This is a genomic window from Kribbella sp. NPDC020701, assembly GCF_055562215.1.
Genome location: NZ_JBVHFT010000007.1, coordinates 276548 through 332361 on the forward strand (window position 1 = coordinate 276548; position 55814 = coordinate 332361).

A 55814-nucleotide genomic window follows, 5' to 3' on the forward strand; every position below is an offset into this window, starting at 1 on the left:
ACCCACACGTGCCGGTGGCCGATCGGGATGTCGTTGGTCGGATCGAAGCCCCACCAGTCACCGGTCCACGCCTCCACCCAGGCATGGCTCTCCCCCACCACCGTCTCACCGACGGCGGCGTCGGGCTTGGTGTGCAGGTAGCCGGACACATACCGCGCCGGTACGCCGACCGCGCGCAGCATGGCGAGCGTGAGGTGCGCGTAGTCCTGGCACACGCCCTCACCGGCCTGCCACGCGTCGATGGCGGACGAGTGCACCCCAGTGGTGCCGCGCTGGTACTTCAGCGTGTCGTGCACCCACTGGGAAACGGCCAGCACCGTGTCCTGCGGCGTACGGCCGGTGCGCAGGGACCTGGCGACCGCGGCCAGCTCACGGTGCTTCGGGACGTAGTCGGTCCACTCGAGGTACTCGGCGTACCTGTCGAGGGTCTCGTGGGCCCGGATGTCGGGCCAGCTCGCGTCGACGGCCGGCGGTGGCTCCGCGGTCGTCTCGACCACGGACGCCGCGACGACCTTCAACTCGGTGTGCGGAGTGTGCAGGTCGAACGAGTTGACCTCGGTACCCCAGTAGTCCGTGTACTTGTACGCACGGGTCGGGGGAACCGTCTCCAGCCGGGCGACCATGAGGTTCTGCCGGGCATCGCTGCGTGGCGTGAGCCGTGCTTCGTTGTAGGACTGCGTGACGGCGGTCGCATACCGGTAGCCGGTGGTGTGGACTACCCGGAGACGCCATGCTTGATTCCTTCCCCGCCCCACCGCCCCGGTCTTCACAGGTTCACCTCCGCGTTGTTCCACTCGATCCAGGGCACCGCATGGAAGTACTGACGCGACACTGCCTCGCCCACCTCGCGGACTGTGGTCTGGAGCGCCTGCAGTCTGCCGGTAAGGTCGTCGAGCAGCTCGGCCGGTCGCAGGAACTCCAGATCGCTCCGGGCCTTACCCAACAGCCGTGAGGCTTCGGCTCCCGCACCGATCCGGGCGGAGGGTCCATGGTCGAGCGCTTCGAGGCAGGACTCCGCCTGCATAAGTGCGTGGAACGCGGACCGCGGGAACAGTCTGTCCAGCAACAGGAACTGCACCACCCGGGACGCATCCAGTGCACCCCGATAGGTCCGCAGGTACGTGTCATGTGCACCAGCGGAACGCAGGACTGTCACCCAGCCCGGCGATGTCGGCTTGTCACCCACACGCGACATCAGCAGCCGGACGATCATGTCCACCCGCTCCACCGACCGTCCGAGGACCAGGAATCGCCATCCGTCGTCCCGGCTCATCGTGGAGTCGGCCAGCCCGGCGAACATCGCGGCCCGGTCCTCCACGAACGTGAAGAACTCGTGCGGCCCCACCCGGCGCGCAGCTCGCTGCCGCTCGGGTACGGCGTTCCACATGGCGTTGATGCATTGCCACAGCTCGCTGGACACCACCTCGCGGGCGACCCGGGTGTTCTCGCGGGCGCTGCCGATCGAGGAGACGATCGAGCCGGACTCCGGCGACATCGCGACCAGCTCGGTCAGTCCCCACACGTCCAGCGGGGTTCCGTCGGGTGGCGTGATGCCCAGAACCGCGAGCAGCGTGCGGCTGGCCGTGTCCGCGTCGACGGTCGCGTCCTCGAGCAGTTGGTGGACCGACACGTCGAGGATCCGCGCGGTGTCGTCCGCGCGTTCGACGTACCGGCCGATCCAGTACAGCGACTCGGCGTTGCGTGCGAGCATCGTCAGCACCTCCCCATCACTGTTGCTGCTGCTGTTGGGCGACGTTCAGCTCCGGACCGCGCTCTGGCGTGGACGCCTCGTCGGACTTGAGCCCGGTCGCTCCCAGGCCCTGCCCGCGCAGCTCCGCGTCCTCACCGGACGCTCTGGGCGCCAGCACCCAGGTGTCCTTGGACCCGCCGCCCTGTGACGAGTTCACAACCAGACTGCCCTCGGGAATCGCCACTCTGGTCAGCCCACCGGGCAGTACGAAGACGGAGTCGCCGTCGTTCACCGCGAACGGCCGCAAGTCCACATGCCTCGGCTGCAGCCGCTCACCCACCTTGGTCGGCACGGTGGACAGCTGAACGACCGGTTGCGCGATCCAGCCGCGCGGGTTGGCCTTGATCCGTCGCCGCTGGGCCTGCAGGTCCTTCGTCGACGCGTCCGGCCCGAAGACGATGCCATAGCCGCCAGAGCCCTCCACCGGCTTCGTCACGAGCTCGTCCAGCCGGTCCAGCACTTCCGCCTGCTCTGTGGGCAACCAGCAGCGGTAGGTGTCCACGTTCGGCAGGAGCGGCGTTTCACCCAGGTAGTACTTCAGAATCTCCGGCAGATACGTGTAGATCAGCTTGTCATCGCCCACGCCGTTGCCGATCGCATTGGCGATCACCACGTTGCCGGCCCGGGCCGCGTTCACCAGGCCCGCGACACCGAGCACGGAGTCCGGTACGAAGTGCACCGGGTCCAGGAACTCGTCGTCGATCCGCCGGTAGATCACGTCCACCCGCTGCTCGCCCTCGGTGGTGCGCAGGTAGATCACGTTGTTACGGGCGAGCAGGTCCCGCCCTTCCACCAGCTCCACACCCATCTGGCGCGCGAGCAGCGAGTGCTCGAAGTACGCCGAGTTGTAGACGCCTGGCGTGAGCACCACGACGTTGGGATCGGTAGCACTCGGCGGAGCCGCAGCCCTGAGCGACCTGAGCAGATGTACGGCGTAGTCGCCGACCGCCCGCACCCGGTGCTTGGCGAACAGGTCCGGGAACACCCGGGCCATCGTCCGGCGGTTCTCCATCACGTAGGACACCCCGGACGGGCTGCGCAGGTTGTCCTCCAGCACCCGGAAGTCACCCTGCTCGTCGCGGACCACGTCGATGCCGGCCACGTGGATGCGGACGCCGTTCGGCGGCGCGATACCCGCCGCCTGCCGGTGGAAGTGCTCGCACGAGGTGATCAGCCGCCGCGGCAGAACGCCGTCCGCCACGATCTGCTGCTCGCCGTAGATGTCGGCCAGGAACGCCTCCAGTGCCCGGACCCGCTGCACGATGCCGCGGTCCAGCCGGGACCACTCCGACGCGGTGATCACCCGCGGCACCAGGTCCAGCGGGAACGGTCGCTCCTCCCCGGACAGGCTGAACGTGATGCCCTGGTCCACCAGCGCCCGGTCGAGCGCATCGGCCCGGGTAGTGAGGTCGGCGGGTTGCAGTGGCGTGAGTGAGTCGTGCAGCCGCTTGTATGCCGTACGGACGCCGTCGACCGGGTCGAACATCTCGTCGTACGCACCGGCGTGCGGGCGGCGCGGGTCCAGATACCCGTCGAACAACTGGGGACCCGCGGGGCGGGCGGATGCGTTGCTCATCCACGTCCTCGCTTCGCTCCGGGCGCGGATGAGGCTCGAAGGGCGCTGTGTTGAATGATGACCTCGCTCCGCTCGCTCATCTGCGCATCTTCACCCACTCCGGCTCCGCTCGCACCCTGACGGCTCGGCAGTTATTCCGCACGTAACATTGCGAGCAGTTCACTAGATCCCCCTGTGGAGGGCCTGATGTCCGAACGTCTGTCCGCCGGCGACACCGCACCCGACTTCACCCTGCCCGATGCCGACGGCAACGAAGTGGCACTGAAGGACCTGCGCGGGAAGAACGTGATCGTGTACTTCTACCCGGCCGCGATGACCCCGGGCTGCACCAAGCAGGCCTGCGACTTCCGCGACTCGCTGGACTCGCTGCAGGCCGCGGGGTACGCCGTACTGGGGATCTCACCGGACAAGCCGGCCAAGCTGGCCAAGTTCCGGGAGCGCGACGGCGTGACGTTCCCGCTGCTGAGCGACCCGGACAAGGACGTCCTGACGGCGTACGGCGCCTTCGGCGAGAAGACCATGTACGGCAAGAAGGTCACCGGCGTGATCCGGTCCACCTTCGTCGTGGACCCCGAGGGCAAGATCGCCGTAGCCCAGTACAACGTCAAGGCGACCGGTCACGTCGCCAAGCTCCGGCGCGACCTCGGTCTGTAAGCCAGGCGGTGAAAGACAACCTTGTCAGGACGTAGTCCGGAGGGAAACCTTCGACCGTTTCATGTGCGTGGTCCATGGAACGGTCGTTTGAGCCAAGTCGTTCGTGTGATTTGGGTCACACGCTGATCTCACCGGACCGCAGCCGAAGGACTACCGTCGGTGAGTTTTCCAGCGTTCCTGCGAAAGAGCGATACTCCCCGGACCACCCGCGTCCAGCGAAGGGTGTGTCAAGAACGGCCGGGACCTTCGCCGTGACCAGCCGAAACCGGGTAATCTGCGCGCGCAGTCAGCCTCTGGGAGGGAGGGACCTGCCGCGATGGGAAAACATTCCTCTGCGGTCACGCGAAGTAACAACAACAACCGTCGGTCGGTGTACATCACCGCGATCGGGCTACTGGTGCTGTCTCTGGGCGCCGTGTTCGTGGTTCGCTCCTTCGGATCCGAGTCGGGAGCCGACGGCTTCCTCGGCGGCTCCAAGTCGTGCGACGACCCGGCACAGATCCAGTTGACCACGACGCCCGAGATGCAGTCCTCGCTGGAAGCGGCCGCCAAGTCGCTGTCGAGCAAGGGCGGCAAGGACGGCACTCCGTGTCTGCAGTTCACCATCACCGCGGCTCCCTCGTCGAAGGTCGCCCAGGACGTCGCCAACGGCGCCGACAGCCGGCCCGACCTGTGGGTCCCGGACTCGTCGCTGTGGGTCGCCCAGGCCGATGACGGCGACAGTGTCCCGACCATCGCCGTACCGTCCATCGCGACCTCACCGCTGGTGCTCGTCGGCCGGAACTCGAACTTCGCCGACACCTCGTCCTGGCTGCGCAGCCTCGCCGGGGTCAAGGCGCCGGCCCTGCTGGACCCGCTGAGCACCTCACCCGGCGCGCTCGCCCTGCTGGCGATCCAGTCGGAGCGGCAGAAGACGTCCGCGCCCGACACCCTGGTGAACCAGCTGGTCGTGCCGCTGGCGCAGAGCCTCGGCTCGATGGCCAAGCCGTACACCGACGTCAACGTGGTCTTCGGCCGCGCCGCCCAGGCTGACAGCCAGACCGTCATCCCGGCGTCGGAGCAGAGCTTCGTGCAGTACCAGGAGCAGCACCCCGAGGCGCAGCTCAAAGCGATCGTGCCGGGCACCGGAACGCTCTTCCTGGACTACCCGATCGTCGTCACCGCGAAGTCGGAGACCGAGCAGGCCACCTCGGCCGCGAACGCACTGGCCGGCGAGATGCTGTCCGACGCGTTCGGGCAGGCTCGCGACGACGCCGGCTTCCGGGACTCCTCGCAGAGCCCGCTCAGCGGCGGCCGGGGCGTCGGCGACGTCAACCAGCTGGCCAAGCCGACCGCCGAGGCGATCGACAAGACGCTGCTGAACTGGACCCGGCTGTCGCTGTCCACGCACTCGCTGGCGGTGATCGACATCTCCGGCTCGATGGCGGAGAAGGTCCTCGGCAAGACCCGGATGCAGCTGACCATCGAGGCAGCCGGTGGCGGCCTGTCGCTGTTCCCGAACAGCGCCTCGCTCGGCCTGTGGACGTTCTCGACCAAGATCGGCCCGGACGACGCCGACTACAAGGAACTGGTCCCGATCGCTCCCCTGTCGGCCGTGCAGCGAAGCAAGATCCTCAGCCAGCTGAAGATCCAGCACGCGGTCCCGAACGGCGGCACCGGCCTGTACGACACCGCGATCGCGGCGGTCCGCGCGGTCCGGAAGAACTACGACTCGAAGGCGGTCAACTCGATCCTGCTGTTCACCGACGGCAAGAACGACGACCCGGGCAGCCCGACTCTGCAGGAAACCGTGCGGACGCTCGAGGGCCTGACCGACCCGGCCCGCCCGGTCCGGATCATCGCCCTGGGCATGGGTCCCGACGCCAACCCGGACGAGCTCCGCACTCTGGCCAAGGCCACCGGCGGTCTGTCCTACGTCGCCCGCAACCCCGGCGACCTCCGCCAGGTCTTCATCGACGCCCTGCAAAGCCGCTGACGCAGGCTGCTCCCCTTAGGATGTCTGTCCGAGGGGGAGCAGCCCCTCCAGCCAGAGTGGTGGAACGGCAGACACGCCGGCTTTAGGTGCCGGTGCCCCCGGGCGTGCGGGTTCGAGTCCCGCCTCTGGCACCCGCGTGACGCGAATTCCTAATCCAAGGTCGCCAGGTAGGCGGTGCCTCGGGGGCTCAGTTCGTAGCCGACTTCGAGGCTGTGGGTCAGGCCCAGGTTCTTGAGTTTGCGGACGTCCAGTTTGAACGGCGCGGTCTCGCGGCCCACCGAGGCGGCCAGGTCGGCGGCCCGGACGGCGGGCTGGGACTGGATCAGGCGGAGGGTGTCCGTGGTCCAGGCGCCGTGGTGGCTGGCCTCGTCGAAGCGGGTCAGGCGGTCGGTGAGCTCCGCGAGGTCGTCGGGGGTCAGGGTCGTCTGGGCCGCGAGCTGCTCGCGGGGGTCAGGGCCTTCGACGAGGTGGAAGCGGATCAGGAACGTGGGCTGGCTGTCGTCGCCACGGAGGCGACGGCGGACGTCCTTGGCGTTGCGGCGGTCCGCGTCGGCGACGTCGGCGTCAGTGTCGGCGATCAGCTCCGGGTTCACCTGGCGGACGCTGTCGATCTCGATCCGGCCCGCGTTGGTGCGGTAGATCCGGCCCTCGACCACGCGCGCTTCGGCCCACCGCCGGTACGCAACGGTGATCTTTCCGTTCGCGACCCCGTCGCGATCCGATCCGGCGAACAACATGGCGTTACCCTCCCAGCGCCTTCGCGACGATCGGGGCGAGCGCACGCAACGCCTTGCCCCGGTGGCTGATCGCGTCCTTCTCCTCGATCGACAGTTCCGCCGTGGTCCGGTCATACCCGTCGGCTTGGAACAGCACGTCGTACCCGAACCCGCCGGTCCCGCGCAACTCGTGGATGACCGAGCCGCGCATCTCGCCGAGCACCAGCTCGTCGGCGGCGTCGGGCCGGACGAAGGCGACCGCGGCGATGAACGACGCACCGCGGCGCTCGTCGGGTACGTCCTCGAGCTGCCCGAGCAGCAGCAGGTTGTTCGCGTGGTTGTCCTTCAAGGGCCCGGCCCAGCGCGCCGACAGTACGCCGGGCATCCCGTTCAACGCGTCGACGCAGATGCCGCTGTCGTCCGCGATCGACGGCAATCCGGTCGCCGCCAGCGCCGCATGCGCCTTCAGCAGCGCGTTGCCCTCGAACGTCGGCTCGGTCTCGGCCGGCTCGTCGTACGCCGGTACGTCGCCCAGCCCGAGCACCTCGATGCCCGGCACGATCGGGGTCAGGATGCGGCGCAGTTCCTCGAGCTTCTTCGTGTTGTTCGAGGCGAGGAGGATCTTGCTCACGCCAGCGCCTCCTGCTGCACCTTCGTCAGCTCCGCGCAGCCCGCCGTACCGAGCTCCAGCAGGCTGTCCAGCTCGGCGCGGTCGAACGGCGCGCCCTCGGCCGTGCCCTGCACCTCGATGAACTTGCCGTCGCCGGTGATGACCAGGTTCATGTCCGTCTCGGCCCGCACGTCCTCCTCGTAGCAGAGGTCGAGCATCGGAGCGCCGTCGATGATGCCGACCGACACCGCGGACACCGAGCCGGTGAGCGGCTCGCTCTTCAGCAGCTTGCGCTCACGCAGGAACGACACCGCGTCGGCGAGGGCCACGTACGCGCCGGTGATCGCCGCGGTCCGTGTCCCGCCGTCGGCCTGGAGTACGTCGCAGTCGAGCAGGATCGTGTTCTCGCCGAGGGCCTTGTAGTCGATCACGGCGCGCAGCGAGCGGCCGATCAGCCGGGAGATCTCATGCGTCCGGCCGCCGATCCTGCCCTTCACGGACTCGCGGTCCGAGCGGGTGTTCGTCGCCCGCGGCAGCATCGCGTACTCGGCGCTGACCCAGCCGAGGCCGGAGCCCTTCCGCCACCGCGGCACGCCCTCGGTCACGCTGGCCGCGCACAGCACCCGGGTCCGCCCGAACTCCACCAGCACCGACCCTTCGGCGTGGTCGAGCCACTTCCGGGTGAGGGTGACAGGGCGCAACTGATCCGGGGTACGTCCATCGATACGTGCCATGCATCAGACCCTATGCCTCCAGGCGCTGGACCTCCGAACCGGTGGACGGCGGCAGCGCCAGCGGGCTGGGCGTCGGACGGAACTGCGTGACGGCCATCCGGGCCGCCCACGGAACCAGGTCGCTGGCCCGCCGGCCGAGCCAGGGGACGCCTTCCCGGACCAGCCAGACCGCGTCCGCCCACTTGCTCGGCGGCCGGTACGCGCAGTCCAGCTCCGGCCGTACGTCGATCCGCAGCCCGCGCCGCGCGAGTTCGTCGGCGAACGCCCGGGCCAGCTTGCGGTGACCGCGTTCGCCCGGGTGCAGCCGGTCGATGCTCCAGAAGTCCCGGCGGTACACCTCGGGGTAGTCGGCCATGTCCAGCCGGATCCCGCCGTACCTCGCGTGCAGGTCGTCGTACGCGAGGTTGACCTGCTCGATCCGCTGCCACAGCGGCCGCCGCAGCCAGACCGGCAGGCCGAACACCTGGCCGTGGTCGTGGAAGCGGACGGTGAGCAGCAATGCGCCGCGGGCGGTGAGTTGCTCCGCGCACAGCTGCAGGCTGTCCCGGATGCGGCCCGCGTCGAAGCTGGATCGCAGGGTGTCGTTGACCCCGACGATGAGGGAGGCGACGTCGATCGGACCGGCGGACAAGGCCTCGGGCAGTTGCTCGGTCGCCACCGCGGACACGGTCGCACCGCTGGTCGCGAAGTTGGAGAACGTCACACGGTGGGAGCTGGCCAGGGAGTCGGCGAGCAGCGAGGCCCAGCCCCGCCACCCTTCGCCCGGGCGCGCGCCGGCACCGGAGAGGTCGGTCGTGCTGTTGCCGTTCATCGGGTCCCCGACCCCTACGGTGGTCGAGTCCCCCAGTGCCACGTAGTGGAGGCTCACATTCCGCCACGGTGACGGCACGGAGCGAGGTCCCGGTGAGACCGAGGTTGCCGTCATGTCAACACCAACCGAGCATTGGGGATCGGATCACCATTGAGTGACGGAAATGCTCGGAGTTAGGGTGTTGCAAACAACTATGTGCAGGAGTTGCTAGCTGATGAGTGATCTTCGGTTTGGTCTGGTGGGACTCGGCTCCCGGAGCCGGATCGCGCAGTACGCCCACAAGCCCGGCGAGGGCTCCGCGATCGTCGCAGTCTGCGACCCGGTCGCGGGCCAGCGGGATCTTGCCGTGGAGCGCTACCCCGGTGCGGCGGCGTACGCCGACCACACCGAGCTGCTCGACCAGAAGCTCGACGGGGTCTTCCTGACCACGCCGGACGACCTGCACGAGGAGCCGGCGATCGACTTCCTCAAGGCGGGTGTCTCGGTCTTCGTGGAGAAGCCGCTGGCGATCACCACCGACGGATGTGACCGGGTGCTGCAGGCGGCGTACGACTCCGGCGCCCGCCTGTACGTCGGGCACAACATGCGGCACATGCCCGTGGTCCTGACGATGCGGCAGCTGATCCAGGACGGCGCGATCGGTGACGTGAAGGCGATCTGGTGCCGGCACTTCGTCGGCCACGGCGGCGACTTCTACTTCAAGGACTGGCACGCCGACCGCAGCCGGACCACCGGACTGCTGCTGCAGAAGGGTGCCCACGACATCGATGTGATGCACTGGCTGGCCGGCGGTTACACGACCCGCGTCAACGCCATGGGCGCCCTCACCCTCTATGGCGGGATCGAGGATCGGCTCGACCGGTCGGGGCAGCGGTTCGGCGACTTCGTCAGCGAGAGCAACTGGCCGCCGCTGGAGCAGAAGGGCCTGGCGCCGGTGATGGACGTCGAGGACATCTCGATGGCGAATCTCCTGCTGGACAACGGGGTCTTCCTCACCTACGAGCAGTGCCACTACACGCCGGACTACTGGCGCAACTACACGGTGATCGGCACGCACGGCCGGCTGGAGAACTTCGGCGACACCGCCGGCGGCGTGGTGAAGGTCTGGAACAGCCGTCGCTCCGGCTACCGCGAGGACGCCGACCAGGTCGTCGAGATCTCCGGCGAGACCGACCACCACGGCGGCGCCGACCCGCACCTGGTGGCCGAGTTCATCCGGTTCGTCCGCGACGGCGGGACGACCCTCACCTCTCCGGTCGCGGCCCGTGCCGCGGTCGCCGCCGGTTACGCCGCGACCACCTCGCTGCGCTCCAACGGCACCCCGATCGACATCCCGGCGCTGGACCCGGCCCTCGTCACCTATTTCGACAACGGGCAGTCGCGGTGAGGGTGCTACTGTCTCCGACATGACCTGGTACGCCGCTGTGCGAATGCTGAGCCCTCGATGCGGAGGACTCTAGCGGCGTAGGCGCATGTGCTTGCAGCGAGAGGCCCCCGATGTCGGGGGCCTCTCTCTTTTTGTCCTCAGCTGCAGACACCAGGAGCCTTCATGTACCCGATCACCTATCTCACCGACTGTTCGGACGGTAACGCCCGGGCCAGACTCAGCACCCGGATCGGCGCCCTGTTCGGGCAGTCGCCGACCATCGTCGCGGCCGACGGGCCCGATCCGGAGTCGTTCGCCGCACTCACCCTGTTGGATTGTCTACAATCCGCGACCACGTTGGGCGAGGCCGGCCATCCCACCATCACGCTGCTGAACATCGCGCCCCGCGACGGCGTCTGGCCGAACGGCGTCCCGTTCTGCTTCTTCACCTACGGGCGCCACCTGGTCGCCAGTACCTTCAACGCTCGCGCGCTGTCCCTGGTACGACGTGAACTCGGTGTCGACCGCGTCTACGTCACCGACATCCGCGAGGTCGTCGAGGCGGCCGGCGCGTGGGCCGACTTCAGCGCCACGGAGATCGACAAGATCGTCGGCACCCAGTTCCGCAGCCTGTGGTACCTGCCTCTGCTGGCCAAGTGGGTCGCCGACGGGCACGCGGTCCCCGCGACCGAGACCGCCGTACCTCACACGCTCGACGACGACCCGACCGTGAGCGTCGTCGACAACTTCGGCAACTGCAAACTCGCCTGCCGACCCGAGGACCTCGGTTTCGCCCTCGGCAAGTCCCTCCCCGTCACCCGCCGCAACCCCGACGGCACCACGGACGAGGTCGACGTCACCTGCTACTCCCACCTGACCGCCGTACCGAGTGGTGCCGCGGGCCTCATCGTGGGCAGCTCGGGCACGGGGTTCGTCGAGTTGGTGGTGCGCGGTGGCTCGGCTGCGGGCAGGTTCGGGCTCCAGGCCGGCGACCGGCCGCTGCGGCGTACTGCCGTGGAGTACGCGGCGTGACCGGCGCTAGCTGATTCCGGTGTCCCGGTCGGCCTGGATCTCGGTGGTGGTCAGGGCGCGGTTGTAGATGCGGATGTCGTCGATCAGCCCGCGCCAGCGTTCGCCGCCGCAACTGCTGCAGGCGGATTGGCCGAACACCAGTGCCTGGGTGTTGGGGACCGGCGAGACGGTCTGCGCCGCGGTCAGGATCGCCGTGCCGTTGAGGTAGAGGGTGTACGTGTTCGCGGTGTCGTTGAAGACTGCGGCCAGATGCGACCACTGGTTGAGCGGCACGGTTGGTGTCGTGCTGACGAACTCACGGCATCCGCCGTTGCTGAATCCGCTGGCGATGCGGTTGCCGGTCGTCTGCAGCCAGTACCCGCAGCCGCCGGTCACCTCCTTGATCAGGATGGTCTCGTAGTTGCTCAGTGCGGTCGGGTTGACCCAGGCCTCGAGGGTGTAGCTGGAGCTGAAGTTGAGCGAGGCGGCGTTCGGCACGGTCACGTTGCCCGACGAGCCGTTGAAGGACAGGGCTCCGCCGTACTTGCCGGCCGTGGTCCTGGTAACACCGGCACCGGACATCGTCCCGTTGTTCCCACTGCCGGACGAGTCGCTGGCCGTCGTACCGGAGACCTCGTTGAAGCCCCACGCACCGACCAGTCCAGTCGGGAGTTGCGTCGCGGTGTACGTCGCCACGTAGCTCTGCGGGGTGTCGGGCACCGTGATGGTGTGTTGCTGACCGCCGCCGTCGGACCACGACGAGAACGTGTACGACGTGTTGCCCGCGGTCTGGTTACGCGCCTCGACGACGTGGTTGTAGCCGATCAGGGTGTCGGCGACGAACGGCGTGGTCCGCGCGATGCCGTCCAGGTACAGCGTCCGCCCGGTCGGCACGGTGTCGAAGCTCAGGTTCACCTTGTCCGGCCAGACCGTGACCGACTGCGTCGAGGTCAGGCCGGTCGAGTCGCGGACCGTCAAGGTGATGCGATACCTGGTGTTCCCGGTGAAGTCGTGTCCCGTCACCGGGATGGTGAAGGTGCCGCCGGTGACCCCGGTGATCGGGGTACCGGGATGCACGTGGCCGTCGTGCAGGAAGTCGATGTTCCAGGTGAAGGCGCTCGCGGGCAGCGCGCCGTCGTCGGGATCGTTGCCCGCACCGCTGTAGGTGATCACGTCCCCGGCCCGGAAGTGGACGCCGTCGGCCGGCGAGAGGATCGTGGCCGTCGGGACGCTGCCGGCGCTGATCATGATGGGCGTCGAGAGGGACGTGTTGACGCCGTCGGAGACCGTCAGCCGGGCCTGGTGGGCCCCGGCGGTCGGGTACGTGTGCGTCGGGTTCGGCTCGGTGGACGTCGTACCGTCTCCGAACGACCACGAGTACGTGAGCGGCCGGCCTTCGGGGTCGGACGACCCGGCGCTCGAGAACGACACGTCCAGCGGGGTCGGGCCCGAGGTGGGGGTGGCCGACGCGTTGACCACGGGTGCCTGGTTGTTCTGCACGTACTTGATCCGGCGGATCTTGCTCACGCCGTACGTGCCGCTCTCGTCGGAGTAGCCCAGGTCCACGTAGTACAAGGCGCCGTCCGGTCCCTCGGCCAGGTAGACGATGTCACCGTACGGTCCGTCCACCGAGCCGTCGGCGGGCTCGAAGTTGAAGGTGCCGGTGAGGGCTCCGTTGGCGTCGAGCGTGAGGCCGCGGATCCAGTTCTGCGTGTAGTCGGCGTAGAAGTACGCCCCGCGGTACGCCGCCGGGAAGGCGGTGCCGTGGTAGACGAAGCCACTGGTGACCGCGGCGTCCCGACCGCCGTGCGGGTACCACAACAGCGGGCTGGTGCACGGTGCCGCGCAGGGTCCCTCGGTGGCAGGCCAGCCGTAGTCGGCGCCGCGGACGCCGAGGTCGATCTCCTCCTTCGAGGTGGCCGGATCGTTGCCGCCGACATCGCCGATGAACAGGCGGCCGGTCGGCGGGTCGTAGTACGCGCGGTACGGGTTGCGCAGGCCGCGGGCCCAGATCGTGTCGACGTTCGGCCCGGCACCGTCGTAGAACGGGTTGTCCGTCGGCGCGGTCCCGTCGGTGTTGATCCGGTGCACCTTGCCCCGCGGGCTGGTCAGCAACGGCGCGGCGGACGGGACGAAGTGCTCGCCGGTGGTGAACAGGAGCTTGCCGTCGTTGCCGAAGTTCAGCGCGCCGCCGTGGTGCTCGGCGTTCGCGTCCTGCGGGTCCTCGTACAGCACGAACTCGCTGCCGGGCACCGTGCCGTCCAGGGCCGCGTTCGCGGTGAACCGGGAGACCCGGTCGTGATTCGGCGTACCGAGTGTGTAGAAGACGTAGTAGTAGTGGTTCGTCGTGAACGCGGGATCGAGGACGAGGTCGTAGATGCCCTGCTGCACACCGGCCTGACCGATGTTCGTGATCTGCAGGAACGGCGTCGGGCTCGGCGTGAGGTACGGCGGCGCCAGCAGCTTGATCCGGCCCTGCAGTTCCGCGACCAGCATCCGGCCGTCGGGCAAGAACTCGAACGTCGTCGGCAGGTCGAACCCGGTCGCCAGGATCTCGTTCTGGAAGTAGTTCGTGTTGGAGACGTTGACGTTGACGATCACCGACGTCGTCGTGTTCCCGGTCGCGTCACGAGCCCGCGCCGCGAGCGTGTGGGCGCCGTTGGCGGCCGTGCGGCTGTCCCACGTCAGTGCGTACGGCGCAGCCGTGTCCTCCGGCCCGTTCGCCGTACCGTCGACGAGGAACTGCACACCGGCGACGCGGTCGTTGTCGGCGGCATCCGCGGACACGGTGACGATGTCGCTGACCGTGGCGTTGTTGACCGGCGCCGTGACGGCGACTGTCGGTGGCGTCGTGTCAGCGGGTGTGGAGTCGCTCTTGAACGCCACCATGTGCATCACCCAGCCGGCGCCGCTCTGGGTGGCGGTCGCGCTGTACGGTCCCGCCGTACCGACGACCTTGTCCTCGGTCCGGTTGCCGAAGTTGGCGCGCCGGCTGGTGAACCCGGCGCCGGCCGCGGTCACGGTGCCGGTGGACGCGCCCGCGCCGAAGATCAGGTCCGACGGGTTGGTGGTGGTCGCCGTACCGCTGCTCATCGCACTGCCCGTCCCGACCGCGGCCGCCGATACGTCCAGCGGACCGGACTTGTCCAAGCCCGAGTACTCGTGGATGTACAGGTCCGCCCACGCGGTGATCGAGCTCGAGAACGTGGCCCGCACCGTGTTCGCGCCGGCGGCGATGTTCCTTGCGTAGAAGACCTGTGAGCTCCAGGTGTTGTTGTTCCACCGCGTCACCGGTGCCGCCGCGGCGTACGTGTTGGCCTTGGTGTCGGTGAGTGTGACCGTCGCGTTCGTGTTCCAGATCAGGTAGACGACGATCAGGTTCCCGGCCGTGTTCGCGGACGAGAACGCCAGGCTGTTGAGCGTGCCCGAACTGATTTCCTTGGCCCGGCTCTGGACATGCGCCGGCGTCGCGGCGACCGCAGGACCCGGCATCACCAGCAGGCTCGCCACGGCCAGCGCCAGCGCAAGCAGGATCCCCAGTGTCTTCCCCGTACGGCGACGTACCACCGCCCCCACCCCCCACACACGTCCCGCGAATCACGCGCCCCCACGTGCCCCAGTCTCAGTGTGAGTGTGGGCCCGATCCTGTCACGGCGGCAAGAGGGACGCCTTGTTGCAGGAGGGTGAAGGCTTTGTCGATGGTGGACAGGTAGTCGAGCATGGGGGAATCGGCGGCGTCTTGGTAGGTGGCCATGACGACGCCGATGACGGCGCCGGCCCAGGCTCGGACGGCGAAGTCGGTGGGGGCGCGGCCGGTGCGTTCGGCGGCGAGGTCGGCGAGCAGGTCGATGCCGGCGTAGAGCTGGTCGAGCATCCGGACGCGGAGCTCGGGGGCGTTCATGACGAGCTGCTGGCGTTCGGACTCCAGTTCCCACTCGTCCTCGGACAGGGTGGTCATGCTCTGCCGGATCGCCGCCCGAAGGGCCTCGGTCGGGTCGAGCTCGGGCGGCTGGGCGCGGAACAGCTCGATCATCAGCGGGTCGAGCCGGTCGAGGACGATGGTGTCCTCCTTGGTCGCGAAGTACCGGAAGAAGGTCGCCGGCGACACCTCGGCCGCGGCCGCGATCTCCTGCACGGTCGTCTCGGCGTACCCCTGGTCGCGGAACAACCGCAGCGCGTGCTCCTGGATGGCCGCCCGCGTCTTCGCCTTCTTGCGCTCCCGCAGCCCGGGCGGCTTCTCCGTCGTCATGCCCCGATTGTGGCAACTTCCTGCTGCTCCGGCTCGGCAGGCGAGGTACGGCGTGGCAGGAAGGCCAGTGCGAGGACGATCCCGACGAGGGCGAGCCCGCTGCACACCCACAGCGTGATGTCCATGCCGTGCACGAAGGCTTCGCGTGCAGATCGGGTGAGAGCCGGCGAGCCGATCGCGACCGCGGCCGACGCACTCTCGCGGGCCGCGTCGGCCACGGCCGGCGGCAGACCGCCGACGTCCAGGTGGTTCCGGTACGCCGCGTTCAGCACCGTCCCGAGAATCGCGACACCGAGCGTGCCGCCGACCTGCCGGCACGCCTGGATCAGCGCGGACCCGGATCCGCTCTGTTCGATCGGCAGGGCCGCGAGCGCCAGCCCGTTCATCGGCGGCAGCGTGAACCCGATGCTGACCCCGACCAGGCTGACCCAGACCGCCGTGAACCCATAGCCGTTGCCGACTCCGGTCAAGGCTCCGATCGCCAGCCCGAGCAGCATCAGCAGGAAGCCGACGACCACCGAGACCCGCGCTCCCGCCACGGTGACCAGTCGCTCGGCGGCCTTCGCTCCGATCAGCAGTCCGCCGATGATCGGCAGCAACCGCAGCCCGGTCTGCAACGCGTCCGCGCCCTGCACGGCCTGGAACAGCTGCGGCAGCACGAACAGCAGACCCACCAACGCGAACGACGCCATCGTCGCGAGCACAGTCCCCCACGTGAAGCCCGCCGATCGGAACAGACCCAGGTCGACCAAGGGGTCCGACGTACGCCGTGCCCACACGACGAACGCCGCCAGCAGAACGACGCCGGCCGCGATCCCACCGATCGCCCACACCGAGCCCCAGCCGCGCTCGCCTGCCTCGATGAACCCGTAGGTCAGCGACACGAGCCCAGCACCGGTCAGCAGGATCCCCGGTACGTCGATCCGCCGCGAACGGTGGCCTGGAGTCAGCGGAATGAGAAGCGCCACCGCGAGCAGGCCGATCGCGACCAGCGGCAGGTTGATCAGGAAGATCGAGCCCCAGCGGTAGTGGTCGAGCAGCCACCCGCCGAGCACTGGGCCGAGCGGGATGCCGATCGAGTTCGCCATCAGCCAGATCGTCATCGCACGCTGGCGCTCCTCTGGCGCGAACAGGAGGTTGAGCAACGACATCGACAGCGGAATCAGGAACGCCGAGCCGATGCCGAGCGCTGCCCGCGCCGCGATCAGTTCGCCCGGCGAGTCGGCAAACGCGCAGGCCGCGGAGGCAAGCCCGAACACCACGAGCGCACCTAGCATCAACCGCTTCGGGCCATACCGGTCGCCGAGCAGCCCGGCGGGAAGCAGCAGTGAGGCAAGCACGAGCGTGTAGGCGTTCGCGAACCACTGCAGCTGACTCGTCGACGCGTCGAGCTCGGTCGCCAGCGTCGGCAACGCGACGTTCAGCACGGTCAGATCCAGCCCGATCACGATCAGGCTGAGCGACATCGCCCCAAGCGCCCACCACCGGCGCGGGTCGAGGGTTGCTGCGGGCATGACAGGCACCTTTCTGAGATCAACTCTAATTTGAGAGTAGATCTCAGAATCCAGATCTGTCTAGCTCACCGCGGCGCGCAGCACCTCCCGGAGCAGTTCGGGGCGCTCTCGCCACGGTGAATGGCCGGCGCCCGGGATCACGTGGAAGGTGTGATCCGGGACGTGAGCCGCCAACGTCCGGACGAACGCGACCGGACGGGGATCGCCGTCACCGTGGACGAACGTGACGGGCATCGGGAGGGTGGCGGCGAGGCCGGCGAGGTAGCTGGCCGGCCAGGACTTGGTCTCGTCGTTCAGCGTCTGGTTCGCGGCGAAGTTGATCGGCAGGTCGACGGACGCTTCCTCGTGCGCCCACGTGAGAGCCATCGACTGATCCGCGTGACTGGTGAACCAGCTCAGCACCCGGAACTCGATCTCCTCGTCCGGAGTCCGCGAGCTCCCGGTGAGGGCGTCCAGCCGATCTCGCTGGGCCGGCGTCATCCGGCGCTCGAGCTCCGCGTAGTACGGCGTACGCCAGTCACCGATTCCGACGCCGCCCAGGTAGACCACTCCAGCCGTGTGGCCGGGATACGCCGCCGCATAAATCACCGCGAGCGTGGCACCGGCGGAGTGGCCGAGGACGATGATGCGCTCGTGCCCCCAGTACTCGCGGAGTTCGTCGATGTCCTGCGCCAGTCGAGCCATCGTTTGTTCGTCCGACGGATCCGAGCGACCGCAACCACGCTGGTCGAAGCGATGCACGACGGTCAGGTCGTCCAGCATCTCCGCGAGTACGGCGTAGTCGTCCCAGAGACCAGGACCGCCGTGCAGGATGACCACGGGCGGGGCGGAGGTCGGCGTACCGGTGGTTGCGGTCCACAACCGCACGCCGTCAGATGTCGAAAACGGCATGCGGGGTGGCGATCTCGACCGGACCGGGGTAGGTCCGACGGGCGTTCTCGGCTTGGGTCTCGCGGTCGTACCACGGTGGGACGTGGGTGATGACGAGGCGTTTGACGCCGGCCTTCTTGGCCTGTTCGCCGGCGTCGGCGGGCGTCAGGTGGAGGTCGGTCGGGTTGTGCGGATCGTTGTCCGGCAACGCCGCCTCGGACAGCAGGACGTCGGCGCCGCGGGCGAGCTCGATCAGCGCGTCGTTGGGACCAGTGTCGCCGGTGTAGACGAGTGACTTGTTGCCGTGTTCAACCCGGATCGCGTACGCCGGGACCGGGTGCACCATCCGCGCGGTCCGGACGGTGAAGGGGCCGATGGTCTGAACTTCCTGCCAGGCATGGAATTCCAGCTCCTCCTCCATCCCGGGATCGGTCGGCAGGTCGTAGGCCAGCGCCATCCGGCCGGCTGTCCCGGGCGGCCCGAAGACGGGGATCCGCGGGATCGGCGCGCCCGGCGCGTACTTGGCCGCGACGTACAGCCCGCACAGATCCATGCAGTGGTCAGGATGCAAGTGGGACAGGCCGATCGCGCCGATCTCCGGGACGGTGAGGTGCCGCTGGAGCGAGCCGAGCGCGCCACTGCCGAGGTCGAGGATCAGGTGGAAACCCTCGGCGGTGACCAGATAGCTCGAGGCGGCCGAGTCCGGCCCGGGTACGGACCCGGAGCAACCGATCACGGTGAGCTTCATAGCTTGAACACTACCGGCGGGTTGCCCCGTTCGCAGGAAGGCCGGTGCCGTCGACAACCTTCGGTGCGAGCTGGATCACATCCCTGATGGGCTAACGGATCCAGGCGAACTGGTCGACCGACGACAGCACCGGGCCGAGGAAGCGCGAGCCGATGGCGGCGAACTCGTCCGGGCTGCCCGTGGTGACGAACCGGTGCGGCGGTTCGGGCAGGTTGTCCGGGCGGAGCAGGCCGGTCTTGGTCAGGACGCCGTACACGTCCTTGGCACACTCCTCCGCACTGCTGACCAGGGTGACGTTGTCACCCATCACGTACGAGATCACGCCGGTCAGCAGCGGATAGTGCGTGCACCCGAGGATGAGAGTGTCCACGCCGGCTTCGACCAGTGGGTCGAGGTACTCGTGCGCGGCCTCGAGCAACTCCGGCCCGGACGTCACGCCCCGCTCGACGAAGTCGACGAACTCCGGGCAGGCGCGGGTGAACAGCTCCACCTGCGGCGCGGCGGCGAACCCGTCCTCGTAGGCGAGCGACTGCGCGGTCGCCCGGGTGCAGATCACGCCGACGCGCTGGTTCCGGGTCGCGGCGACGGCGCGGCGGGCGGCCGGGAGGATCACTTCCACCACGGGAACGTCGTACCGCTCGCGGGCGTCGCGGAGCATCGCGGCGCTGGCCGAGTTGCACGCGATGACGAGCATCTTCACGCCGGCCTCGACCAGGTGGTCCAGACACTCCAGCGCGTACTCACGGACTTCGGCGATCGGCTTGGGTCCGTACGGCTGGCGGGCGGTGTCACCGAGATACAAGATCGGCTCGTGCGGCAACTGGTCGAGCACTGCGCGGGCGACCGTGAGTCCCCCGAAGCCTGAGTCGAAGATCCCCACCGGTGCGTCTGCCACACCGGAGAGCTTATACAGGTCCGGTCGCGGGCAGGTCCGAAGGCAGCCTTACCTAACCTGGCGATCCGACACGCCGAGGTTGTCCACATCTTTACGTTATGGAATTGCCTTTTCGCGTGATGCAGGCCACTCTGGAGCGATGTTTGTTCGACCGCCCGTGATGCCATGAGTCTGGCGCACCACATCGCGATGGTGTTGAGCACCACCGCCGTACCGCATCCGCAACCGAACGACGCTACGGCGGCGAATCAGGCTGCGGACACCCACAGCACGTTCGCTGACATCGCCGCGTCCCTCGGGCCGACGGGGATGATGGTGGTGCTGGCCGTGGCGGCGTTCGCTCTGTACGTCGTCTCGCTGTCCCTGCACCCGAACGCGAAATGCAACCGGTGCAAGGGCGCCGGCCGCCATCGCGGTGCGCTCTTCAGCTACGCCCAACGCCCGTGCAACAGTTGCAAGGGCCGCGGCGTGCATCCGCGACTGGGACGCAAGGTCCTCTTCAAGCAACCGTAGGAGCCCGAAGCAACGATCAGGCCCACAACTGCCCTTCGAGGCGATCTTCGGCCTCGTCGATAGTGCCTTCGTAGGCGCCGGTGGACAGGTACTTCCAGCCGCCGTCGGCGACCACGAAGGCGATGTCCGCGGATTCACCGTCCCGGACACACTTGGCTGCCTGGCCGAGGGCGGCGTGCAGGATCGCGCCGGTGGAGATGCCGGCGAAGATGCCTTCGTTGTCGAGCAGTTCGCGGACCCGGCGGACGGCGTCGCGCGGGCCGACCGAGAACCGCGCGTCGATCAGCGTCTCGTCGTACAACTCGGGGACGAAGCCCTCGTCGAGGTTGCGCAGTCCGTAGACGAGTTCGCCGTACCGGGGTTCGGCAGCGACGATACGAACCTCGGGCTTGTGCTCGCGGAAGAACCGGCCGGCGCCCATCAGCGTGCCGGTGGTGCCGAGGCCGGCCACGAAATGGGTGACCGACGGGAGGTCGGTCAGGATCTCGCGGGCGGTGCCGTCGTAGTGCGCGGCCGCGTTCGACGGGTTGCCGTACTGGTAGAGCATCACCCAGTCGGGGTGTTCCTCCGCAACCTGCTTGGCCACCCGGACCGCCTCGTTCGAACCACCCGCGGCCGGGGAGGAGATGATCTCGACTCCCCACATCCGCAGGATCTGGCGGCGCTCCTCGGAGGTGTTCTCCGGCATCACGCAGACCATCCGGTAGCCGCGCAGCTTGGCCGCCATCGCCAGCGAGATCCCGGTGTTGCCCGAGGTCGGCTCGAGGATCGTGTTCCCGGGCCGCAGCCGGCCGTCCTTCTCGGCGTCGAGCAGCATCCGCAGCGCCGCCCGGTCCTTGATCGAACCGGTCGGGTTGTGGTCCTCCAGCTTCGCCCAGAGCCGGACGTCGGCCGACGGCGAGAGCTTCGGCAGGCCCACCAGCGGGGTGCCGCCGACCGAGTCCAGCAGGCTGTCGAAACGCACGATCAGCCGCCGGCGACCGCGGGCAGCACGACGACCACGTCGCCGTCCTTGACCTCGGTCTTCAGGCCGCCGGTGAACCGGACGTCCTCGTCGTTCACGTACACGTTCACGAACCGGCGCAGCTCCTGCGGCTCGCCCTCGACGATGCGCTCCTTCAGGCCCGGGTTGGTGCCGTCCACATCGTCGATGAACTCGGCCAGGGTCGCACCGTCGCCGCTGACCGCCTTCTCACCCTTGGTGTAGGTGCGCAGAATCGTCGGGACGCGCAGCTCGATCGCCATATCTCAGTTCTCTCCTTCGGTTTCTCTATAAGAACCAACCACGCGCACTTCTTCTTCCACGACCTCGCCGTCGATGATCCGGTACGACCGGAACTCGACGGGTCCGTCGTACGCCGGGGAGTCCGCGCCGTCCCGGGTCGACACCAGCACGTAGTGGGCGCCCGGCTCCTGGGCCAGGTTGATGTCGGTGCGTGACGGATACGCCTCGGTGGCGGTGTGCGAGTGGTAGATCACCACCGGTTCCTCGTCGCGCTCGTCCATTTCCTTGTACAGCCGGAGCAGGTCGCCGGAGTCGAACTCGTAGAACGTCGGCGACATGGCCGCGTTGAGCATCGGCACGAACCGCACCGCCCGGTCCGACCCGGCCGGCCCCGCGACCACGCCGCACGCCTCGTCCGGGTGGTCCTTGCGGGCATGCTCGACGATCGCGTCGTACGTCGCGCTCTCGATGATCAACACGACAACCACGGTACGGCGACCACCGGACCGACCCCGCCAACCCGGGAGTCGGTCCAGTATGCGGACAGAGCGCTACCAGCGGTCGTGGATCTGTGGCCGGATCAGGTCGTCGTACGTCTGCTGGACGGCGGCCAGCTGGTCGGCCGTGAGCGGGGACACAGTGGCGGCGGAGATGTTGCCGGCCACCTGGGAGGGGTTGCGGGCGCCGGGGATGACGACGGTGACTCCGGGCTGGTCGAGGATCCAGCGGAGGGCGAACTGGGGCATCGTCGCGCCGGCGGGGACGGCGGGGAGCAGGCGGCGGACGGCTTCGAGGCCGGTGGTGAAGTCGACGCCGGAGAAGGTCTCGCCGACGTCGAAGGCCTCGCCGTGGCGGTTGTAGGTGCGGTGGTCGTCGGCGGAGAAGACCGTGTTCTCGTCGTACTTGCCGGAGAGCAGACCGCTGGCCAGCGGGACGCGGGCGATGATGCCGACGCCGGCCGCCTGCGCGGCCGGGAGGACCTCGTCGAGGGGCTTGAGGCGGAAGGCGTTCAGGATGATCTGGACCGACGCGACGTTCGGCCGGGCGATCGCGGTGAGCGCCTCGGCGCAGGTCTCGACGCTCACGCCGTACGACGCGATCCGGCCCTCGTCGACCAAGGTGTCGAGGGCGTCGAAGACCGCGTCGATCGAGTAGACCGGCGTCGGCGGGCAGTGCAGTTGGACGAGGTCGATGGTGTCCACGCCGATGTTGGCGCGGGAGCGGTCGTTCCACGCTCGGAAGTTGTCCAGGGTGTAGTTGGACGGCACCTGCTCGACCCGGCGGCCCATCTTGGTGGCCACGGTGAGGCCGTCGTACTCCTTCAGCACCTGACCGACCAGTCGCTCGCTGCGCCCGTCGCCGTACACGTCCGCGGTGTCGATGAACGTGACCCCGCCCTCGACCGCGGACCGCAGTACGGCCAGCGCGTCGCTCTCGTCGACGTCGCCCCAGTCGGCGCCGAGCTGCCACGCGCCGAGCCCGACGACCCCCACATCCCGACCGGTCCTGCCCAACGTCCGCGTCTCCATGAGCCCACCCTAGGCAGTGATGTCGATCCGCAGTTCGGGACCCTCCACAACCTCCAGCTCGACTGCCGGCGTCTCCGCCATGATCAGCTCGCGATGCACCTCGACAGCGGCCACCACCGCGGGCGGTGCGGCGAGCGACAGCCTCATCCGGTCGGTGACCTCCAGCCCATCGTCCCGACGGGCCTGCCCCGATCGGATCATCGGCCGAGCCCTCGAACAGTCCGGACCTAGAACGGTGGCGGATCGCCGGTCGTGGGAACCCGCGCATCGGCGTCGGAGCTCGAGTGATCACGGCTTGGGTGATCGGGGTTCGCCGCGCGGGGTTGGGTGATCGGACCGCGGGCGGATGGAACGGTCGTGTAGCGATGACCGGTCGAGCACCTGCCGTAGTGGTCTAGTTCGGCAGTCTGGGGATCAGACGATCTGCGCAACGAGGGCGGACGCCGGGAGCGTGGAGCGGCGGAACCGACGCGGACGCGCATTAGTCAGCACGTCGGCCCCGCCGGCTTGCGGGTCAGTCCTTGTCGAGCCACTCGCTGCCGTCGGCGGCGCGGTGGTAGCCCTGGTGCCACTCGGGGAGGATGCACGGCAGCCCGGTCGTCGGGTGAACGCCGTAGCAGTGGTCTTGGTCGTCGGTCTTGTCGGGCATGTCTGCCGTCTCTCAGTCGCGGGGGTCGTGCGGCCCGATCACCGGCCAGCCGCGCCCGTCGCGTGCTGGCTGCTTCGGCTGTTCGATCGCCGGCGGGTCGCCGCCGTCGAGCCAGTTGATCTCGGTGAGACCGTCGTGGCCGTGCGCGGCGAGTAGCTCGTCGAGTCCCGACCAGACCGATGTCGAGCGCGGATAGCCGGGCCAGTGCAGAGCCACCGCGCCGGTCGACCAAACGGTGCCCTCAGCAACTACCCCGGTGCCGGACACCCCGGTCGGGTCTGCGCGCCGGACGAGATGGAATCGTCGCGGCGGTACGTCGATCGTCCGTGTCATCGCCAGAACCTCCGTAGCATCACCCTCACTGAGAGCAACACATTATAAAGAGTATGACGGGTGGTCAAGCTGTTGGTTCTCAACACGCGGACTGGCTGTCAGGTCAGCGAGCCACCAGAATGGGAGACTTGTCCGAACGAGTAGACAAGGAGGGACGAGCTTGACCCAGTTCACCGGGCGTCCCGCCTACCTGCAGATCGCCGACGACGTCCGCGCGCAGATCCTCGAAGGCGCACTCACCGAAGGCGATCAACTGCCGTCCGAGCCTGCCCTGATGCAGGACTACGGCGTCTCGCGGATCGTCGTCCGCCAAGCGCTGGACGTGCTCCGCAGCGAGGGACTGATCGTCAAGCAGCAGGGGCGCGGATCGTTCGTCCGGGCTCAGCAGCCGCTCACCAAACGCGTGCTCGGCTCGCTGTACGCCGACCGGCCCGGGTCGTCGCCGTTCGCCGCCGCGACCGCTGCCGGCGGGCAGTCCGCCGAGTGGGACTACCAGAGCAGGCGCACCACCGCGTCCAAGGCGATCGCCGACCGGCTCGGCATCGCCGCCGGCGACCCGGTCATGCGGACGTCGTATCGCTTCCTGGCCGACGGCGAACCGGTGATGCTGTCGACGTCGTTCGAGCCGCTCGCGCTGACCGGCGGAACCCCGATCGAGCAACCCGAAGGCGGACCTGTCACTGGCGTCGTTCCCCGCTTCGACTCGATCGGCGTCCACATCACGCACGTCGGCGAGGACGTCACTGCACGGGCGGCGCGACCGTACGAAGCCGAGGTGTTGAACGTGCCGGTCGGCGTGCCAGTGCAGGCGATCGAGCGGACCTACTACGTACAGGACAAGCCGGTCGAGACCGCCGACATTGTCGTTTCGTCGGAGCGCTACGTGCTGTCGTACCGGCTCGCGATCCCGGAACGCTGATCCACGGGGCGCCCGGCCCCTGCTGACTGCCGGTGGGCTTAAGTCGGATCTCGCTGCGTCAACTCCCTGGTGAGCCGATGACGGTAGATCGACAGTCTGATACTGATTCCGCCTGGGTAAGCGTGGTCTTTGCGAGACAGACCATCGATCAGGTCGAGTGCGCCGGCCAGATCATCATCTGACCAACTTTCGAGACGGTCGTTGCGAGCGAGCCGATCAAGTACGTCGTCATCCATGCTGCACCGAGCCCCTCCCCAAGGCGCTGCGTCTGGCTGCCGGGGACCGGGGCATGCCTCTGTGCACCACACGCTACTCGCCCAAGCGCTTGCCGGCATCAGGTAGGCGATCCCGCCTTTGAAGACCGCGGCGGCGTGCGCGGCGAGACTCGACCTCCGTGCATGCCCCTGCGACCAAACTTGCCCGCGCCGGTCTGGCGGTCTCATGGCCTGGTCCATCAGACTCGGTTCATGACCGAAGGCGGCAAGATGCAGATCGTTGACAAGCTGCTCGCCGCTGCTCTCAGCGGTGCCTTTCCTGTTGTCGGGGACGTCGCCGGAGCGGCGTACCTGCACATCATGGAGGGCCCGTACAACAGGCGGTTGGTGGCCTGGCGTCACGACATCACGGAGGTCATCAACGATCTGGCCAGGCGGTTCAACAACCTCGCGGATGACGAGGTGTTTCTGGATGCGTTCATCGCCGCCTCACGGATCGCGTTGTCGACGCACCAGCAGGAGAAGATCGATGCCCTGCGGAATGCGCTCATCAACTCGGTCGGTCCCGACGCGCCGAGCGCTGACGAGCAGGCCCGGTTCTTCCAGATGGTCGATGAGTTCACGGCCTCGCACCTGCTGCTGCTCGGACGCTTCGACCATCATCCGGGCTCAGACATCCAGATCGATGACCAGCAGCGTGTGAACGCGAGCGGCAGTTGGGGATACTCACTGGACGCCATGGTGCCCGAGTTCGCCGGTCGAACCGAGTTCAGGGATCTTCTGATCGACGACATGGTGCGGCACCACCTCGTCGACGGCCCACCTCAGGACCGTCAGCACGTCCTGTCGCTGGACGATGAGTACTTCTTCGGGCACACAACCGAGCTGGGCAAACGGTTCCTGCGGTTCATCACTGAGACGGGATGAACCAACGGGGGTCCCGGGCCGCCGTCACGCCGGGACCCCCGCGCTGCGCCCCGCCGCCGTGAGCAGACCGGCGGGGCACGTTCTCAGGACGCGGCGTTCAGGAGCCTGAAGGCGTTGTCGTTGACGCTGTCCGCGCCGACCCGACCCCACAGCAGCAGGCCGCGCTGGAGGGTGGGGCGGCGGTTCGCGCCCATCAGATGCTGCACAACCTCGACCCGCGTCCCGACTCGGTCGGCGATCACGTAGTTGTCCCAGTCGCCGTAGGCCAGCACATAGTCAGCGGTTGCGCCACCGGCGATCGTGGAGTCCAGGGTGCTTGCTTCGTACAACGACTTGCCGAGCAGCGCGCGCGGGTTCTGCGTGATCTCCGGGTACAGCCGTGCGCCGTTCGTGGTCTCCATCTGGGCGATGGTGTTGATGATCGGCAACGCGGCGGCCCACCGGGCGTTCGGCTGGAACCGGGCCGGGAGTGCGTTCTGCACCGAGACGACCTCGGCGCTGGTCATGGTCGTACCGGTGACGATCGACGCCCCACCGGTCAGCGCGGTCACGATGCCGGTCGGCTGAGTACCGCCCGCCCCGGTGGCGAACGCGGTCGCGTGCAGCTGGTCGACGCCGTCGCTCATCACCCGGGACAGCTCGCCCAGGAAGTTCGAGCCGTCGCCCTCGATTTCCACCGAGTACGGCACGAACGCGTCGTACTTGTAGAGCGGCACGGTCGGTGCCGCGAGGCTCGGTGCGGCATCGGCTACCTCGGTCGCCTCCGCGATCCATTCAGCCGTGACACCGGCCGAGCTGACGCCGGACCACACGTCGCCGGTCGCGACAACCTGGCGGGCGATCTGCCGGAACGGGTGCACCGATCCACCCGAGGTGAGGATGATCGTCGGGTCGAGCTGGGCCGGGATCATGTAGCCGCCGGCCGCGTCGGTGAGGCCCATCGCGCGCTCCAGGGTGCGCGACCCGTCGACCGCCGCCGACTCCGCCGGGGACCACTCGTGCTGCCTACCGCGTAGCGCCTTCACGAACGCCGACCGGTAGTCGTCGGAGCCGACGCCGAGCATCCACCGGGCGTGAATGTCCAGACCGGAGTCGTCGTCGCGCTCAACCACCTGCGTCAACCGCTCGAGGTTGTCGTGGGTCAGCCACGGCGCGCTGCGCTCGCTGCGCTGGATCAGGTCCAGTGCCCGCCCGCGCAACTCGCTGCCCGGCGTCGCGGGCGGCCGGACACGGCTCCGCTGGGCCAGATCTGCGGCCTGCTGGTCGGCGACCGATTCACCGGCGAACGGGTTGTCGGCCGCGGCGCGGATCCGGGCGCGGCGGGCCTCGACAACCTCGGACTCGTGCTCCAGTTCGATCTCCTGGTCGCGCCACTGGTCGAAGTGCGCGCGGGTCACGTCGGACCAGGCGGAAGGATCGTCGCCGTAGCGCGCGACGGTGTGAGCCATTTTGCGCCGGACCTCGGCGAGATGCTCGATCACGTCAGTGATCATTGGTTGCTCCAAGCAAGCGAATGGGGATAGGGCACCATTCGCGCGGGAGCGGACGCCGCCGCGGGCGCGACCGAGGCGGACCGGCCGAGCACGGGCCTGCGGGGGTGGGAGGTGGACTCCGCCACCGGACCCTGCGGCTCCCGGCCGGTCGCCGGGGTGGTTCGTATCCCACCGTACGGCACGTTCACCGATCACAGGTACGGCGACGGGCCGGACTCGACCGGCTCCGGCGGCGGCGCAGCGCCTACGAGTACGGCGGTCAGGCCGTCGATCGAGATCTCGAACTTGACGCGGCCGATCGCGAAAGCGCCCATCGCCATCGACGGGTCCGGGACATCGCGCCAGTAGGCGCGGAACGCCTCGGTCGTCGCCGACATGAATTCATCGATCGACGCCTGCGGAAGGCGCGGACCGGGCTCGGGGGTCGTCGGGTTGTCGTTCATCGTTGTTCCTCTCCTGCGGGCTTTTGGTGGGGATCAGTGCTGGCGCGTCACCGGTTGACGCCTCCCGCGTCGTCAGTCCTCGTCGTGCGTGATCGTGTCTGCTCGCGACGTGGACGCGGCAGATCGACGCTGGCGACGTCTCGCCGGGAGGCTGGTTCCGCGTCCCCGGTCGCAGAACCAGGTGGGATGATGGGCGTGGGTAGTCGAGTAGAGGGGTCAGCACCATGGGCGGACCGGGATCGGGGCGCAGGAAAGCGCCCACGAACTTGCGGGTGCTGCGCGGTACTCAGAAGAGCCGGATCGGGCACGATGCGGTGGCACCCGAGGGGCTCCCCGAGCCGCCCGAGTGGTTCAGCAGCGAGGCGCGCGCCGAGTGGGATTACGCGCTGGAGCAGTTGGTGGCGATGGGGACCGCGACCTGTGCGGACCGGAATCTTCTGATCAGCTACGTCGGGGCGGCGGTCGCCCACAACCGGGCGCTCCGCCGGGTCGACGTGCGCGACGTCCTCGTCCCGAACAAGATCAACGACCCGACGCACGCGATCCGGAACCCGGCCGTGGGGGTGCAGCTCGCCGAGGCGGAGCTGATGCTGAAGCTGGGCCGCGAACTGGGGCTGACTCCCAGCGGGCGCGCCGGCCGCCCCGTGAGCCACGAGATCGACCACGCGGAACGGCTCCTCAGCTAGGTTAGGGTGCCCTGGCAACGACCCTTTTTCTTTTTCGGTCACCGCCGCCACCACTGCCACCACGCGCGCTGGTGCTGCGGAAGCCCGAGCTTGCGGCCGAGGGAGCGGATCTGCTTCCTCGCCCTGCGCCGGACGCGCCGAAGTTCGCGCCGGCTCATGTGCTCCAGGTCGTCACTCGACATCGGTTCATCTCCCCAGCTCGGATTCTCTGCTCGCATGCGAAGGGTGCTGAGTAGGGGGTCAGCGCTCCCCGCCGTCTGGGCGTCCAGGGGGTGCCCCCCGTGCCCCCGCCCGGACCTCCCAGAGTCTCGCCGTTGAATCGTTGCTGTCGGCAAGGAGTTACGCATGTTACGCATCTCCGGTATCCCCTCTATCCGTGCACGCGTAGGGCGAACCTGTAGATGCGTAACATGCGTAACTTCTGCGCCTCACAGGCCATTTTCGTCACTGTCCGCCAACAGACCGACTCCTCGTCGTAGCTTTCGGTTGGACTTCGGGTCGATCGGAAGGTCGAGCCGGTCGAGCGCCTGACCGAACGCCTTGCGGCTCATCGCGTCTGCACCGTCCTCGGCCGACCACTTGCACCAGCGCTCGAACAGCTCACTGGTCGTGGCGTACCAGGCAGAGCCGAGCAGGCAGCACTCGGCCACGAAGCGCCCGACCGCATCGCTGTCCAGTCGGTACCGTTCGGTCGCAACTCGCACCGTGTCCGGCTCGGCCAGCCCATCGAAGGTGAAGTCGGACCAGCCGTCGACAGCCCAGGAGAGGACCGCGTCAGCGTCGAGCTGAAGTGCCTCGTCAAGGGCCCCGTCCTGCTCGGCCTCCGGGATACGGACAGCGAACGGGACCACCCGCATCCGACGCCAGATCGCGGGGTCGTCGCCGCTGACCCGCGGCAGATGGTTCGTCACCAGCACCGCGGTGTGACTCGGCTCGAACTGGACGAAGTCCCGCCGCATCCGTCGAGCCCGGATCGGGTCGCCGCCGGTCAACCTTTTCATCGTCGCCTCGGCGAGCCGGCGCCCCTTGTCGGACTCGCTCACGACCACCCAGCGGACGCCGAGCAGGTCCATCTCGCCGGTCGGGTGCGCGCCGTCGCGGTGCATGAACAGGTCCGGCTCGGCCACCGCGGCATAGTCGCCGAGTGCGTGGTTGACGGCCTTGTAGAACGTGCCCTTGCCGTTGGCTCCGGTGCCGGTGAGGATGCCGAGCACATGCTCGACCACCTTGCCGAGCAGACCTACGCCGACGAGCCGTTGCAAGAAGCTCCGGACCTCTGGGTCCGGCAGGACACGCTCAAGGAACTCGTCCCAGACCTCGCCCGTGGCGTGCGGGTCGTACGCCGCGCGAGTCAGTTTGGTGATCCGCGCGGCCGGGTGATGCGCGTGCAGCCGCAAGTCGTGCAGATCCAACGTGCCGTTGGCGCAGTTCAGCAGGTAGGGGTCGGGGTCGAGGTCATCGACCGTGGCCGCGAACGGCTCCAGCGCAGCGGCGACGCCGAGTACGCCGGCCAGGCCGGCGTCGGACTCGCAGCGCCGCACGTCCTGACTGAGCTCCTTGTCGCCGAGACTCGCGGCGAGGGCCTGTTGCAGCACGTCGAGCACGGCACGCCTAGCCGCGCCGCGGTTGTCCTCGGCCCAGCGTTTCCCGTCCCAGGCAAACCAGCCGATCCCGTGCACGTGCAGCAGCCGGTCGCGGTACTCCGCAGCGAGCCGGTACGCCATCCGGACCTGGCCGCGATGCTGCTCGCCGGTTGTCGACTCCTCGCCGTCGCAGGTCGCCTTGTGTTCGGCCTCCTCGTCGGAGTAGTAAGGCTTTCCGCACGATGCGCATTCGATCTGCCAGGGATGCTCGCTCATGCCGGCGTCTCGATCCAGTACCCGTGGCCTGCCTGCTGGTTGTCGGACGGGCAGTGAGCGGCCCGGTGACCGATCTCCGGATCGCCGTACGGCCAGCCGTGGATGTGCCGCCGCACGCGGCACCGGTACGGGCAGCGGACGTAGACCAGCCGCGTCGTCTTGACGGGCACGACCTTCACGACCACCGCAACCGGTACGGTGGCAGTAGCAGCTTTGGTCGGCGGCTCGGGAGCGCTCCCTTGTGGGGCGCTCTCGTCATGCATCGGCGTCATCCGTCAGGTCGTCCAGGGCGGAGATGAGCGAGTGCAGCCGCGCCACGGTCGCGGCGTCGAGCGGCGGCGCCTGCTCGATCGCCTTCCGGATGGTGGATTCGGTCTTGGCCAGCTCCAGCGCTTGGCGCGCCTGGGCAACGGCCTCCGGATCCCCGCGCAGGCTGGCGTTCGCGAGACGTGCGCGGTGGTGGGCGACGTCGGGCGGTACCTTCATGGTTGGCGCTCCCAGGGGTTGCCTCGCGGCAACGTTGGGATCACCGCGGTACCTCTAGGTATAGGAAGCGCTTCGGTGCAAAGGCAAGCTCAAAAGTTGCCTAAAGCAACGATCTAGAATGTGGCATACCAACGCATGTGGCAACATGTCATTGCATGTCGGAGCACAGAAGTTGACCGCTATGCGGTCACCGGCACCTTCCAGGTCACGGTGACGCGGTCCTTCACCGGCACCTTCACGCCCCGCCTGCCCTTGGTGATCACCACGTCCACAAGGTCACCGACTACGTCCCTGCGGGTAGCCGGCGGCATCGCGCCCCACACCTGTGGCAGGTTGTCTCCGGCGTCGACGAGGTCACGAACAGCCGGCGAGATACCCGCGCGCTCGGCCTTCCGCTCGGCCGCGGTGATCTGCGCGGTGAGGCCGTTCTCGATCGTCGCCAGGCTCGCCGGGGTCGTCTCCCCGCGCACGGCAGAGTCTCGCCACTCCTTCAGCCTGCGCGTCAGCTTCTCGATCTCCGCCCGCGCGGCACCGAGCTCCTTGTCGGCGTCTGCCCCGGCCCGGCGCAGCGTCGAATAGACGTCCGGACGGGCGAGCATCCCCAGCACGTAGGCGAGCACGTGCTTCTCCAGCTCGGCGGCATCGACGTACCCGCAGCCGCCCTTGCGGCAGCCGTAGCGGCTCTTGAACGCCGACCCGGCGTACACGCCGCCGCACTCGGCGCAGACCGGGACGCCGGTCAGCACGTGTTGGGCCCGGGCCGGCCGCCAGTACCGGTCGGCGCGCTCGTCCAGGACTCGGTTCGCCTTCCAGAACAGGGGTTCGTCCACCAGCGCCGGGATGATCTCGGAGTCGAAGATCTCGACGGGTCCGCCCGCCCTGGGCTGGTAGCGTCGTTTCCCGATGTACGACGGGTTGCGGATGATGTCGCGGATCGTGTTCGGGCCCCACCTGCCGCCGGTCGTGCGCCACATCCCCGGCCCTGGCGTGCCACGGGCGGCCAACTCGTCCGCGAGCACCTTCACCGGCTCACCGGCGGCCACCCGGTCGAAGATCTCTCGCACGATCGCCGCCTCAGCCGGAACCGGTGCCTGCTCGATCAGCTCCCGGGTCTTCGGGTCGTAGTTCCGGGTGTAGCCGTACGGCACCGGACCGTTCGGCCGGCCGGCCTCAGCCGAGCTCCGCGCGTCACGCAGGACTCGCTGCCGGGTCTCCTCGGAGGAGTACTGGTTCGAGACGCCGTCGCTGGCGAGCTGCTTCCAGTGCTTCGGCTTGCGGACGTCGTAGGTCTCGCCGTCGTCGGTGACCCGGATCAGCACACCCTTGCGGCGGCACAGCGACAGGAACCCGGCCCACGACTCCAGCTCGCGATCGCCGCGGGAGGTCTCCCACATGACCACCACATCCAGGTGTCCGGCGTCGACGTCGGCCAGCAGCCGCGGCCAGTCGTCGCGCGCCTTGCGGGCGTGGCGAGACGCGGAGACGAGATCCTGATACGTCCCGGCGACGGTGTACCCCTCGGCCGCAGCGTCGCGGGTGCACTCGGTGATCTGTTCGGCGATGGATCGCTTGCTGGCGTGGCTCTGGCGGCCGTAGATCCCGGCTCGCAGCGTTCTACGTGTGGCGTTCATGACAACGACGTTACTACTAAGAATGATGCCCCGTGGGCGTGGTCAACGTGATGGAGCCGTCGGGATGACTGATCGTGCTCCAGCCCCAGCCAGCCGTGTCTTTGATGACATGGTGATATTCGCAGTAAGGCGCCAGGCCGGTCAGGCTGGTCGTCCCGGTTCGGGCGAACGGGGTGGTGTGGTCTCGGTCGCAGTCCCGGGAGGTCCGGTTGCAACCGGGCCAGGCGCAGACCGGATACCGGGCGAGCAAGGTCTCGCTCACCAGGGCGCCGGGGTCGTGGCGGGTGGTGGACGCTTCCAGGACGGCGCCGTTCACCGGATCGGTCAACAGCCGCCGCCACGTGCCGTCGCGGGCGATACGACGTGCCATGTCAGCGGGGATGGGGCCATAGCCGGTGAGCTCGGCGGGGTCATCGTCCAGCCCGAGCAGGGTGGAGGCGGGGACGACGACTTCGATGTGGGGTCGCCGTCGGTGCTGGTCGGGGAGTCTGCGGCCGAGCCAGTCGAGTCCGTTGTGCACGATGTGTTCGAACAGGTCCGCCGTCACGTCGGCGCGGCGTTGCTCGGCAGTCCGGTCATCCTTGACCAGAGCCGCGCTCTGGGCGTCAGTCGGCGCGTCCGACGTTGGTCTTGTGTCCGCGGTGCCAAGGACTGATCGCGTAGCGGCCGCCGTAGCGGGGGTAGCGGCCGTGACGGGGGTGGTGGCCGCAGTTGGGGTGGTGGCCGTGACGGGGGCGAGGGCCGTGACCGGGGTGAGGGCCGATTCGCTCGAGGTGACGCCTTCTCTTTTGGCGAGGTTGGCGATGGCTTGGATCGTGACCCACATCTGCTGGATCTTGTCGGCGGTGTGGACGATCCACAGTCCGGCCATGCCCTCGGCCAGCGGGACGATCTTGCAGGTGCGCTCGGTGGCTGCGGAGCGATGTCTGCCGGCGGCCTCGCGGGTGGTGTGTTTGGCGACCTGCCGGCGCAGACACTCGAGCAGGTTCTTATGGGTCTGCGAACCTGCGCGCTTCAGCACGTGCGCCTCGACCGCTTGGGCCGCGTCGCTGGACAGGTCGCTCGTAGCTTCGGAGATGGCCAAGGCCTTGCCCCAGGTCAGTGCGCCACACCTCAGCGCGGTGTGTGTGGCCGACAGGGTGGAGGTAAGTCGTAGCGCGGTGTCGACGCGGCGACCGACCGTGTCCGGAGACAGGCCGAGCGCGAGCGCCATCTCGCCGTACCAGGAACGTTCCGGGTCGATCGGACGACCCTTCGAATCCAGCTGAGTGGGGCGCGGCGACTCGCGATGCTCGGCCTGGCCCTGACGGTAGAGCGAAGCCATTGCGGCAGCCTTGATCGACTCGGCCCATCCGGACAGCTTGGTGGCGGCCTTCATCAGCTCGATCAACGCCATCGGCGACATCGCTTGCGGCCGGGTCCCCTCCAACTCGGTCGCCAACTGACCGCCGGGCGGCAGGAACACCCATGCCGGGGCCTCGCGGCGCAACAACTCACGCTCCGCCTCGTCCTGATCGACCCCGTCCCACAACTCCCACTCCACCGCATCCACACGCGAGAACCGACTCCGGCCCAGCACCGCATCCAGCTCGGCATCCCACTGGTCCTGCTCACTGACAAGCCTCGGGCCCTCTGGATCGTCAGGATCCTCGGGGATGTAAGCGTCGGCCGGCATCGGGAGATCCTCGGGCGGCGAGACCTGCCAGGCGGGGGCATCGTCGGGCCTGGAGAGAAGAGCGGTCGCCGCGCGGCCGGGCGCGTCTGTACGGCCGCGCACGGCCGGCACGGCGGTGACCTTGTGGTCGCCGCCCGGCGGAATGACTGACACCTCTCTCATGTGCTCATATTCGAACACTTGTTCGATTGATTCAAAATCGACCAGTCGATATCGACTGTCATGTCGCAGGACATCGGTGACAGTTCTGCATCAAGACATCGGTGACAGTTCGGGCGATGTTGGTGGTGACACTTCCCCAGCCCGTCCGGCCTGCCTGGCCTGCCTGCTGTTGACCGACTCGATCCGAAACCGGGTTGACAGCGGACGGGCCGGCCGTTCCGATGGGGCTCGTGAGTCCCCGCAAGGTCTACGCCGATCAGGCCGACATCGACACGCCGCTCGTCCGCGAGCTGGTGGCCGCTCAGTTCCCGCAGTGGGCCGCGTTGCCGCTGGAGCCGGTCGACTCCGGTGGACTGGTGAACGCGATCTACCGCCTCGGTTCCGACCTGTCGGTACGGCTGCCGCTCCGGCCCTCGATCAACGACCTAGTCCGACGGGAGCAGGCGAAACTCGCGGCACTCGCGCCGTTCCTGCCTGTGGCCATCCCTTCTGTCGAGGCGATCGGCTCACCCACCGACGCGTTCCCGGGCGAGTGGTCCGTCCACCGCTGGCTCAGCGGTACGCACCCCGCCCCCGACGCGCTCGCCGACCCACGCCGGCTGGCGACGGACCTCGCGGCGTTCGTCGACGCGTTCCGGCGGATCGACCTGCCGGACCGGCCGCCGGCGTATCCGGGCGAGCGCCGGACGCGCGCTCCGATGATCTCGATGGACTCCTCGACGCGGAAGGCGATCGGCGAGCTGGATGCCCTGATCGACACTCGCGCGGCGCTGGCGTCGTGGGAGGAGTCGGTCGCGGCGCCGTACGACGGGCGCGAGGTGTGGGTGCACTCGGACCTGACGCCGGGCAACGTGCTCGTGTCGGCGGAGGGCCGGCTGACCGCGGTGCTCGACTTCGAGACGTGCGGTGTCGGCGATCCGGCGTGCGACCTGTTCCCCGTGTGGTACCTGCTGCCCGCGAGCGTCCGCGACGAGTTCCGTGCGGCGCTGGACGTGGACGACGCGACGTGGCTCCGCGGACGCGGGCGCGTGCTGTCACAGGCCCTGATCGTGTCGGCGCATCACAAGGACACCAACCCGGCGCTGGCGAACGATGCGCGGCACGTCATCGGCGAGGTGCTCGCAGCTCCTCAATGAGGTCTCTGAGCTGGCGATCGCCGCGCCAACTCCCGTATCTCACAGCCCGACAGACGTTCCACCAGCGGGGTCAGCCGCGTGAGCCTGACCAAGCTCATCGAGCACACCAAACCGGCGCTCGGCGTGACTTACCGCGGCAACGGCCGACCTCCCGGACAGCGCCCAAGACCGGCTGAAACGTCACCGATGTCCTGACACACCAACCGTCACCGATGTCTTGATACAGAACTGTCACCCATGTCCTGAGACATCACACCAGTCGATATCAACGCCTGTATCGCAGCTCAGGCCTTCTCCACGCTCACCACCAGGTCGGTTCCCGAGGCGACAGTGAACGCGACCTCGACGGCCAGCGTCTCTGCCGCGATCAGTTCGCGATGCGCCTCGACCGCCCGCACCGTTTCGGCGTCGGCGGTCAGCCACAGCCGCACTCGATCGGTCACCTCCAGACCAGCGTCCCGCCGCGCCTGCTGCACTGCCCGGATCACGTCGCGAGCGGTCCCCTCCGCCTCCAGCTCGGGCGTGATCGTCGTGTCCAGTACGACGAAGCCGCCACCAGGCAGGAGGCCGCTCGCGGAACCGCCTTCGGCCAACGTGGTTTCGAGCGTGTATTCCTCCGGGAGCAACTCGATGCCCCCGGCAACCACCACGCCGGCCGGCGACACCGACCAGTCGCCGCTCTTCGACGCCTTGATCACCGTCTGGACGTCCCGCCCCAACCGCGGTCCCGCCGCCCGGGCGTTCACGGTCAGCCGCTGCGACACCGGTGCATCCACCGCGTCCGCCGAGGTCAGTACGACCTCTCTGACGTTCACCTCGGCCGCGATGATCGACACCAGCGGCTCCAGGTCGGCCGCTGCGGTGGTTGCCACGGTCAGCGACCGCAGGGGCTGCCGGCCACGGATGCCCTCGGCCTTCCGGATCGAGGAAGCGACCGAGCACACCTCCCGGACCCGGTCCATCCGCGCGACCAACTCGGGATCGTCCGGCAGATTGTCAACAATCGGCCAATCGGACAAATGGACCGACCGCTCACCGGTCAGCCCGCGCCATACCTGTTCGGAGACCAGCGGAAGCAGCGGGGCCGCGGCCCGGCAGACCACCTCCAGCGCGGTGTAGAGCGTGTTGATCGCCACCTGATCGCCGGCCCAGAACCGCTCTCGGGAGCGGCGGATGTACCAGTTCGTCAGCACCTCGAGGTAATCGCCCACGGCGTCACAGGCCGACGCCACGCCATACCGGTCGAGCTTGGCCTGCACGTCGCCGACGAAGATCCGCAGCCGCGCGAGCAGGTACCGATCCAGCTGATCCGGCGATTCCGTCGACCAGGATCCCGAGGCGCCGGCGGCGTTCGCGTACAAGGCGAAGAAGTACCACGCGTTCCATAGCGGGATCAGCACCTGCCGGACGCCGTCGCGGATGGCGTCCTCGGTGACGACCAGGTTCCCGCCGCGCAGGATCGGGCTCGACATCAGGAACCAGCGCATCGCGTCCGCGCCGTCGCGGTCGAACACCTCGGACACATCCGGGTAGTTCCGCAGCGACTTGCTCATCTTCTGCCCGTCGTTGCCGAGCACGATCCCGTGGCTCAGGCAGGACGAGAACGCGGGCCGGTCGAACAACGCCGTCGACAACACGTGCAAGGTGTAGAACCAGCCTCGCGTCTGCCCGATGTACTCGACGATGAAGTCACCCGGGAAGTGGTGCTCGAACCAGTCGGTGTTCTCGAACGGGTAGTGCACCTGCGCGAAACTCATCGACCCCGAGTCGAACCACACGTCCAGTACGTCGGGCACCCGCCGCATCGTCGACTGTCCGGTCGGGTCGTCCGGATTCGGTCGCGTGAGGTCGTCGACGTACGGGCGGTGCAGGTCCGGGACCGGTACGCCGAAGTCCCGCTCGAGCTCCTCGATCGACCCGTAGACGTCGGTCCGCGGGTACACCGGGTCGTCGGACCGCCAGACCGGGAGCGGACTGCCCCAGAACCGGTTCCGGCTGATCGACCAGTCCCGCGCGTTCGACAGCCACTTGCCGAACTGCCCGTGCTTGACGTGCTCGGGCACCCAGGTGATCTGCTCGTTCAGCTCGACCATCCGGTCCCGGATCCGGGTCACCTCGACGAACCAGCTCGACACCGCCTTGTAGATCAGCGGATTGCGGCACCGCCAGCAGTGCGGGTAGCTGTGCACGTAGCTGTCCTCGCGCACCAGAGAACCGGCCGCCCGCAGATCCCGGATGATCGGCCGGTTCGCCTCGAACACGTGCAGACCCTGGTACGGCGGAACCACACCAGTGAAGTGCGCTCCGTCATCGACGGTCAGCAGCGTGGGGATCCCGACGGCATCACAGGCGATCTGGTCCTCCTCGCCGTACGCCGGGGCCAGATGAACGACGCCCGTGCCCTCGTCGGTGGTGACGTGCTCGGCCGCGATCACCTGGAACGCGTTCTGGGTCCCCCACCGCTCGGTGTCAGCGAAGAAGCCGAACAGCGGGGTGTAGCGCAGCCCGATCAGCTCGGAACCCTTCAGCCGGCGGAGCACCTCGTCCCCGAGGCCGGCCGAGTCGCCGTGCGCATCGGCGTACGCCGCGAGCCGCGCCTCGGCCAGGATCGTCGGACGGCCTTCGGCGTCGTTCACCACCACGTAGTCGACATCCGGGCCGACGGCCATCGCGAGGTTGCTCGGCAGGGTCCACGGTGTCGTCGTCCACGCCAGCAGTCGCTCACCGGTCTCCAGCTGGACCGCGATCGTTACCGACGGGTCCTGGCGCGGCTGGTAGACGTCGTCGTCCATCCGCAGCTCGTGGTTGGACAGCGGGGTCTCGTCGTTCCAGCAGTACGGCAGCACCCGCAGGCCCTCGTACACCAGGCCCTTGTCATAGAGCGTCTTGAACGCCCAGATCACCGACTCCATGTAACCGGGATCGAGCGTTTTGTAATCGTGGTCGAAGTCGACCCACCGCGCCTGCCGCGTGACGTAACTGCGCCACTCACCGGTGTACTTCAGCACCGACGCCCGGCAGGCCTCGTTGAACTTCTCGATCCCGAGCGCGAGGATCTCGGCCTTGGTCTTCAGCCCGAGCACCCGCTGAGCCTCCAGCTCGGCCGGCAACCCGTGCGTGTCCCACCCGAACCGCCGCTCGACCCGCCGCCCGCGCATGGTCTGGTACCGCGGTACGACGTCCTTCACGTACCCCGTCAGCAGATGCCCGTAGTGCGGCAACCCGTTGGCGAACGGCGGCCCGTCATAGAAGACGAACTCGTTAGCCCCGTCCTCCCCCGCCGCCCGCCCCTCCACCGAAGCCCGGAACGTCCCGTCGTCCTCCCAGTACTCCAACACCTCCCGCTCAATACCCGGAAAGTCAGCACTAGCAGTAAGTCGCGCACCAGTCTTCGGATAGCTCACTCACCGCATGTTATGCAGGAGTGCTGACTGGAGGTAGCCGAGCCAGTCGTAGAGGTCGTACGTCAGGCGGCGGGGGTCGTCGTCGGGGAGTTTTTCCCAGGTGGCGTAGTCGTCTTCTTCTTTGATGTCCAGGCGGGTGCCGATGGCCAGGCGGAGGTCGTTCAGGGCGCGGAGCCAGGAGAGTTGCTCGTCGGGTTCGAGGGCGATCTCGTCGGCGCCGGATTCCTCCAGGGCCGACAGCACCCGCCGCGCGTCGCTGACCTTGCCCTCGCGCAAGCCGCGCTCGGTGAAGCGGCGGAACTCGGCCGATGCCTGGTCGTCGGACTTGTACGCGTCCGGCAGCAACCGCTGGAGTACGACGTCCTCCGGCGGCGAGGTGGGTCCGTCGGTGTCGATCAGCAGGGCCGCGAGCGGGTCGGAGGACTCAGCCGCGCGCGGCGGCATCCCGTCGTACAGGAGTTCGACCAGGTTGCGGAGCAGGTTCGCCAGGATGTCCGCCTCGTGCTCGGCGAAACTGACGATCACGATCTTGCGGCGCTTGCGGAACCGGGTCACGACTTCTCGCAGGTGGCCCACAGGCCGTAGGTGTGCATCGCCTCGACGTCACGTTCCATCGACTCGCGGTTACCGTTCGACACCGCGGACTTGCCGTCCTGGTGCACCTGCAGCATGAGCTTCTCCGCCTTGTGCTTCGAGTAGCCGAAGTAGGTCTGGAACACGAACGTGACGTAGTCCATCAGGTTGACCGGGTCGTTCCAGACGATCGTCACCCAGGGTGGACTCAGCTCGATGGCCTCGTCGACCTCGGCGCTCTCGAGTTCGCTCGGTGCGGTGCTCACCTGTCCATTCTCTCCATCATCGGTTCGGTGTTCGCAATAGGCTGCCCTTGTGACCAACACGGCGAGTGAGTCGACCGCGCTCCTGACCGACCATTACGAGCTCACCATGCTGCAGGCCAGCCTGGCCGACGGCACGGCGCAGCGCCGCTCGGTCTTCGAGCTGTTCGCCCGCCGGCTGCCGGACGGCCGGCGGTACGGCGTGGTCGCCGGGGTGAACCGGCTGCTCGACGCGCTCGAGCGGTTTCGCTTCGACGAGCGGGTGATCGCCTTCCTGGCCGATCACGGCGTCGTCGACCAGGCTACCCGGGACTGGCTGGCCGACTACCGGTTCACCGGCGACATCTCCGGCTACGCCGACGGAGAGATCTTCTTCCCCGGCTCCCCGGTGCTGGTGGTGGAGTCGAGTTTCGCCGAGGCGGTGCTGCTGGAAACCGTCTTCCTGAGCATTCTGAACCACGACTCCGCGGTCGCCTCGGCCGCGTCGCGGATGACCTGGTGGGCCGGTGGGCGGCCCTGTATCGAGATGGGCTCGCGCCGGACCCACGAGGAGGCCGCGGTCGCCTCGGCGCTGGCGGCGTACATCGCGGGGTTCGCGACCACCTCCAACCTGGAGGCGGCCAGCCGGTACGGCATCCCGAGCGCGGGGACTGCGGCGCACTCGTTCACACTGCTGCACGACACCGAGCGGGAGGCGTTCACGTCCCAGGTCGATGCCCTCGGCAAGCGGACGACGCTGCTGGTGGACACCTACGACGTGGCCGAGGCGGTCCGGACCGCGATCGGGATCACCGGCCCGGAGCTCGGCGCCGTCCGGCTCGACTCCGGTGACCTCCCGTCGCTGGCCGGGCAGGTCCGCGAGCAGCTGGACACGCTCGGCGCCACCAAGACCCGGATCATCGTGACCAGCGACCTGGACGAGTACCAGATCGCCGCGCTGGCGCCGGCGCCGGTCGACGGGTACGGCGTGGGTACGTCGCTCGTCACCGGGAGTGGGTACCCGACCTGTGGCTTCGTGTACAAGCTGGTCGCCCGGGAGGACGCGAGCGGGAACCTGGTCCCGGTGGCGAAGAAGAGCCCGGACAAGATCTCCATCGGCGGCCGGAAGTGGGCGCTGCGGCGCCGGTCGGCCACCGGTGTCGCCGAGGTCGAGCTGATCGGGGTCGGCGAGCAGCCGGTCGACGACGGTGACGACCGGGTCCTGCTCAAGCCGCTGGTCGAGGCGGGCAAGATCATCGGCCGTACGACGCCCGCCGAGTCGCAGGCGCATCACCTGAAGGTCCGCGACGAGCTCCCCCGCTACGCCAGCCAGCTGAGCCGCGGCGAGCCCGCCATCCCGACCGAGTACACCGGCGACTACGACGCCCGCAACCCGTTCCTCCCCCGGAGCCACACGTGACCACCGAGCAAACCACGAGCGCCGCGGGAGCCGCCGAGCCGGCCCAGCCGGAGGTCGGCACGAGCCCGGCCGGGCCGGAGGCGGAGGCGGAGGAGTGGCCGGCGGATGCGCCTGCCTCGGTGACGGACGTACTCATCGCGCTGCGGTTCGCCGACCGGGCGGCCCGCAAGGCCGTGGGCGAGGAGCTGGTCGGCACCGGCCTGCACACCGGTCAGGAACTGGTCCTGGCCAAGCTCCTCCACCACGGCTCACTCCCGGTCGCGAAGCTGGCGAAGGTCCTCGACGTCGAGGTCCCGACAGCCACCAAGACCACCCAACGGATGGAAGCCGCCGGCCTCGTCCGGCGCGTCAAGAGCAGCACCGACGCCCGCCAGGTCGCCATCGAACTCACCGACCGCGGCATCGAGCTCGCCCACACCGTCCAAGAGGTCTACGACCGAGCCGGCCACAGAGCCCTGGCCCAGCTCACTCCCGAAGACCGCCGCCTCCTCCGCAACCTGCTCTGGACCATCACCACCAGCCTCGAGCCCTGAGGTGCACGCGACAGGAGGTGCACCTAGATCGGAATGCCCGGGGTGCGTGGTGCCTTGAGGCCCCGGCGTTCCACGACAGTCAGCCAGGCAGCGCCGACGCCAAAGATGGCCGCGAACAGCCAGAAGTTGTAGGCCAAGCTCTGCGGCAGGACATCGGTGAGGGCAAAGAGCACGATCGCGGAGAAGAGACCTACGAAGAGCAGTCCGATGCTCAGGCCGAGGGTGGCTTCCATGGCCGGGGTCGCGCGGCGGCGTCGCAGCCGCCAGGCGCAGGTGACGATCACGAGCAGGCCGCTGGAGGCCAGGACCAGCGCCAGGATGTCAGGCCCGTTCCCGTCGGCCGGAGCGCGTCCGGTCTCCTGGCGGTCCCCGTCGGCCGTGATCTCGGTCAGCCGGCCGCGCCAGATCGTGCCGGTCACCCGGTCGCCCTCGTCGAGTTGATCGAGGATGGGGCCGCTCTGGTCGAACCCCGTATTCCACCTGGCGCCGGACGCGCTGGTCAGGACAGCGTTGCGGTCGCCCGTCTGGTAGCTCCGGACGACGTGAATGTCGGACACGGTGAACTCCTGCGTCCACCGGCATTCGGCCGGTGTGGCCGGAGCGGCAGGGCAGCGCGGCGCAGCCTCGTAGGCGTGTACTTCGCGGAAGTTGTCCGGCCCCACCACCGCGCCGAGGTCGGTAGCGACACCGACCAGGGCAACGCCGGTCAGAAGAGTGAATATCGTCGTGACTGTCTTGTCGAGGAGCCCCACGTTTCGACTATTCCACTCGGCAGAGCCAGTGATGTCCGCCGCCGGAGTGATTTGCGGCACTCGTGCCGAACAGCGCGCGTCAGCGGGCGTCGAAGACCTTCGCCAGCAGGCTCATCGCGTCCCGCAGCAGGTCCGGCGGCATGACGAGCGGCGGCAGGAACCGCAGCACGTTGCCGTAGGTCCCCGCGGTCAGCACGACCATCCCCTCGGCGTGGCACGCCTTCGCGATCTCACCGGTTGCGACCGGATCGGGTTCGCCGGCCCCGTCGACCAGCTCGATCGCGATCATCGCCCCGCGGCCGCGGACGTCGCCGATCACCGGGTGCCGCGCGGCCAGGTCGCGTAGCGCGGGCAGCATGATGTCGCCGATCTCCCGCGCCCGGGCCGGCAGGTCCTCGGCCTCGATGGTCTCGATCGCCGCCAGCGCGGCTGCGCACGCCACCGGGTTCCCGCCGTACGTCCCGCCGAGACCACTCACGTGCGGCGCGTCCATGATCTCGGCCCGCCCGGTGACCGCGGCCAGCGGCAACCCACCCGCGATCCCCTTCGCGAGCGTGATCAGGTCCGGTACGACGCCCTCGCGAGTACACGCGAACAGCTCACCAGTCCGCCCGAACCCGGTCTGGATCTCGTCCGCGACGAACACGACCCCCTGGGAACGGCACCACTCCGCAACAGCGGGCAGGAACCCGTCAGCCGGTACGACGAAGCCGCCCTCCCCGTGAATCGGCTCGATCACCACACACGCCACGTTCGACGCACCGACGTACTTCTCGATCGCCGCCACCGACCGTGCCGCCGCCTCCGGCCCGCTCAGCCCGTCCCGGTACGGGTACGACGTCGGCACCCGATAGACCTCTGGCGCGAACGGGCCGAAACCGTCCTTGTACGGCATGTTCTTCGCCGTCATCGCCATGGTCAGGTTGGTCCGCCCGTGGTACCCGTGGTCGAACACCACCACCGCGTCCCGGTGAGTGTGCGCCCGGGCGATCTTCACCGCGTTCTCCACCGCCTCGGCGCCGGAGTTCAGCAGCACCGACCGCTTCTCGTGATCGCCGGGCGTGATCCGGTTCAGCGCCTCGCACACCTCGAGGTAACCGTCGTACGGCGTGACCATGAAGCAGGTGTGGGTGAAGCGGGCCACCTGCTCCTGCACCGCGCTCACCACCCGCGGAGCCGCGTTCCCGACGTTCACCACCGCGATGCCGGACCCGAGATCGATCAAGTGGTTGCCATCGGCATCCACCACGATCCCGCCCCCGGCTTCGGTGACGAAGACCGGCAGCGTGATCCCGACCCCGCGCGCGACCGAGCGCCGCACCCTCCCCAGCAGTTCGACGGACCGCGGTCCGGGAATCTCCGTGACCAGCTTCCGTTCCTGCGTGACTGTCATCGTCCAGCTCCCAATGATTCCGCGTCGCCCGAGAGTTTTTGTGCCAGCCAGACCGGGATCACCGAGAACACGATCAGCGCGGCCGCGACCACGTTGACGATCGGCGCCTGGTTCGGCCGGAACAGGTTGTTGAAGATCCAGATCGGCAGCGTCTGCTGGTTCGCGCCGGCGGTGAACGTGGTCACGATGATCTCGTCGAACGACAGCGCGAACGCGAGCAAGGCCCCCGCCAGCAGTGCCGACCGGATCATCGGGAACGTCACCAGCCGGAACGTCGTGAACCCCGACGCCCCCAGATCCGCCGACGCCTGCTCCAACTGCACGCCGGTACGCCGCAACCGGGCGATCACGTTGTTGAACACGGTGACGATGCAGAACGTCGCGTGGGCGATCACGATCGTGGCGAACCCGAGTTCCCACCCGAAGAGCGTCCGGAACGCGTTGTTCAGCGCGATCCCGGTGACGATGCCCGGCAGTGCGATCGGCAGGATCACCAGCAGCGAAACCGTCTCGCGGCCGTAGAACTTGAACCGCTGCAGCGCGAACGCGATCATCGTGCCGAGCACCAGCGCGATCACGGTCGCGGCCAGTCCCACCCGCACGCTCACCCAGAGCGCGTCCAGCGCACCCTGGCTGTCGGCCGCCCGGCGCCACCACTCCAGGGTGAAGTCCCGCGGCGGCCAGGCGAACGTCTTGTTCACATTGAACGAGTTCACCAGAACCAGCAGCAGCGGTACATAGATGAAGCAGAGAATCAGCACGGTCAGCACCCGCAGCACGATCCGGGTCGATCGGGACAGCGTCATCACAGGCTCTCCATCGCTCCGGTACGGCGTACCGCGGCCAGGTAGCCGAGCATCACGACGACCGGGATCGTGGCGACCGCGGCCGCGAACGGCAGGTTGTTGGCGGCACCCACGTTGTCGTACACCACGTTGCCCAGCAACTGGTTGGTGCCGCCGACGATCCGGACCGCGATGTAGTCACCCAGCGTCAGGCTGAAGGTGAAGATCGAGCCCGCCACCATGGCCGGGACGATCATCGGCATGACCACCCGCCGCAGCGTCTGGGAGGTCCGCCCGCCCAGATCCGCCGAGGCCTCCAGCAGCGAGTTCGGCAGCCGTTCGAGGCCGGCGTAGATCGGCAGGATCATGTACGGCAGCCACAGGTACGCCAGCGTCACGATCGTCGCCGTCAGGCCGTACCCGGGAGACTTCAGCCCGACCGCCTCGAACGCCGACGACACCAGCCCGCCCTCGGAGAACATCCCGCGCCACGCGTACGCCTTGACCAGATAACTGGCCCACAACGGCATCAGCACCGCCACCAGCAGGAACCGGCGCAATCCCGGCCCCGCCACCTTCGCCATGTAGAGCGCGATCGGCAACGCGACCACCGCGTCGATCACGGTCACCAGCACGGCGACCGCGACCGTCCGCAGCGCGATCGTCCGGTACACGTCGACGGTGAACAGCGTCCGGAAGCTGTCCAGCGTCCACACCCGCTCGATCTGCCCGGTGAACCCGTTCTGCGTCCAGAGGGCGGTGACGAACAACGCCGCCAACGCCCCCAGATACGCAACCCCAAGCCACAACATCGGTGGCCCCAGCAAAAGCCCCAACCGAGCCTTGGGGTGACGGTGCAGAGTGCTCATCCCTTGATCTGGGTCCAGGCTTGGGTCCACTTGCTGTAGTCGGTGCACTTGACGTCGGTGCGGCCGTCGAGGCACTGCTCGATCGGTGTGGTCCAGTACCAGATCTTCTCGGCGTACGCCGCGTCGCCCGCGTGGAACGTCGCGCAGTGGTTCTTGTCGGCCGTCTTCGCGCAGGCCTTGCCGTTCGCGGGCGACTCACCGAAGTATTCGGCCACGGCCGCGTTCGCCTCGGGGCTGATGATGTGGTTCATCCACAGGTACGCGCAGTTCTTGTTCTTCGACGTCGCGCTGACCATCCAGGTGTCGGACCAGCCGGTCACGCCCTCGGTCGGCACGGTCACCTGCACCGGTACCTTCTCGCCGGTCGCCACATTCGCGATCACCTGCCAGGTGGTGCCGATCACCGAGTTGCCGCTGGTGAACGCCTGGACCTCCTTGAGGTAGTCGGACCAGTACTCCGACACGAGCGTCTTCTGCGTCTTGAGCAGGTCGACCGTGGCCTGGAACTGCTTGTCGTCCAGCGCGTACGGGTTCTTGATGCCGAGGTCCGGCTTGGTCGCCATCAGGTACATCGCGGCGTCGGCGATGTAGATCGGCGAGTCGTACGCCGTGACCGCGCCCTTGTACGGCGAGTTGGCGTCGAAGACCGCGCCCCACGACGTCGGGGCCGGTGTCACCTTGTCGGTCCGCCACATCAGCAGGTTGGCGCCGTACCCGTGCGGTACGCCGTACATCTGGTCCTTCACCGAGTTCCACGGGCGGTTCTTCAGGAACGGGTAGATGTCGGCGTAGTTCGGGATCAGGTCGGTGTTCACCGGCTCGACGTTCCCGGCCGCGATCAGGCGCAGCGACGCGTCGCCGGAGGCCGACACCACGTCGTACTGCCCGGTCTTCATCAGCGTGACAGCCTCGTCGGAGGTGCCGAACGTCTTCACCGTCACCTGACAGCCGGTCTGCTTCTCGAACGGCGTCACCCAGTCGACCTTCGGGTCGTTCGAGCCGTCCTCGGCGTACCCGGGCCAGGCCAGCACGCTGAGCTTGCCTTCCCCGGTGCCGAGCGTCTCGAGCTTCTTCAGGTCCGGTGGGGTGAACCCACTGGTCCCGGCCGCTGCGTCGCCGGAGTCCCCGGAATCGCCGCCGGACGTGCCACATGCGGTCGCGAGCAGCGCGAGCACTGCCACACTCGCCGCCACACTGAGTTTCTTCACGGAAACCTCCTTGGTTTCGGGGCGGGAGTTGAAAGGAAGGAAGGGAAGCAGGAAGGGAGGGACGGCGGAGCTTGCTATGGCTGACCGCCGATCGCGACGGTGTGTTCGCGGAGCCAGGTGAGCCGGACCTGGGCACCCCGAAGTTCGAGCTTGTCCTGCACCGAGCCGTGCAGGTTCTGCTGCAGGACGATGAGCGATCCACCGGCGTCCAGGTCGACCACGGACTGGGTGGCCGAGCCCAGGTACACCACCTCACGGACCACCCCGGTCGCCGTACACAGCTCCGGTTCGGCGGCCGCGCCGCGCGGGTGCAGCTGGATCTTCTCCGGGCGCACCGTGTAGAGCCCGGCCGTCCCGAGGATCGCGGCCGCGACCTCCCCCTCGAGCAGGTTGGACGTGCCGACGAACCCGGCGACGAACGCGCTCGCCGGGTGCTCGTACAGCTCGGCCGGCGCGGCCAGCTGCTCGATCCGGCCGCCGTTGAACACGGCGATCCGGTCGCTCATCGTCAGCGCCTCTTCCTGGTCGTGGGTGACGAACACGAAGGTGATCCCGACATCGCGCTGCATCGTCTTCAACTCGATCTGCATCTCCCGCCGGAGCTTCAGATCGAGCGCACCGAGCGGCTCGTCGAGCAGCAGCACCTTGGGCCGGTTCACCAGGGCCCTGGCCAGCGCGACTCGTTGCCGTTGGCCACCGGACAACTGGCTCGGCCGGCGGTCGCCGTACCCCTCCAGCCGGACCGTCCCGAGCGCTTCGACGGCCCTGGCACGGCGGCTCCGCCGGTCGACACCCTTCACCCGCAGCCCGTACTCGACGTTCTGCAGCACATTCATGTGCGGGAACAGCGCGTAGTCCTGGAAGACCGTGTTCACATCCCGCGCGTACGGCGCCTGGTCGGTGACGTCGACGCCGCCGAGCAGGATCCGGCCGGCCGTGGGCACCTCGAAGCCGGCGATCATCCGCAGCACCGTGGTCTTGCCGGAACCGGACGGGCCCAGCATCGAGAAGAACTCGCCCTCTGCCAGGTCGAGATCGATGCCGTCGACCGCCGTGACGTCGCCGAACGTCTTCCGCAACCCACGCAGGCTGACGGCCGTGGCATCGGTCGCCACGGCCTCGACCTGCTCGTCGGTTGCCAACGTCCTCATCCGATCGCCGACATCACATGCTTGACCCGCGTGTAGTCCTCGACGCCGTACAACGACAGGTCCTTGCCGTGACCGGAGTGCTTGAAGCCACCGTGCGGCATCTCGGCCACCAGCGGGATGTGCGTGTTGATCCAGACGCACCCGAAGTCGAGGGCCTTGGACATCCGCAGCGCCCGCGAGTGGTCGGCGGTGAACACGCTCGACGCCAGGCCGTAGCGCACGCCGTTGGCCATCCGGAGGGCCTCGTCCTCATCGGCGAACGACTGCACGGTGATGACCGGCCCGAACACCTCGTCCTGGATCATCTCGTCGTCCTGCCGGAGTCCGGTGACGACGGTCGCGTCCAGGAAGTAGCCGTCGGCAAGGGTTCCGCCGGATCGCTCACCACCGAGGACGATCGACCCGTGCTCGGGCATCCGGGCGAGGAAGCCGCGGACGCGGTCGAGTTGCAGGCTGCTGTTCAACGGTCCGTACAGCGCGTCGGTGTCGTCGGCGAGCCCCGGTCGTGCGTTCGCGCGAGCCCACTCCACCAGCGTCTGGACGAACTCGTCGTGGACGCTCGCGTCGACGATCACCCGGCAGGCCGCCGTACAGTCCTGGCCGGCGTTGAAGTAGCCGCCGACCCCGATGGCTTCGGCCGCGGCCGCGAGGTCCGCGTCGGCGAAGACGACCGCCGGTGCCTTGCCGCCCAGTTCGAGGTGCGTGCGCTTCAGGTCGAGAGCCGCCGTACTCGCGACTTCGGAGCCGGCCCGCGTCGAGCCGGTGATGCTGACCAGGCCGGGCGCCGGGTGCGCGACCACGGCCTGTCCGGTCGCGCGGTCACCACAGACGACGTTGAAGACGCCAGGCGGCAGCACCTCGGCCGCGATCTCCGCGAGCATCGCCGTGGACACCGGAGTGGTCTCGGCGGGCTTCAGTACGACGGTGTTGCCGGCGGCAAGGGCCGGACCGAACTTCCAGACCGCCATCATCATCGGATAGTTCCACGGCGTCACCTGACCGACGACCCCGATCGGTTCGCGGCGGATCCAGGACGTGTGGCCGGCCATGTACTCACCGGCCGACTTTCCTTCGAGCAACCGCGCCGCACCGGCGAAGAAGCGCATCTGGTCGACCATGACCGTGAGCTCCTCGGTCTTGGTCAGCTCCAGCGGCTTGCCGGTGTTCTGCGATTCGGCGGCGACGAGATCATCCGCCCGGGCCTCGACGAGGTCGGCGAACCGGAGCAGTGCCCGCTGCCGTTCGGCCGGCGTCGCACCGCCCCAGCCAGGTGCGGCGGCGGTCGCGGCCTCGTACGCCGCGTCCACATCCTCGTCGCCGGACAACGGCGCCGTACCGAAGACCTTGCCGGTAGCCGGATCGATCAGCTCGCTGGTGGCGCCGCTGAGCGCGTCGCGCGGGGTGCCGTTGATCAGGTTCCGGACTGTTCGCATCGCTCACTCCCGAAGTGGGGGACGGACACCGTGTGGCCGTAAACATATGAAAACAGATGTTAAAGTTCAAGCGATCGGTGAGAATGTTCCGGAGTTGTTGTGGCCGGGGACCGAGGAGAGAGTGAGTCGGGATGGCGCTGCGGTTCTACGGCAGTGGCGCGGCGGCGGTGTTCGCACCGCTCGAGCCGCTGAGCCGCTCGGAACTGGTGGCGCGCCGGCTGACCGACGCGATCGCGCTCGGCCTGATCCCGGACTCCGAGCAACTCCCCGGCGAGGCCGACCTCGCCGGCATCTTCGGCGTCTCCACTACGACGATCCGCGAAGCGCTGTCCTCGTTGCGATTGCGCGGCCTGATCCACACCCGGCGAGGTCGCGGCGGTGGCAGCTTCGTCCGCGCGCAGGGGGAGATGTCGACCGCGATCGTCCGCGACCGGCTGGAGGAGCTGAGCCTCGCGCAACTCCGCGATCTCGGCGACCACTACAGCGCCATCGCCGGTACGGCGGCCCGGCTCGCGGCCGAGCGGGCCACACCGGACGACGTACAACGGCTCACCGCGGTCTGCGACAGCCTCGAGCTCGCCAAGGGTCTCGGCGGTCGCCGCCGGGCCGACGCCCAGTTCCACATCGAGGTGGCCGCGACCGCGCAGTCCACCCGGCTCTACCGGGCCGAGGTGAGTCTGCAGGCGGAGGTAGGCACGTTGCTGTGGCTTGCGTTCGGAGATGACGAGAGCCACCGCGGGACTGTGCAGAGCTGCCGGGACATCGTCGCGGCGATCGACCGCACCGACGGCGATGCCGCCCGCGCTGCCGCCGAAGAACGCGTGGCTGACTCGACGGCACGCCTGATCGACCTCAGACTGGCTTTGGAGGTCCCATGAGCACGGATGCTGAGTTGACATCGTTTGCGGGCGCTGCCTTGACGTTGGACGCAGGTCTCGAAGCCGTTCTCGAACTGGTCGAGTCGGTGGTCGGGGAAGCGTTCGGTCTGGCGGAGCGAGTCGCGAATCAGGTCAGCGAGGTGTTCGCCGGGCAGGACGGTGTGCGCCGCGGCGACCTGACCGGTGTCGCCACCGTCGTCCACCCCGCGCTGACCGATCCGGACGGCCGGATCCAGGGCGCCGGGTTCGTCGCCGCCGTCGACGCGCTGGCCGACTCCCGCTGGTGGCTCGAGTGGTTCATGCTCAGCAACGGCTCGGCCGAGCGTCTCCTGGTCGACACCGATCCGCGCGGGGAGAACTTCTACGACTACGAGTCCCTGCCCTGGTACGACGTACCTCGCACGACCGGGCGGCGGCACATCACCGGGCCGTACGTCGACTATCTCTGCACCGACGACTACACACTGACTTTCACCGTGCCGGTCCTGGCCGGGGAACGGTTCGTCGGCGTGGCCGGTGCGGACGTCCGGGTGTTCACCTTCGAGAAGGCCGTGCTGCCGTGCCTGCGGGCGACCCGCCGTACCGTTGCCATCGTCAACGATCAGGGCCGGGTCGTGCTCAGCAACAGCGCCCGCCATGTCAGCGGGACACTGCTCCGGTCGCCGTCCCCGTCGTACCCGATCGACGATTTGCCCTTGTCGCTGGTCGACCTCAGCTAGGTAGGTACGTGTCCAGGTAGGGGTTGCGGAACTTGCCGGCGGGGTCGTACTTCGCGGCGAGCGCGATGAAGTCGGGCACCTTGGGGTAGCGCTCGCGGAGCGTCGCGGCGTCGGCGGCGAACACCTTGCCCCAGTGCGGCCGGACGTCCAGCGGGGCGAGCGCCGCCTCGAGAGTGGCGACGACCGGCCGGACCGCGGCTTCGTCCTGGATCCAGGTGAAGTGCAGGGCGACGGTGTCGCGGCCTTGGCTCGGGCTCAGCCAGAGGTCGTCGGCGGCGATCGTCCGCACCTCGGAGACCTGGATGACCGGCGCGAACTGGTTGCCGAGGGTCCGTAGTACGTCGAACGCCTCGGCCGCGCGCTCGCGGGGGACGAAGTACTCCGACTGCAACTCGTCACCGTTGCTCGGGGTGAACTCGAGCCGGAAGTGCGGCAGACGCTCGTTCCACGGGCCAGGCAGGCCGCCTTGCTGCGTGGCGTAGTCGGCCGGCATCGACTTGATCGGGTGACGGGGGCCGTCGGCAACCGTTGCGCCGAGCCAGGTGGGCTCGATCGGTTGGTGGCCGCGCTGCTTGCGCCACACCATCACGTCCGGGTCGACCCAGTCGGTGAACGCGCTGACGCTGTACGCGCTCCCCATCACGTCGGCGAAGTCCGTGCTGAGCCGCTCCACCGGCAGGCCGTCGTACACGACCTGGCTGACCTGGTACGACGGCTGCACGTCGAGCGTCAGGCTCACGGTCACGCCGAGCGCGCCGAGCGAGATCACCGAGCCGGCGAAGTCCGCGTCGTCGCGGGTGAGCGTGACGAGCTCGCCGCGCGCATCCACGAACGTGATCGCGTTCACGGCGTCCGCGAGCGGTCCGTTGGTGTCACCGGACCCGTGCGTTCCGGTCGAGCACGCTCCGGCCACCGAGATGTGCGGCAACGATCCGAGGTTGTGCAACGCGAGTCCTTGGGCCTGCAGAGCCGCCGTGACCTCGCCGTACCGCAAACCGGCCGACACGGTCACCCCGCGCTCGCCGACCTCGATCACCTGCGGCAGATCGGCCACGCTGACCAGCACACCCGCGCTGTCCGCGATCCGGTTGAACGAGTGCCCGGTGCCCAGCACGCGGACTTTCTCGCTGCCGGCCACGAGCTCCTGCACTTCCGCGACGGAGCGCGGCCTTTCGAGTGCGCTGGAGAAGCTGACGTTACCCGCCCAGTTCGTGACATTTGTCATGGAGTGCACCTTCCTCGCGCGCCGGTCCCGGCACGACTCTCGCACATCCTCGATGGTGGGAGGTTGACGGTCTTACCCATTGGAGAGGAACTAAGTTGCGCCCCACACTGTCCCGCCGCCGGGTTGTCATCGCCCTTGGTCTGGCGGGTGTCCTGGCCACCGGCACCGCGATCACCGTCGCGGTCAAGGGTCCGTCGCAGCCGGCCACAGCCGCCACCACTACCGCTACCGCGGCCACGCGTGCCATCAGTTGTGACACCAAGGCCGGTGGTTCGCACTTCTACGACGGGCCGTCGGCTTCCAATAAGTACGACAGCCGGTTCAGCAACAGCGCCGCGCTGCCGCGGCTGGGCTCGTACATCCCGCAGGGCATCGGTACCTGGTGGAACTGGTCGGGCTCGAAGAACCTGCTGCTGGTGACGATGTACCACACCGGCAGGAACTCGATCATCGTCGGCATCGACCCGGCCACCAACAAGGTCGTCGGCGACGTCGCGATCGCCGAGACGCACGGCGGCGGTATCACCACCGCCTACGGCTGGGCCTTCGTCCAGGGCAGCACCAACGGCATCCGCAAGTACAAGCTGTCCACGCTCGCCGCCGCGATGAAGAAGCCGGGTACGCCGTACGTCAAGGCGACCGGTTCCGAGCGCAAGGTCTACGCCGCGTCGTTCCTGACCAGCTACGGGGACTCCCTGTGGTCCGGCAAGTTCAACGACAAGGGCCGCGGCAAGATGTACGAGTACAAGATCAAGGCCGACGGCTCGCTGACCACGATCAACAAGGCGTGGGAGATCCCGACCAAGACCCAGGGCCTGCTGGTCACCAAGTCGCACTTCATCTTCAGCACGTCCTACGGCCGGGACAAGCTGAGCAACCTGTACGTCGTCCGCCGTGGACAGCCGGATCTGGACAAGGCGAAGCTGACCTGCTTCCGGGCGCCGAGCATGTCCGAGGGGATGACCGACTTCGGCGGCAAGGCGTACCTGGTGTTCGAGTCGGGCTCGTACAAGTACCGCTCGGACCCGAAGACCAAGAACGTCATCACCCGGCTGCACAAGGCATCGATCTCGTCACTGACCAGCCTGGTGTGAGCCGATCGGGCGCCATCAGATGGTTTGATGGCGCCCGATGCTCATCTCGTTCGGAATTGCCGGGTTCTGGTTCCTCGTCTTCGCCATCAGCTTCTGGCGGGATCGGCGGCTGTTCAAGAACGCCGTCTTCCTCGTTCTGACGCTGATGTTCGCCGGGCTCGGAGTGATCTTCGGGCTCGAGTCCGTCAACGAGACCGCGGCCCGGCTGCTGGTGGTCGCGATCCTGGTCGCGATCCCGGTGGCGATCGCCGTCCTCGCGGTGTTCCTGGTGGTCAACGGGGTCACCATGCTGCGCCGCGAGGGACGGCGGCCGCGCAACCTGCTGTCGCTGGCGGCCGGGCTCGGGATCATCGGGCTCGTCATCTTCGGCGTGGCAGTGCAGAAGATCGGCTGGGAGCCGCTCGCGGCGGTGCGGACGGCGCTGATCGGCGTACTGACCTACATCTCGTTCCTGTTCGTCTGCTTCCTCGCCTACGCCTTCGTCTACAGCCGGGTCCGCTCGTCCCGGAAGGTCGACTTCGTCATCGTGCTCGGCTCCGGGCTGCGCGGTTCGCGGGTCCCGCCGCTGCTCGCCAGCCGGCTGGACCGCGCCAAGCAGGTGTACGACCGGGCGATCCGCCGGGGCCGGTCACCGCTGATCATCACGTCCGGCGGTCAAGGCCCCGACGAGGACATCCCCGAGTCGCACGCGATGGCGTCGTACCTGATCGAGCGGGGCGTGCCGGAGAACCGGGTGCTGCGCGAGGACAAGTCGACGAGCACGTGGGAGAACCTGACCTTCAGCCGGGAGCTGACGGTCGCGCGGCAGCCGAAGTACCGCTGCCTCATCGTGACGAACAACTTCCACGCCTTCCGGGCCGCGCTCACCGCCCGGCGGGCCAAGGTCGACGGCCAGGTGGTCGGCTCCCCGACCGCGGCCTACTACTGGCCGACGGCAACGATCCGTGAGTTCGTCGCGATCCTGTTCACCCACAAATACCTGAACGGCGGCATCTGCCTGCTGATCACGGTGGGCGCCATCTTTCAGCACGTCTAGCGCAGCCTTCAGCACGTCTAGCGCAGCATGAGTACGGCGGCGGTGACGCCGGCCAGCACGATCAGGACGCGCAGCAACGTCGCGGGCAGCCGACGCCCGATGTGGGCACCGACGTATCCACCGACCACCGAGCCGACGGCCAGCAGACCGGCCGCGGTCAGGTCGAGATCCGCGATGAAGATGAAGATCACGCTCGCGACGAGGTTCGCGGCGAGCAGGGCCAGCGTCTTGAGCGCGTTGACGACCCGGAGCTCCAGATCGAGGCCGAGCCCGAGCACCGCCATCATCATCACGCCGGCACCCGCGCCGAAGTACCCGCCGTACACCCCGGTCAACCCGGCGAAGAAGGTCGTCGCCGGCGTCATCGTCATCCGCGTCCCGTGCGGCTGCTCGTGCCGCGAGCGCAGCCAGCGCGAGACCCACGGCTGCACGCCGACGATCAGGCAGGTGAAGAGGATGAGCCAGGGCGCCGCGGCCGCGAACACGCCCGGCGGTAGGGTCAGCAGCAGCGCCGCACCACCGATCGCGCCGATCGCACAGGTCAGCACGACCACGATTGTGGTCGGCCGGGACACCTCGCGAAGCTCGCGGCGGTAGCCGAACGAGCCGCTCAACGCACCCGGCAGCAGCCCGATCGTGTTCGACGCGTTGGCGACGACCGGCGGGATCCCGAGCGCGATCAACGCCGGAAAGCTGATCAGCGACGCGACGCCAACGGTCGAGGTGAGCAGGCCCGCGCCCAGCCCAGCGGCAACGACGGCCAGTTGCTCCGGCCCCGTCACGCGTCCCTCACTATGAGTGTCATCTGTGAGTGATTATCCCAGGCTGCGACCGACGCGAGCCAGCGGGGACAGGCTCAGGCACAGCGGGGACAGGAACAGACCCGCGGTGGCGGTGACGAGCGCCACACGGATGCCGAAGGCGCTCGCCACCGCGCCGCCGAGCAGGGCACCGACCGGCGTCAGCCCCAGGCCGAGGAAGTTGATCGTGGCAACGACGCGTCCCTGGATCGCGAGCGGCGTGATCGCCTGCCGGACGGACGTGACCGCGATGTCGACGCATTGACTGAAGAGCCCGTACAGGACGTTGATGGCGATCAACGCGGCGATGGTCGCCGAGCCCGCGCCGTCCAGCAGGGACGTGGAGAGCATCACGACGTCGGAGATGAGGGCGGCGAACACCAGTACTCGCCCGTAGCCGAACCGTCTGGGCAGCCGGCCGGACAGGAGCGACCCGATCAGCACGCCCGGCCCGAAGGCCGCCAGCACCAGGCCGACGACCGCACCCGGCAGGTCCAGCGTGCGCGTCAGGAAGAGCAGGTAGACGGTGGTCAGCGCAGTGAAGGAGAACTGGTAGACACACGTCGCCGTCGCGATCGCCCGCAGCGCCCCGTCCCGAACCACGATCCGCACCCCATCACTCAACTGCCGACGCAGACCCGCCGGCGAGCTCGGCGGCAAGTCCGTCGGCACGCCCTGCGGCGAGGCCGGTGAGTCGGTTGGTTCGGGCTCAGCAGGCAGGCCGAGGCGCTGGACGCGGCCGACCGACACCGCGGACACCAGGTAGAACGCCGCGCTCGCGAGGACGGCAACCGGGGCGGTCAGCAGCGAGACGAGCGCGCCGCCGAGCGCCGGGCCGCAGATCTGCGCGGCCGACCGGGTGGTCTCCAGCATGCTGTTGCCCTGGGCAAGCTGATCGCGAGCGACCAGCCGCGGCAGGCAGGCCATGTAGGCAACGTC

Annotated in this window: 56 protein-coding genes and 1 tRNA gene (2 of these 57 running past the window's edge); 16 read left to right on the forward strand and 41 right to left on the reverse strand. The window is 68.4% G+C overall.

All coding sequences use genetic code 11. The annotated features are described in order from the left end of the window. The 3 genes in view from ACZ3HV_RS19170 to ACZ3HV_RS19180 are tightly spaced (at most 16 nt apart) and all read right to left on the reverse strand, a layout consistent with a single transcriptional unit that may run on beyond the window. A protein-coding gene (locus tag ACZ3HV_RS19170) for a transglutaminase family protein (protein ID WP_465686053.1) crosses the window boundary here: on the reverse strand, positions 1-770 show its 5' portion. Its footprint begins 106 nt before the window's first position; the window shows 770 of its 876 coding nt (coding positions 1-770); its start codon is at positions 768-770; the stop codon falls past the left edge of the window. Then, entirely contained in the window at positions 767-1711 is a 945-nt protein-coding gene (locus tag ACZ3HV_RS19175) for an alpha-E domain-containing protein (RefSeq protein WP_465686055.1), read from the reverse strand. Before ACZ3HV_RS19175 ends, ACZ3HV_RS19170 begins: the two co-directional genes overlap by 4 nt. A 16-nt stretch (positions 1712-1727) precedes the next feature. Continuing rightward, positions 1728-3326, reverse strand: a complete 1599-nt coding sequence (locus ACZ3HV_RS19180) for a circularly permuted type 2 ATP-grasp protein (protein WP_465686057.1) — start codon at positions 3324-3326, stop codon at positions 1728-1730. Between the two features lie 186 nt (positions 3327-3512). Between ACZ3HV_RS19180 and bcp the strand changes: the two genes are divergently transcribed. The 3 genes from bcp to ACZ3HV_RS19195 all read left to right on the forward strand — a co-directional run bounded on the left by bcp (position 3513) and on the right by ACZ3HV_RS19195 (position 6086). Further along, the gene (gene bcp, locus ACZ3HV_RS19185) at positions 3513-3980 is read left to right on the forward strand and encodes a thioredoxin-dependent thiol peroxidase (RefSeq protein WP_360358966.1); all 468 of its coding nucleotides are present in this window, start codon (positions 3513-3515) and stop codon (positions 3978-3980) included. 370 nt (positions 3981-4350) lie between these two features. Then, positions 4351-5955, forward strand: a complete 1605-nt coding sequence (locus ACZ3HV_RS19190; protein ID WP_465686059.1) for a substrate-binding domain-containing protein — start codon at positions 4351-4353, stop codon at positions 5953-5955. A 50-nt stretch (positions 5956-6005) separates the two neighbouring features. Further along, positions 6006-6086 (forward strand) — tRNA-Leu (locus tag ACZ3HV_RS19195). A gap of 18 nt (positions 6087-6104) precedes the next feature. Here the strand turns inward: ACZ3HV_RS19195 and ACZ3HV_RS19200 are convergent. The 4 genes from ACZ3HV_RS19200 to ACZ3HV_RS19215 are packed head-to-tail and all read right to left on the reverse strand — an operon-like array spanning position 6105 to position 8868. Beyond that, the gene (locus tag ACZ3HV_RS19200) at positions 6105-6692 is read right to left on the reverse strand and encodes a hypothetical protein (protein ID WP_465686061.1); all 588 of its coding nucleotides are present in this window, start codon (positions 6690-6692) and stop codon (positions 6105-6107) included. Positions 6693-6696: 4 nt separating this feature from the next. After that, on the reverse strand, positions 6697-7302 hold the full coding sequence (gene rdgB / locus ACZ3HV_RS19205) for an RdgB/HAM1 family non-canonical purine NTP pyrophosphatase (protein WP_465686063.1): 606 nt from the start codon (positions 7300-7302) through the stop codon (positions 6697-6699). Next, complete coding sequence (gene rph, locus ACZ3HV_RS19210; protein ID WP_465686065.1) at positions 7299-8015, reverse strand: ribonuclease PH; 717 nt, start codon at positions 8013-8015, stop codon at positions 7299-7301. Before rph ends, rdgB begins: the two co-directional genes overlap by 4 nt. A gap of 10 nt (positions 8016-8025) precedes the next feature. After that, entirely contained in the window at positions 8026-8868 is an 843-nt protein-coding gene (locus tag ACZ3HV_RS19215) for an SGNH/GDSL hydrolase family protein (RefSeq protein ID WP_465686067.1), read from the reverse strand. 172 nt (positions 8869-9040) lie between these two features. On the opposite strand from ACZ3HV_RS19215, the gene ACZ3HV_RS19220 reads away from it, so the two are divergent. Together ACZ3HV_RS19220 and ACZ3HV_RS19225 are read left to right on the forward strand one after the other, a co-directional pair. Then, positions 9041-10213, forward strand: coding sequence for a Gfo/Idh/MocA family protein (locus ACZ3HV_RS19220; protein WP_465686069.1), 1173 nt, complete (start codon positions 9041-9043; stop codon positions 10211-10213). Between the two features lie 162 nt (positions 10214-10375). Beyond that, the gene (locus ACZ3HV_RS19225; protein ID WP_465686071.1) at positions 10376-11224 is read left to right on the forward strand and encodes an SAM hydroxide adenosyltransferase; all 849 of its coding nucleotides are present in this window, start codon (positions 10376-10378) and stop codon (positions 11222-11224) included. A 6-nt stretch (positions 11225-11230) separates the two neighbouring features. Here the strand turns inward: ACZ3HV_RS19225 and ACZ3HV_RS19230 are convergent, their stop codons facing one another. The 6 genes from ACZ3HV_RS19230 to murI all read right to left on the reverse strand — a co-directional run bounded on the left by ACZ3HV_RS19230 (position 11231) and on the right by murI (position 19479). Then, complete coding sequence (locus ACZ3HV_RS19230; RefSeq protein WP_465686073.1) at positions 11231-14770, reverse strand: PQQ-dependent sugar dehydrogenase; 3540 nt, start codon at positions 14768-14770, stop codon at positions 11231-11233. A gap of 55 nt (positions 14771-14825) precedes the next feature. After that, positions 14826-15452, reverse strand: a complete 627-nt coding sequence (locus ACZ3HV_RS19235) for an acyl-CoA-like ligand-binding transcription factor (RefSeq protein WP_465686075.1) — start codon at positions 15450-15452, stop codon at positions 14826-14828. After that, positions 15449-16966: a DHA2 family efflux MFS transporter permease subunit gene (locus ACZ3HV_RS19240; protein WP_465686077.1), complete on the reverse strand. Its 1518-nt coding sequence runs from the start codon at positions 16964-16966 to the stop codon at positions 15449-15451. The genes ACZ3HV_RS19235 and ACZ3HV_RS19240 overlap by 4 nt, the downstream gene beginning before the upstream one ends. Positions 16967-17026: 60 nt before the next feature. Beyond that, positions 17027-17857: an alpha/beta fold hydrolase gene (locus tag ACZ3HV_RS19245; RefSeq protein ID WP_465686079.1), complete on the reverse strand. Its 831-nt coding sequence runs from the start codon at positions 17855-17857 to the stop codon at positions 17027-17029. Further along, positions 17838-18584 (reverse strand): MBL fold metallo-hydrolase, encoded by a 747-nt coding sequence (locus ACZ3HV_RS19250; RefSeq protein ID WP_465686081.1) that lies wholly within the window; start codon positions 18582-18584, stop codon positions 17838-17840. Before ACZ3HV_RS19250 ends, ACZ3HV_RS19245 begins: the two co-directional genes overlap by 20 nt. Before the next feature lie 91 nt (positions 18585-18675). Beyond that, on the reverse strand, positions 18676-19479 hold the full coding sequence (murI, locus tag ACZ3HV_RS19255; RefSeq protein WP_360358940.1) for a glutamate racemase: 804 nt from the start codon (positions 19477-19479) through the stop codon (positions 18676-18678). A 165-nt stretch (positions 19480-19644) separates the two neighbouring features. Here murI and ACZ3HV_RS19260 point away from each other — a divergent pair, with 165 nt between their 5' ends. Next, the gene (locus tag ACZ3HV_RS19260) at positions 19645-19992 is read left to right on the forward strand and encodes a hypothetical protein (protein WP_465686083.1); all 348 of its coding nucleotides are present in this window, start codon (positions 19645-19647) and stop codon (positions 19990-19992) included. Between the two features lie 16 nt (positions 19993-20008). On the opposite strand, the gene ACZ3HV_RS19265 is transcribed toward ACZ3HV_RS19260, so the two are convergent. The 7 genes from ACZ3HV_RS19265 to ACZ3HV_RS19295 all read right to left on the reverse strand — a co-directional run bounded on the left by ACZ3HV_RS19265 (position 20009) and on the right by ACZ3HV_RS19295 (position 23728). Then, the gene (locus tag ACZ3HV_RS19265; protein WP_465686085.1) at positions 20009-20956 is read right to left on the reverse strand and encodes a PLP-dependent cysteine synthase family protein; all 948 of its coding nucleotides are present in this window, start codon (positions 20954-20956) and stop codon (positions 20009-20011) included. Positions 20957-20958: 2 nt separating this feature from the next. Then, on the reverse strand, positions 20959-21237 hold the full coding sequence (locus tag ACZ3HV_RS19270; RefSeq protein WP_465686087.1) for a MoaD/ThiS family protein: 279 nt from the start codon (positions 21235-21237) through the stop codon (positions 20959-20961). A gap of 3 nt (positions 21238-21240) precedes the next feature. Beyond that, positions 21241-21696: a M67 family metallopeptidase gene (locus tag ACZ3HV_RS19275; RefSeq protein ID WP_465686089.1), complete on the reverse strand. Its 456-nt coding sequence runs from the start codon at positions 21694-21696 to the stop codon at positions 21241-21243. 72 nt (positions 21697-21768) lie between these two features. Then, positions 21769-22746 carry an aldo/keto reductase gene (locus ACZ3HV_RS19280; RefSeq protein WP_465686090.1) on the reverse strand — a complete coding sequence of 326 codons (978 nt, stop codon included), beginning with the start codon at positions 22744-22746 and terminating at the stop codon, positions 21769-21771. A gap of 9 nt (positions 22747-22755) precedes the next feature. After that, positions 22756-22947 carry a DUF5915 domain-containing protein gene (locus ACZ3HV_RS19285; RefSeq protein WP_465686092.1) on the reverse strand — a complete coding sequence of 64 codons (192 nt, stop codon included), beginning with the start codon at positions 22945-22947 and terminating at the stop codon, positions 22756-22758. Positions 22948-23260: 313 nt separating this feature from the next. Next, positions 23261-23395 (reverse strand): hypothetical protein, encoded by a 135-nt coding sequence (locus ACZ3HV_RS19290; protein WP_465686094.1) that lies wholly within the window; start codon positions 23393-23395, stop codon positions 23261-23263. A 12-nt stretch (positions 23396-23407) separates the two neighbouring features. Continuing rightward, positions 23408-23728 (reverse strand): hypothetical protein, encoded by a 321-nt coding sequence (locus ACZ3HV_RS19295; protein WP_465686096.1) that lies wholly within the window; start codon positions 23726-23728, stop codon positions 23408-23410. A 160-nt stretch (positions 23729-23888) separates the two neighbouring features. Here ACZ3HV_RS19295 and ACZ3HV_RS19300 point away from each other — a divergent pair, with 160 nt between their 5' ends. Continuing rightward, on the forward strand, positions 23889-24647 hold the full coding sequence (locus ACZ3HV_RS19300) for a GntR family transcriptional regulator (RefSeq protein WP_465686098.1): 759 nt from the start codon (positions 23889-23891) through the stop codon (positions 24645-24647). A gap of 467 nt (positions 24648-25114) precedes the next feature. Further along, positions 25115-25789, forward strand: coding sequence for a hypothetical protein (locus tag ACZ3HV_RS19305; protein WP_465686100.1), 675 nt, complete (start codon positions 25115-25117; stop codon positions 25787-25789). An 83-nt stretch (positions 25790-25872) separates the two neighbouring features. Here the strand turns inward: ACZ3HV_RS19305 and ACZ3HV_RS19310 are convergent, their stop codons facing one another. Continuing rightward, positions 25873-27282 (reverse strand): phage major capsid protein, encoded by a 1410-nt coding sequence (locus tag ACZ3HV_RS19310; RefSeq protein ID WP_465686102.1) that lies wholly within the window; start codon positions 27280-27282, stop codon positions 25873-25875. Between the two features lie 191 nt (positions 27283-27473). Next, positions 27474-27725 carry a hypothetical protein gene (locus tag ACZ3HV_RS19315; protein WP_465686103.1) on the reverse strand — a complete coding sequence of 84 codons (252 nt, stop codon included), beginning with the start codon at positions 27723-27725 and terminating at the stop codon, positions 27474-27476. 272 nt (positions 27726-27997) lie between these two features. On the opposite strand from ACZ3HV_RS19315, the gene ACZ3HV_RS19320 reads away from it, so the two are divergent. Beyond that, positions 27998-28411: a P27 family phage terminase small subunit gene (locus ACZ3HV_RS19320; RefSeq protein WP_465686105.1), complete on the forward strand. Its 414-nt coding sequence runs from the start codon at positions 27998-28000 to the stop codon at positions 28409-28411. A 38-nt stretch (positions 28412-28449) separates the two neighbouring features. Here the strand turns inward: ACZ3HV_RS19320 and ACZ3HV_RS19325 are convergent, their stop codons facing one another. The 6 genes from ACZ3HV_RS19325 to ACZ3HV_RS19350 all read right to left on the reverse strand — a co-directional run bounded on the left by ACZ3HV_RS19325 (position 28450) and on the right by ACZ3HV_RS19350 (position 34224). Beyond that, positions 28450-28593, reverse strand: a complete 144-nt coding sequence (locus ACZ3HV_RS19325; protein WP_465686107.1) for a hypothetical protein — start codon at positions 28591-28593, stop codon at positions 28450-28452. 246 nt (positions 28594-28839) lie between these two features. Continuing rightward, complete coding sequence (locus ACZ3HV_RS19330) at positions 28840-30270, reverse strand: DNA primase family protein (protein ID WP_465686109.1); 1431 nt, start codon at positions 30268-30270, stop codon at positions 28840-28842. Further along, the gene (locus tag ACZ3HV_RS19335; protein ID WP_465686111.1) at positions 30267-30533 is read right to left on the reverse strand and encodes a hypothetical protein; all 267 of its coding nucleotides are present in this window, start codon (positions 30531-30533) and stop codon (positions 30267-30269) included. The genes ACZ3HV_RS19330 and ACZ3HV_RS19335 overlap by 4 nt, the downstream gene beginning before the upstream one ends. Next, positions 30526-30756, reverse strand: coding sequence for a hypothetical protein (locus ACZ3HV_RS19340; RefSeq protein ID WP_465686113.1), 231 nt, complete (start codon positions 30754-30756; stop codon positions 30526-30528). Before ACZ3HV_RS19340 ends, ACZ3HV_RS19335 begins: the two co-directional genes overlap by 8 nt. Positions 30757-30935: 179 nt before the next feature. Next, complete coding sequence (locus ACZ3HV_RS19345; RefSeq protein WP_465686115.1) at positions 30936-32387, reverse strand: recombinase family protein; 1452 nt, start codon at positions 32385-32387, stop codon at positions 30936-30938. A 16-nt stretch (positions 32388-32403) separates the two neighbouring features. Then, on the reverse strand, positions 32404-34224 hold the full coding sequence (locus ACZ3HV_RS19350) for an HNH endonuclease signature motif containing protein (protein WP_465686117.1): 1821 nt from the start codon (positions 34222-34224) through the stop codon (positions 32404-32406). A gap of 221 nt (positions 34225-34445) precedes the next feature. Between ACZ3HV_RS19350 and ACZ3HV_RS19355 the strand changes: the two genes are divergently transcribed. Next, positions 34446-35360: an aminoglycoside phosphotransferase family protein gene (locus ACZ3HV_RS19355; protein WP_465686119.1), complete on the forward strand. Its 915-nt coding sequence runs from the start codon at positions 34446-34448 to the stop codon at positions 35358-35360. Positions 35361-35644: 284 nt separating this feature from the next. On the opposite strand, the gene ileS is transcribed toward ACZ3HV_RS19355, so the two are convergent. Genes ileS through clpS form a run of 3 tightly spaced genes read right to left on the reverse strand, consistent with a single transcriptional unit; the run spans position 35645 to position 39603 of the window. After that, positions 35645-38764: an isoleucine--tRNA ligase gene (gene ileS, locus ACZ3HV_RS19360; RefSeq protein WP_465686121.1), complete on the reverse strand. Its 3120-nt coding sequence runs from the start codon at positions 38762-38764 to the stop codon at positions 35645-35647. Then, positions 38765-39319: a DUF2017 domain-containing protein gene (locus ACZ3HV_RS19365; protein WP_465686123.1), complete on the reverse strand. Its 555-nt coding sequence runs from the start codon at positions 39317-39319 to the stop codon at positions 38765-38767. Continuing rightward, on the reverse strand, positions 39316-39603 hold the full coding sequence (gene clpS, locus ACZ3HV_RS19370) for an ATP-dependent Clp protease adapter ClpS (RefSeq protein WP_360358926.1): 288 nt from the start codon (positions 39601-39603) through the stop codon (positions 39316-39318). Before clpS ends, ACZ3HV_RS19365 begins: the two co-directional genes overlap by 4 nt. 106 nt (positions 39604-39709) lie before the next feature. On the opposite strand from clpS, the gene ACZ3HV_RS19375 reads away from it, so the two are divergent. Next, complete coding sequence (locus tag ACZ3HV_RS19375; RefSeq protein WP_465686327.1) at positions 39710-40999, forward strand: nicotinate phosphoribosyltransferase; 1290 nt, start codon at positions 39710-39712, stop codon at positions 40997-40999. After that, positions 40996-41532 (forward strand): MarR family winged helix-turn-helix transcriptional regulator, encoded by a 537-nt coding sequence (locus tag ACZ3HV_RS19380; RefSeq protein ID WP_465686125.1) that lies wholly within the window; start codon positions 40996-40998, stop codon positions 41530-41532. The genes ACZ3HV_RS19375 and ACZ3HV_RS19380 overlap by 4 nt, the downstream gene beginning before the upstream one ends. 23 nt (positions 41533-41555) lie before the next feature. Here the strand turns inward: ACZ3HV_RS19380 and ACZ3HV_RS19385 are convergent, their stop codons facing one another. The 7 genes from ACZ3HV_RS19385 to ACZ3HV_RS19415 all read right to left on the reverse strand — a co-directional run bounded on the left by ACZ3HV_RS19385 (position 41556) and on the right by ACZ3HV_RS19415 (position 49123). Next, positions 41556-42284: a hypothetical protein gene (locus ACZ3HV_RS19385; protein ID WP_465686127.1), complete on the reverse strand. Its 729-nt coding sequence runs from the start codon at positions 42282-42284 to the stop codon at positions 41556-41558. A gap of 79 nt (positions 42285-42363) precedes the next feature. Further along, positions 42364-43677, reverse strand: coding sequence for a 4-aminobutyrate--2-oxoglutarate transaminase (gabT, locus tag ACZ3HV_RS19390; RefSeq protein WP_465686129.1), 1314 nt, complete (start codon positions 43675-43677; stop codon positions 42364-42366). Further along, positions 43674-44483: an ABC transporter permease gene (locus ACZ3HV_RS19395; protein WP_465686131.1), complete on the reverse strand. Its 810-nt coding sequence runs from the start codon at positions 44481-44483 to the stop codon at positions 43674-43676. Before ACZ3HV_RS19395 ends, gabT begins: the two co-directional genes overlap by 4 nt. Then, the gene (locus ACZ3HV_RS19400) at positions 44483-45274 is read right to left on the reverse strand and encodes an ABC transporter permease (protein ID WP_465686133.1); all 792 of its coding nucleotides are present in this window, start codon (positions 45272-45274) and stop codon (positions 44483-44485) included. Before ACZ3HV_RS19400 ends, ACZ3HV_RS19395 begins: the two co-directional genes overlap by 1 nt. A gap of 53 nt (positions 45275-45327) precedes the next feature. Beyond that, positions 45328-46539, reverse strand: coding sequence for an ABC transporter substrate-binding protein (locus tag ACZ3HV_RS19405; RefSeq protein ID WP_465686135.1), 1212 nt, complete (start codon positions 46537-46539; stop codon positions 45328-45330). Positions 46540-46613: 74 nt separating this feature from the next. After that, positions 46614-47690, reverse strand: a complete 1077-nt coding sequence (locus ACZ3HV_RS19410) for an ABC transporter ATP-binding protein (RefSeq protein ID WP_465686137.1) — start codon at positions 47688-47690, stop codon at positions 46614-46616. Beyond that, positions 47687-49123 carry an aminobutyraldehyde dehydrogenase gene (locus ACZ3HV_RS19415; protein WP_465686139.1) on the reverse strand — a complete coding sequence of 479 codons (1437 nt, stop codon included), beginning with the start codon at positions 49121-49123 and terminating at the stop codon, positions 47687-47689. Before ACZ3HV_RS19415 ends, ACZ3HV_RS19410 begins: the two co-directional genes overlap by 4 nt. A gap of 131 nt (positions 49124-49254) precedes the next feature. On the opposite strand from ACZ3HV_RS19415, the gene ACZ3HV_RS19420 reads away from it, so the two are divergent. Together ACZ3HV_RS19420 and ACZ3HV_RS19425 are read left to right on the forward strand one after the other, a co-directional pair. Then, positions 49255-50001 carry a FadR/GntR family transcriptional regulator gene (locus tag ACZ3HV_RS19420; protein ID WP_465686141.1) on the forward strand — a complete coding sequence of 249 codons (747 nt, stop codon included), beginning with the start codon at positions 49255-49257 and terminating at the stop codon, positions 49999-50001. Further along, positions 49998-50720, forward strand: a complete 723-nt coding sequence (locus tag ACZ3HV_RS19425) for a cache domain-containing protein (protein ID WP_465686143.1) — start codon at positions 49998-50000, stop codon at positions 50718-50720. The genes ACZ3HV_RS19420 and ACZ3HV_RS19425 overlap by 4 nt, the downstream gene beginning before the upstream one ends. Here the strand turns inward: ACZ3HV_RS19425 and ACZ3HV_RS19430 are convergent. Then, positions 50713-51945 (reverse strand): D-arabinono-1,4-lactone oxidase, encoded by a 1233-nt coding sequence (locus ACZ3HV_RS19430; protein ID WP_465686145.1) that lies wholly within the window; start codon positions 51943-51945, stop codon positions 50713-50715. The two genes, ACZ3HV_RS19425 and ACZ3HV_RS19430, sit on opposite strands and share 8 nt — an antisense overlap. Positions 51946-52040: 95 nt before the next feature. Between ACZ3HV_RS19430 and ACZ3HV_RS19435 the strand changes: the two genes are divergently transcribed. Together ACZ3HV_RS19435 and ACZ3HV_RS19440 are read left to right on the forward strand one after the other, a co-directional pair. After that, positions 52041-53039 carry a hypothetical protein gene (locus ACZ3HV_RS19435; RefSeq protein WP_465686147.1) on the forward strand — a complete coding sequence of 333 codons (999 nt, stop codon included), beginning with the start codon at positions 52041-52043 and terminating at the stop codon, positions 53037-53039. A 37-nt stretch (positions 53040-53076) separates the two neighbouring features. Further along, on the forward strand, positions 53077-54075 hold the full coding sequence (locus ACZ3HV_RS19440; RefSeq protein ID WP_465686149.1) for a YdcF family protein: 999 nt from the start codon (positions 53077-53079) through the stop codon (positions 54073-54075). 17 nt (positions 54076-54092) lie between these two features. On the opposite strand, the gene ACZ3HV_RS19445 is transcribed toward ACZ3HV_RS19440, so the two are convergent. Together ACZ3HV_RS19445 and ACZ3HV_RS19450 are read right to left on the reverse strand one after the other, a co-directional pair. Next, complete coding sequence (locus ACZ3HV_RS19445; RefSeq protein WP_465686151.1) at positions 54093-54857, reverse strand: sulfite exporter TauE/SafE family protein; 765 nt, start codon at positions 54855-54857, stop codon at positions 54093-54095. A gap of 33 nt (positions 54858-54890) precedes the next feature. After that, positions 54891-55814, reverse strand: partial view of an MFS transporter gene (locus ACZ3HV_RS19450; RefSeq protein ID WP_465686153.1) — the 3' portion only. Its footprint extends 348 nt past the window's final position; 924 of the gene's 1272 nt are visible here — the last part of the coding sequence; its start codon lies beyond the right edge, outside the window; it ends in the stop codon at positions 54891-54893.

Coding starts and splice junctions, on each gene's coding strand:
- ACZ3HV_RS19175 (WP_465686055.1), bottom strand. CDS start 1,711: ATGCTCGCACGCAACGCCGAGTCGCTGTACTGGATCGGCCGGTACGTC.
- ACZ3HV_RS19180 (WP_465686057.1), bottom strand. CDS start 3,326: ATGAGCAACGCATCCGCCCGCCCCGCGGGTCCCCAGTTGTTCGACGGG.
- bcp (WP_360358966.1), top strand. CDS start 3,513: ATGTCCGAACGTCTGTCCGCCGGCGACACCGCACCCGACTTCACCCTG.
- ACZ3HV_RS19200 (WP_465686061.1), bottom strand. CDS start 6,692: ATGTTGTTCGCCGGATCGGATCGCGACGGGGTCGCGAACGGAAAGATC.
- rph (WP_465686065.1), bottom strand. CDS start 8,015: ATGGCACGTATCGATGGACGTACCCCGGATCAGTTGCGCCCTGTCACC.
- ACZ3HV_RS19220 (WP_465686069.1), top strand. CDS start 9,041: ATGAGTGATCTTCGGTTTGGTCTGGTGGGACTCGGCTCCCGGAGCCGG.
- ACZ3HV_RS19225 (WP_465686071.1), top strand. CDS start 10,376: ATGTACCCGATCACCTATCTCACCGACTGTTCGGACGGTAACGCCCGG.
- ACZ3HV_RS19235 (WP_465686075.1), bottom strand. CDS start 15,452: ATGACGACGGAGAAGCCGCCCGGGCTGCGGGAGCGCAAGAAGGCGAAG.
- ACZ3HV_RS19240 (WP_465686077.1), bottom strand. CDS start 16,966: ATGCCCGCAGCAACCCTCGACCCGCGCCGGTGGTGGGCGCTTGGGGCG.
- ACZ3HV_RS19245 (WP_465686079.1), bottom strand. CDS start 17,857: ATGCCGTTTTCGACATCTGACGGCGTGCGGTTGTGGACCGCAACCACC.
- ACZ3HV_RS19250 (WP_465686081.1), bottom strand. CDS start 18,584: ATGAAGCTCACCGTGATCGGTTGCTCCGGGTCCGTACCCGGGCCGGAC.
- ACZ3HV_RS19260 (WP_465686083.1), top strand. CDS start 19,645: ATGAGTCTGGCGCACCACATCGCGATGGTGTTGAGCACCACCGCCGTA.
- ACZ3HV_RS19270 (WP_465686087.1), bottom strand. CDS start 21,237: ATGGCGATCGAGCTGCGCGTCCCGACGATTCTGCGCACCTACACCAAG.
- ACZ3HV_RS19280 (WP_465686090.1), bottom strand. CDS start 22,746: ATGGAGACGCGGACGTTGGGCAGGACCGGTCGGGATGTGGGGGTCGTC.
- ACZ3HV_RS19285 (WP_465686092.1), bottom strand. CDS start 22,947: ATGATCCGATCGGGGCAGGCCCGTCGGGACGATGGGCTGGAGGTCACC.
- ACZ3HV_RS19290 (WP_465686094.1), bottom strand. CDS start 23,395: ATGCCCGACAAGACCGACGACCAAGACCACTGCTACGGCGTTCACCCG.
- ACZ3HV_RS19295 (WP_465686096.1), bottom strand. CDS start 23,728: ATGACACGGACGATCGACGTACCGCCGCGACGATTCCATCTCGTCCGG.
- ACZ3HV_RS19305 (WP_465686100.1), top strand. CDS start 25,115: ATGACCGAAGGCGGCAAGATGCAGATCGTTGACAAGCTGCTCGCCGCT.
- ACZ3HV_RS19310 (WP_465686102.1), bottom strand. CDS start 27,282: ATGATCACTGACGTGATCGAGCATCTCGCCGAGGTCCGGCGCAAAATG.
- ACZ3HV_RS19315 (WP_465686103.1), bottom strand. CDS start 27,725: ATGAACGACAACCCGACGACCCCCGAGCCCGGTCCGCGCCTTCCGCAG.
- ACZ3HV_RS19325 (WP_465686107.1), bottom strand. CDS start 28,593: ATGTCGAGTGACGACCTGGAGCACATGAGCCGGCGCGAACTTCGGCGC.
- ACZ3HV_RS19330 (WP_465686109.1), bottom strand. CDS start 30,270: ATGAGCGAGCATCCCTGGCAGATCGAATGCGCATCGTGCGGAAAGCCT.
- ACZ3HV_RS19335 (WP_465686111.1), bottom strand. CDS start 30,533: ATGCATGACGAGAGCGCCCCACAAGGGAGCGCTCCCGAGCCGCCGACC.
- ACZ3HV_RS19340 (WP_465686113.1), bottom strand. CDS start 30,756: ATGAAGGTACCGCCCGACGTCGCCCACCACCGCGCACGTCTCGCGAAC.
- ACZ3HV_RS19345 (WP_465686115.1), bottom strand. CDS start 32,387: ATGAACGCCACACGTAGAACGCTGCGAGCCGGGATCTACGGCCGCCAG.
- ACZ3HV_RS19350 (WP_465686117.1), bottom strand. CDS start 34,224: ATGAGAGAGGTGTCAGTCATTCCGCCGGGCGGCGACCACAAGGTCACC.
- ACZ3HV_RS19355 (WP_465686119.1), top strand. CDS start 34,446: ATGGGGCTCGTGAGTCCCCGCAAGGTCTACGCCGATCAGGCCGACATC.
- ACZ3HV_RS19375 (WP_465686327.1), top strand. CDS start 39,710: ATGCTGCAGGCCAGCCTGGCCGACGGCACGGCGCAGCGCCGCTCGGTC.
- gabT (WP_465686129.1), bottom strand. CDS start 43,677: ATGACAGTCACGCAGGAACGGAAGCTGGTCACGGAGATTCCCGGACCG.
- ACZ3HV_RS19395 (WP_465686131.1), bottom strand. CDS start 44,483: ATGACGCTGTCCCGATCGACCCGGATCGTGCTGCGGGTGCTGACCGTG.
- ACZ3HV_RS19400 (WP_465686133.1), bottom strand. CDS start 45,274: ATGTTGTGGCTTGGGGTTGCGTATCTGGGGGCGTTGGCGGCGTTGTTC.
- ACZ3HV_RS19410 (WP_465686137.1), bottom strand. CDS start 47,690: ATGAGGACGTTGGCAACCGACGAGCAGGTCGAGGCCGTGGCGACCGAT.
- ACZ3HV_RS19415 (WP_465686139.1), bottom strand. CDS start 49,123: ATGCGAACAGTCCGGAACCTGATCAACGGCACCCCGCGCGACGCGCTC.
- ACZ3HV_RS19420 (WP_465686141.1), top strand. CDS start 49,255: ATGGCGCTGCGGTTCTACGGCAGTGGCGCGGCGGCGGTGTTCGCACCG.
- ACZ3HV_RS19425 (WP_465686143.1), top strand. CDS start 49,998: ATGAGCACGGATGCTGAGTTGACATCGTTTGCGGGCGCTGCCTTGACG.
- ACZ3HV_RS19430 (WP_465686145.1), bottom strand. CDS start 51,945: ATGACAAATGTCACGAACTGGGCGGGTAACGTCAGCTTCTCCAGCGCA.
- ACZ3HV_RS19440 (WP_465686149.1), top strand. CDS start 53,077: ATGCTCATCTCGTTCGGAATTGCCGGGTTCTGGTTCCTCGTCTTCGCC.